Origin of the sequence: Pseudaeromonas sharmana, from assembly GCF_042649925.1 — a bacterium.
GTDB classification, from domain to species: Bacteria; Pseudomonadota; Gammaproteobacteria; order Enterobacterales; family Aeromonadaceae; genus Pseudaeromonas; species Pseudaeromonas sharmana.
The window spans coordinates 227,860-285,021 of record NZ_JBHSAF010000007.1; the positions used below are offsets into that span (position 1 = coordinate 227,860).

Annotated in this window: 52 protein-coding genes (2 of these 52 cut by a window edge); 24 read left to right on the forward strand and 28 right to left on the reverse strand. The window is 62.1% G+C overall.

Annotated elements, in window-relative coordinates; genetic code table 11:
• The 17 genes in view from ACFOSS_RS08750 to ACFOSS_RS08830 are tightly spaced (at most 25 nt apart) and all read right to left on the reverse strand, a layout consistent with a single transcriptional unit that may run on beyond the window.
• On the reverse strand, positions 1-949 hold the 5' portion of the coding sequence (locus ACFOSS_RS08750; RefSeq protein ID WP_377151928.1) for a beta-ketoacyl-ACP synthase. It extends 284 nt beyond the left edge of the window; the window shows 949 of its 1,233 coding nt (coding positions 1-949); the start codon lies at positions 947-949; the stop codon falls past the left edge of the window.
• A 25-nt stretch (positions 950-974) separates the two neighbouring features.
• The gene (locus tag ACFOSS_RS08755) at positions 975-1,700 is read right to left on the reverse strand and encodes a 3-ketoacyl-ACP reductase FabG2 (RefSeq protein WP_377151929.1); all 726 of its coding nucleotides are present in this window, start codon (positions 1,698-1,700) and stop codon (positions 975-977) included.
• Positions 1,701-1,702: 2 nt separating this feature from the next.
• Positions 1,703-2,155, reverse strand: coding sequence for an ApeP family dehydratase (locus ACFOSS_RS08760; RefSeq protein WP_377151930.1), 453 nt, complete (start codon positions 2,153-2,155; stop codon positions 1,703-1,705).
• Entirely contained in the window at positions 2,152-3,333 is a 1,182-nt protein-coding gene (locus ACFOSS_RS08765) for a beta-ketoacyl-ACP synthase (protein ID WP_377151931.1), read from the reverse strand. Before ACFOSS_RS08765 ends, ACFOSS_RS08760 begins: the two co-directional genes overlap by 4 nt.
• On the reverse strand, positions 3,330-3,935 hold the full coding sequence (locus ACFOSS_RS08770) for a DUF3261 domain-containing protein (RefSeq protein ID WP_377151932.1): 606 nt from the start codon (positions 3,933-3,935) through the stop codon (positions 3,330-3,332). The genes ACFOSS_RS08765 and ACFOSS_RS08770 overlap by 4 nt, the downstream gene beginning before the upstream one ends.
• A complete protein-coding gene (locus ACFOSS_RS08775; protein ID WP_377151933.1) occupies positions 3,932-6,286 on the reverse strand; it encodes an MMPL family transporter in 2,355 nt (784 codons plus the stop codon). Before ACFOSS_RS08775 ends, ACFOSS_RS08770 begins: the two co-directional genes overlap by 4 nt.
• Positions 6,261-6,863 carry an outer membrane lipoprotein carrier protein LolA gene (locus ACFOSS_RS08780; RefSeq protein WP_377151934.1) on the reverse strand — a complete coding sequence of 201 codons (603 nt, stop codon included), beginning with the start codon at positions 6,861-6,863 and terminating at the stop codon, positions 6,261-6,263. Before ACFOSS_RS08780 ends, ACFOSS_RS08775 begins: the two co-directional genes overlap by 26 nt.
• The gene (locus ACFOSS_RS08785; protein WP_377151935.1) at positions 6,860-7,282 is read right to left on the reverse strand and encodes an acyl-CoA thioesterase; all 423 of its coding nucleotides are present in this window, start codon (positions 7,280-7,282) and stop codon (positions 6,860-6,862) included. The genes ACFOSS_RS08780 and ACFOSS_RS08785 overlap by 4 nt, the downstream gene beginning before the upstream one ends.
• Positions 7,275-8,843 carry an HAL/PAL/TAL family ammonia-lyase gene (locus tag ACFOSS_RS08790; protein WP_377151936.1) on the reverse strand — a complete coding sequence of 523 codons (1,569 nt, stop codon included), beginning with the start codon at positions 8,841-8,843 and terminating at the stop codon, positions 7,275-7,277. The genes ACFOSS_RS08785 and ACFOSS_RS08790 overlap by 8 nt, the downstream gene beginning before the upstream one ends.
• A complete protein-coding gene (locus ACFOSS_RS08795) occupies positions 8,827-10,518 on the reverse strand; it encodes a glycosyltransferase family 2 protein (RefSeq protein WP_377151937.1) in 1,692 nt (563 codons plus the stop codon). The genes ACFOSS_RS08790 and ACFOSS_RS08795 overlap by 17 nt, the downstream gene beginning before the upstream one ends.
• Positions 10,512-10,877, reverse strand: a complete 366-nt coding sequence (locus ACFOSS_RS08800) for an ApeI family dehydratase (RefSeq protein WP_377151938.1) — start codon at positions 10,875-10,877, stop codon at positions 10,512-10,514. Before ACFOSS_RS08800 ends, ACFOSS_RS08795 begins: the two co-directional genes overlap by 7 nt.
• Positions 10,858-12,225 (reverse strand): AMP-binding protein, encoded by a 1,368-nt coding sequence (locus ACFOSS_RS08805; RefSeq protein WP_377151939.1) that lies wholly within the window; start codon positions 12,223-12,225, stop codon positions 10,858-10,860. Before ACFOSS_RS08805 ends, ACFOSS_RS08800 begins: the two co-directional genes overlap by 20 nt.
• The gene (locus ACFOSS_RS08810) at positions 12,216-12,800 is read right to left on the reverse strand and encodes a COG4648 family protein (protein ID WP_377151940.1); all 585 of its coding nucleotides are present in this window, start codon (positions 12,798-12,800) and stop codon (positions 12,216-12,218) included. The genes ACFOSS_RS08805 and ACFOSS_RS08810 overlap by 10 nt, the downstream gene beginning before the upstream one ends.
• The gene (locus tag ACFOSS_RS08815; RefSeq protein ID WP_377151941.1) at positions 12,800-13,048 is read right to left on the reverse strand and encodes an acyl carrier protein; all 249 of its coding nucleotides are present in this window, start codon (positions 13,046-13,048) and stop codon (positions 12,800-12,802) included. The genes ACFOSS_RS08810 and ACFOSS_RS08815 overlap by 1 nt, the downstream gene beginning before the upstream one ends.
• A 5-nt stretch (positions 13,049-13,053) precedes the next feature.
• Positions 13,054-13,317 carry a phosphopantetheine-binding protein gene (locus ACFOSS_RS08820; RefSeq protein WP_377151942.1) on the reverse strand — a complete coding sequence of 88 codons (264 nt, stop codon included), beginning with the start codon at positions 13,315-13,317 and terminating at the stop codon, positions 13,054-13,056.
• A gap of 4 nt (positions 13,318-13,321) precedes the next feature.
• Entirely contained in the window at positions 13,322-14,104 is a 783-nt protein-coding gene (locus ACFOSS_RS08825; protein WP_377151943.1) for a lysophospholipid acyltransferase family protein, read from the reverse strand.
• Positions 14,098-14,811: a beta-ketoacyl synthase chain length factor gene (locus ACFOSS_RS08830; protein WP_377151944.1), complete on the reverse strand. Its 714-nt coding sequence runs from the start codon at positions 14,809-14,811 to the stop codon at positions 14,098-14,100. Before ACFOSS_RS08830 ends, ACFOSS_RS08825 begins: the two co-directional genes overlap by 7 nt.
• Positions 14,812-15,273: 462 nt before the next feature.
• On the opposite strand from ACFOSS_RS08830, the gene ACFOSS_RS08835 reads away from it, so the two are divergent.
• Positions 15,274-15,507 carry a hypothetical protein gene (locus tag ACFOSS_RS08835; protein ID WP_377151945.1) on the forward strand — a complete coding sequence of 78 codons (234 nt, stop codon included), beginning with the start codon at positions 15,274-15,276 and terminating at the stop codon, positions 15,505-15,507.
• A gap of 14 nt (positions 15,508-15,521) precedes the next feature.
• Complete coding sequence (locus ACFOSS_RS08840) at positions 15,522-16,586, forward strand: methyltransferase (RefSeq protein WP_377151946.1); 1,065 nt, start codon at positions 15,522-15,524, stop codon at positions 16,584-16,586.
• Positions 16,587-16,589: 3 nt separating this feature from the next.
• Here ACFOSS_RS08840 and tcdA read toward each other — a convergent pair whose 3' ends face one another.
• Entirely contained in the window at positions 16,590-17,390 is an 801-nt protein-coding gene (gene tcdA / locus ACFOSS_RS08845; protein ID WP_377151947.1) for a tRNA cyclic N6-threonylcarbamoyladenosine(37) synthase TcdA, read from the reverse strand.
• Between the two features lie 139 nt (positions 17,391-17,529).
• On the opposite strand from tcdA, the gene ACFOSS_RS08850 reads away from it, so the two are divergent.
• The 5 genes from ACFOSS_RS08850 to ACFOSS_RS08870 all read left to right on the forward strand — a co-directional run bounded on the left by ACFOSS_RS08850 (position 17,530) and on the right by ACFOSS_RS08870 (position 22,258).
• Positions 17,530-18,210 carry an EAL domain-containing protein gene (locus ACFOSS_RS08850; RefSeq protein WP_377151948.1) on the forward strand — a complete coding sequence of 227 codons (681 nt, stop codon included), beginning with the start codon at positions 17,530-17,532 and terminating at the stop codon, positions 18,208-18,210.
• Positions 18,211-18,329: 119 nt separating this feature from the next.
• Entirely contained in the window at positions 18,330-19,085 is a 756-nt protein-coding gene (locus tag ACFOSS_RS08855) for a glycosyltransferase family 2 protein (protein ID WP_377151949.1), read from the forward strand.
• Entirely contained in the window at positions 19,082-19,417 is a 336-nt protein-coding gene (locus tag ACFOSS_RS08860; protein ID WP_377151951.1) for a lipid-A-disaccharide synthase N-terminal domain-containing protein, read from the forward strand. The genes ACFOSS_RS08855 and ACFOSS_RS08860 overlap by 4 nt, the downstream gene beginning before the upstream one ends.
• A 41-nt stretch (positions 19,418-19,458) precedes the next feature.
• The gene (locus ACFOSS_RS08865) at positions 19,459-21,174 is read left to right on the forward strand and encodes an ArnT family glycosyltransferase (RefSeq protein ID WP_377151952.1); all 1,716 of its coding nucleotides are present in this window, start codon (positions 19,459-19,461) and stop codon (positions 21,172-21,174) included.
• A 70-nt stretch (positions 21,175-21,244) separates the two neighbouring features.
• Positions 21,245-22,258 carry an NAD-dependent epimerase gene (locus ACFOSS_RS08870; RefSeq protein WP_377151953.1) on the forward strand — a complete coding sequence of 338 codons (1,014 nt, stop codon included), beginning with the start codon at positions 21,245-21,247 and terminating at the stop codon, positions 22,256-22,258.
• 166 nt (positions 22,259-22,424) lie between these two features.
• Here ACFOSS_RS08870 and ACFOSS_RS08875 read toward each other — a convergent pair whose 3' ends face one another.
• From ACFOSS_RS08875 to ilvC, 4 genes are all read right to left on the reverse strand, one after another.
• Positions 22,425-23,804 carry an MATE family efflux transporter gene (locus tag ACFOSS_RS08875; RefSeq protein ID WP_377151955.1) on the reverse strand — a complete coding sequence of 460 codons (1,380 nt, stop codon included), beginning with the start codon at positions 23,802-23,804 and terminating at the stop codon, positions 22,425-22,427.
• Positions 23,805-23,915: 111 nt separating this feature from the next.
• Positions 23,916-24,707, reverse strand: a complete 792-nt coding sequence (gene fhuF / locus ACFOSS_RS08880) for a siderophore-iron reductase FhuF (RefSeq protein ID WP_377151957.1) — start codon at positions 24,705-24,707, stop codon at positions 23,916-23,918.
• A 4-nt stretch (positions 24,708-24,711) separates the two neighbouring features.
• On the reverse strand, positions 24,712-26,844 hold the full coding sequence (locus ACFOSS_RS08885) for a TonB-dependent siderophore receptor (protein ID WP_377151958.1): 2,133 nt from the start codon (positions 26,842-26,844) through the stop codon (positions 24,712-24,714).
• Positions 26,845-27,171: 327 nt separating this feature from the next.
• Positions 27,172-28,656: a ketol-acid reductoisomerase gene (gene ilvC, locus ACFOSS_RS08890; protein WP_377151959.1), complete on the reverse strand. Its 1,485-nt coding sequence runs from the start codon at positions 28,654-28,656 to the stop codon at positions 27,172-27,174.
• Positions 28,657-28,826: 170 nt separating this feature from the next.
• Here ilvC and ilvY point away from each other — a divergent pair, with 170 nt between their 5' ends.
• The 4 genes from ilvY to ACFOSS_RS08910 all read left to right on the forward strand — a co-directional run bounded on the left by ilvY (position 28,827) and on the right by ACFOSS_RS08910 (position 32,103).
• A complete protein-coding gene (ilvY, locus tag ACFOSS_RS08895) occupies positions 28,827-29,711 on the forward strand; it encodes an HTH-type transcriptional activator IlvY (RefSeq protein WP_377151960.1) in 885 nt (294 codons plus the stop codon).
• An 88-nt stretch (positions 29,712-29,799) separates the two neighbouring features.
• Entirely contained in the window at positions 29,800-30,195 is a 396-nt protein-coding gene (locus tag ACFOSS_RS08900; RefSeq protein WP_377151961.1) for a cytochrome b562, read from the forward strand.
• 157 nt (positions 30,196-30,352) lie between these two features.
• Positions 30,353-31,180, forward strand: coding sequence for an HDOD domain-containing protein (locus ACFOSS_RS08905; RefSeq protein WP_377151962.1), 828 nt, complete (start codon positions 30,353-30,355; stop codon positions 31,178-31,180).
• 98 nt (positions 31,181-31,278) lie between these two features.
• Complete coding sequence (locus ACFOSS_RS08910; RefSeq protein WP_377151963.1) at positions 31,279-32,103, forward strand: HDOD domain-containing protein; 825 nt, start codon at positions 31,279-31,281, stop codon at positions 32,101-32,103.
• Between the two features lie 20 nt (positions 32,104-32,123).
• Here the strand turns inward: ACFOSS_RS08910 and trpS are convergent, their stop codons facing one another.
• Positions 32,124-33,140, reverse strand: a complete 1,017-nt coding sequence (gene trpS, locus ACFOSS_RS08915; RefSeq protein WP_377151964.1) for a tryptophan--tRNA ligase — start codon at positions 33,138-33,140, stop codon at positions 32,124-32,126.
• A gap of 402 nt (positions 33,141-33,542) precedes the next feature.
• Between trpS and pgi the strand changes: the two genes are divergently transcribed.
• A complete protein-coding gene (pgi, locus tag ACFOSS_RS08920; RefSeq protein WP_377151965.1) occupies positions 33,543-35,189 on the forward strand; it encodes a glucose-6-phosphate isomerase in 1,647 nt (548 codons plus the stop codon).
• Between the two features lie 161 nt (positions 35,190-35,350).
• Here pgi and ACFOSS_RS08925 read toward each other — a convergent pair whose 3' ends face one another.
• A complete protein-coding gene (locus ACFOSS_RS08925) occupies positions 35,351-37,123 on the reverse strand; it encodes a tannase/feruloyl esterase family alpha/beta hydrolase (RefSeq protein ID WP_377151966.1) in 1,773 nt (590 codons plus the stop codon).
• Between the two features lie 351 nt (positions 37,124-37,474).
• Here ACFOSS_RS08925 and ACFOSS_RS08930 point away from each other — a divergent pair, with 351 nt between their 5' ends.
• The 9 genes from ACFOSS_RS08930 (at position 37,475) to ACFOSS_RS08970 (ending at position 48,774) form a co-directional block, all read left to right on the forward strand.
• Positions 37,475-38,395, forward strand: a complete 921-nt coding sequence (locus ACFOSS_RS08930; RefSeq protein ID WP_377151967.1) for a homocysteine S-methyltransferase family protein — start codon at positions 37,475-37,477, stop codon at positions 38,393-38,395.
• Complete coding sequence (locus ACFOSS_RS08935) at positions 38,392-39,750, forward strand: basic amino acid/polyamine antiporter (protein ID WP_377151969.1); 1,359 nt, start codon at positions 38,392-38,394, stop codon at positions 39,748-39,750. Before ACFOSS_RS08930 ends, ACFOSS_RS08935 begins: the two co-directional genes overlap by 4 nt.
• A gap of 380 nt (positions 39,751-40,130) precedes the next feature.
• A complete protein-coding gene (locus ACFOSS_RS08940; protein ID WP_377151970.1) occupies positions 40,131-41,291 on the forward strand; it encodes an ABC transporter substrate-binding protein in 1,161 nt (386 codons plus the stop codon).
• A 12-nt stretch (positions 41,292-41,303) separates the two neighbouring features.
• The gene (locus tag ACFOSS_RS08945) at positions 41,304-42,335 is read left to right on the forward strand and encodes an ABC transporter ATP-binding protein (protein WP_377151971.1); all 1,032 of its coding nucleotides are present in this window, start codon (positions 41,304-41,306) and stop codon (positions 42,333-42,335) included.
• Entirely contained in the window at positions 42,332-43,294 is a 963-nt protein-coding gene (locus ACFOSS_RS08950) for an ABC transporter permease (protein ID WP_377151972.1), read from the forward strand. The genes ACFOSS_RS08945 and ACFOSS_RS08950 overlap by 4 nt, the downstream gene beginning before the upstream one ends.
• Positions 43,284-44,093, forward strand: a complete 810-nt coding sequence (locus tag ACFOSS_RS08955; RefSeq protein WP_377151973.1) for an ABC transporter permease — start codon at positions 43,284-43,286, stop codon at positions 44,091-44,093. The genes ACFOSS_RS08950 and ACFOSS_RS08955 overlap by 11 nt, the downstream gene beginning before the upstream one ends.
• A 37-nt stretch (positions 44,094-44,130) precedes the next feature.
• Entirely contained in the window at positions 44,131-45,555 is a 1,425-nt protein-coding gene (locus tag ACFOSS_RS08960) for a gamma-aminobutyraldehyde dehydrogenase (RefSeq protein WP_377151974.1), read from the forward strand.
• 457 nt (positions 45,556-46,012) lie between these two features.
• Positions 46,013-47,371: a guanine deaminase gene (gene guaD, locus ACFOSS_RS08965; RefSeq protein ID WP_377151975.1), complete on the forward strand. Its 1,359-nt coding sequence runs from the start codon at positions 46,013-46,015 to the stop codon at positions 47,369-47,371.
• 161 nt (positions 47,372-47,532) lie between these two features.
• A complete protein-coding gene (locus ACFOSS_RS08970) occupies positions 47,533-48,774 on the forward strand; it encodes a sensor domain-containing diguanylate cyclase (RefSeq protein ID WP_377151976.1) in 1,242 nt (413 codons plus the stop codon).
• Between the two features lie 33 nt (positions 48,775-48,807).
• Here ACFOSS_RS08970 and ACFOSS_RS08975 read toward each other — a convergent pair whose 3' ends face one another.
• Complete coding sequence (locus ACFOSS_RS08975; protein WP_377151977.1) at positions 48,808-49,506, reverse strand: substrate-binding periplasmic protein; 699 nt, start codon at positions 49,504-49,506, stop codon at positions 48,808-48,810.
• 210 nt (positions 49,507-49,716) lie between these two features.
• On the opposite strand from ACFOSS_RS08975, the gene ACFOSS_RS08980 reads away from it, so the two are divergent.
• Positions 49,717-51,666, forward strand: coding sequence for an acid phosphatase (locus ACFOSS_RS08980; protein ID WP_377151978.1), 1,950 nt, complete (start codon positions 49,717-49,719; stop codon positions 51,664-51,666).
• 364 nt (positions 51,667-52,030) lie between these two features.
• Here ACFOSS_RS08980 and ACFOSS_RS08985 read toward each other — a convergent pair whose 3' ends face one another.
• Positions 52,031-53,542: a histidine-type phosphatase gene (locus ACFOSS_RS08985; protein ID WP_377151979.1), complete on the reverse strand. Its 1,512-nt coding sequence runs from the start codon at positions 53,540-53,542 to the stop codon at positions 52,031-52,033.
• Positions 53,543-53,624: 82 nt separating this feature from the next.
• Positions 53,625-54,551, reverse strand: a complete 927-nt coding sequence (locus ACFOSS_RS08990; protein WP_377151980.1) for a LysR substrate-binding domain-containing protein — start codon at positions 54,549-54,551, stop codon at positions 53,625-53,627.
• Positions 54,552-54,678: 127 nt separating this feature from the next.
• Here ACFOSS_RS08990 and ACFOSS_RS08995 point away from each other — a divergent pair, with 127 nt between their 5' ends.
• The gene (locus tag ACFOSS_RS08995) at positions 54,679-55,998 is read left to right on the forward strand and encodes a family 4 glycosyl hydrolase (RefSeq protein WP_377151981.1); all 1,320 of its coding nucleotides are present in this window, start codon (positions 54,679-54,681) and stop codon (positions 55,996-55,998) included.
• A gap of 103 nt (positions 55,999-56,101) precedes the next feature.
• On the forward strand, positions 56,102-56,440 hold the full coding sequence (locus tag ACFOSS_RS09000) for a nuclear transport factor 2 family protein (protein ID WP_377151983.1): 339 nt from the start codon (positions 56,102-56,104) through the stop codon (positions 56,438-56,440).
• Positions 56,441-56,471: 31 nt separating this feature from the next.
• Here ACFOSS_RS09000 and ACFOSS_RS09005 read toward each other — a convergent pair whose 3' ends face one another.
• Positions 56,472-57,162: the 3' portion of an AraC family transcriptional regulator gene (locus tag ACFOSS_RS09005; protein ID WP_377151984.1), read on the reverse strand. The gene runs 182 nt beyond the window's last position; 691 of the gene's 873 nt are visible here — the last part of the coding sequence; the start codon falls outside the window, past its right edge — the gene reads right to left on this strand; its stop codon occupies positions 56,472-56,474.

Sequence of the window (57,162 nt, forward strand, 5' to 3'; positions counted from 1 at the left end):
TGGCGTGACTCTCGGCGATATCGCCACGATCGGTAGCGGTACCATGGGCGCTGATATAGCCAATCTGCTGCGGTTGCAATCCGGCTTGGTCGAGCGCCATTTGCATGCAGATCTGCATCGTCTCCTTCTGGGGTTGTGTCACATGGGCGGCATCACAGTTGCTGGCATAGCCCACCAGCTCGGCCAGAATGGTCGCCCCGCGCTGTCGGGCATGCTCCAGCTCTTCCAGCACCAGCGAGCCGGCCCCCTCACCGATCACCAGCCCATCCCGGGCCGCATCAAACGGTCGCGGTGAGGCCTGCGGCTGATCGTTCATCTGGCTGGTTGCAAACAAGGTATCGAACACTGCCGCCTCGGACGGACACAACTCTTCGGCGCCACCGGCCACCATCACCGTCTGGTAACCGTGGCGGATCGCCTCGGCCGCGTAGCCAATGGCCTGACTGCCGGAGGTACAGGCGCTGGAGGTCGGAATCACCCGGCCCTTGAGCCCGAAGAACAGGCCGGCATTGACCGCCGTGGTATGGGGCATCATTTGCACATAGGTGGTGGCGGTAATCTGTTCCGTGGTCTTTTCGTTGAGCATATGGCCAAACGCCGAGATCGGAGCCGTACTGCCGGTCGAAGATCCGTAGGCAATTCCGGTACGGCCATCGGTGAGCACAGCACAGCCCAGCAGACCGGATTGTTGCAACGCCAGTTCGGTCGCGACGGTCGCCATCTGCGAGACCCGGCCCATGCTGCGGGTCTGCTTGCGGCTGTAATGCCCTGGCAGCGAGAAATCCGCTATCGGCGCCGCCAGGCGGGTATTGAGGCCCTGATAAGCCGCCCACTCGGCCATATGGCGCACCGCATTGCGTCGCTGTTGCATCTGCTCACGGATTAGAGGCCACTGCTGGCCGAACGCTGTCACACCGGCCATACCGGTCACTACGACGCGCTTATTCATCTGTTGGTTCCTTTTGCTCGACGACTCATACCATGCCGCCGTTGATCGAAATGACTTGCCGGGTCACGTAAGCGGCAATGTCCGACATCAGGTAACTGACCAGTCCTGCGACCTCTTCGGCCTGCCCCATCCGCTGCAACGGAATCAGCTTCATCGCCTCATGCTGGATCTCTTCGGCCACCATACCGGTATCGATCAAGCCCGGAGCCACGCAGTTGACCGTAATCTTGCGCTTGGCCAGCTCCAGCGCCAAGGCCTTGCTGGCGCCGATGATGCCGGCCTTGGCGGCGCTGTAATTCACCTGACCGCGGTTGCCCATGACCCCGGATACCGAGGAGAGCGTGACGATACGGCCACCGCGGCGTGCCGCTATCATCGGCATCACGCAAGGCTGCAGCACATTGTAGAAAGCATCGAGATTGGTATGGATGACCCCGTCCCAATCATCATCGCTCAGCGCCGGAAATGCCGCATCGCGGATGATGCCGGCATTGCTGACCACCCCGTAGTAGGCACCATGCTGCTCGATATCTGACTCCAGTCTCTGCCGGCACTGCTCGCGGTCGGCAATGTCGAAGCAGAGCAGACGGCCATCACGACCGCTACGCTGCACCTGCTGTAGTGTCTGCTCCGCGCCCTGCAGATCCGAATGATAATGCACCACGATGTCGAAGCCATCCGCCGCCAGACGGCAGGCAATCGCCCGACCGATACCCTTGCTGGCCCCGGTGACCAGTACTTGTCTTTGCATGACTAGGCTCTTCCTAATAATTGGCTTAACGCGTCCGGTTCCGGCTGCAGCGTACTCAGCCGTGCCTCGGCAACCAACTGTTGTTCCGCAAACAGACGGCATTCAAAACTGCTCAGACCGCCATCCTGCATCAACTGCTCCACTTCGATGCGCAGCAGGGTGCCGGCCTTCAGCAACGGCTGGTGACTGACATATTGACGGCAGCCAAGCAGCAGGCCGATTCGGGGCGGTTGTTGTTGTTGCCACCCCCGGTACCCCGCCCAGGCCGCGACGGTCTGGGCCATCAACTCGATGCCGACCCAAGCCGGCACGTCGCCATTCTCACGGCTAAACAGCGCCAGACGCGGTCCGACCCGCACCTGACAACAGGCTCGCTCACCCTCGACCCAGAGCAACTCATCCAACAACAGCATGGGACTGGCGTGGGGCAACAGACTGGCTACTGACGGCATCATGACGCCACCCCACGGGCAAACAGCAGGCTGACGTTATTACCGCCAAAGGCAAACGAATTCGACAGCACCCAGGGCCGGGCCAGCGGCGGGGATCCACACAGCAAACCAATCGGCGCCAACTCGGGATCGACGGTGGCCGGGTGCGACCACTGCGCCGGCAGCGATGCCTGCCCGGTCAACAGCAACCAGGCGATCGCCGCCTCGGTCGCACCGGCGGCGCCGAGTGTGTGCCCGGTCAACTGCTTGGTAGAACTGCATGGCACCTGATCGCCAAACAGACGATAGACGGCGGCGGCTTCCATGGCGTCGTTTAACCGGGTGCCGGTACCATGCAAGTTGATATACCCCACCGACTGAGGAGCAACCCCGGCCTGCAGCAAGGCCATCCGCATCGCAGCTTCGGCCCCAGTTCCTTCGGGGTGAGGAGCCGAAATATGATAGGCATCCGATGACTCCCCTGCACCCACCAGGGCCACCGTACCCGGCTCTCGCGTCAGCAGGCACACAGCGGCCCCTTCGCCGATATTGATGCCGTCGCGTTGTGCAGTAAACGGCGCACAGGTATCGGTCGCCAGCGACTCCAGGCTGTAAAAACCGTTCAGCGTCAACTCGCACAACGAGTCGGCCCCGCCGACGATCACCGCGTCGGCCAACCCGGACAGCAGCAGACGCTGTGCCGAAATAAAGGCGCGCGCACTGCTCGAACAGGCGGTCGAAACCGTGTAGGCCGGACCACGGCTTCCGATCAGGGCCGACACACACAGCGCCGGCGCTCCAAGCTCCTGCTGTTGATAACCATAGCCTGGCAGCGCAGCACCTGACTCGGCGGCGGCCAATGCCGCCGTGCCTTCATCAATGCCTGACGTACTGGTGCCCATCACCACGGCCACCCGTTCTGCGCCGAAGCGGGTCAGCGCGCTCGTAATCTCATTCTCTATCTGGCTTAACGCCGCCAGCAGCAAGCGGTTATTACGCGTCGCGTGCCCGGCCAGCGCAGGTGGCAACTCCGGCAAGGCCGCCGCGACGGCACCGACCCGGACCCGGCGACCATCGTGCAGCGGCGTGTGATGCCACGCCAGCGGCGACGGTCCCTGCAAACCTGCCGCGACCTGGCTCGCCCCGACGCCCAGCGCATTGATCATACCCATGCCATGGATATAACAAGGTGCGACGCTCATTGCGTTCCTCCTGTGGGAACCGGCTGGCTTGCCAGGGTTCGTAACGTCAATTGATAGCCAAACACATGCTGCGTCAAGCGGCACGGCTCGGCACCGCTTGGGGTCGTGCAATAGTGGATCTCGGTCACCAGCTCGCGCGCCGGATTGCGCAACAGCCGCTGACCGTTGTGCTCGACCAGGGTCCAGCCGCGGGGCAGCGTCGCTTGCCAACTGGCCAGCGGCCAATACGCCAGCATCACGTCAGCCAGCACCTGGGGGGCCGGCGGCAAACTCGAAGCCAGATTGGCCAACCCGGGCAGTTGTGCACTGTGTACACCGCTGTGGTCATAGTCAATCTGAAACAGCCGCACGCCCATCGGGGTCAGGCCAATCAGCCGCAGACCCTGCTGCTGTGCTGTCAACACCGTCATCAGACTCTGGCCATCGTGTGTCGAACCGGGCAGCGAGACCGTGAGCAGCTGCTGACGATATTGCAGCGGTGCCGGCCAGGGAGTCGGCAACGGGGTCCAGGTCTGCCGATCCAGTGCCGCGACAGGAGGCTGTTGTGTCGAGCAGGCAACAAGTCCCGCCAGCAATAAGGCTAATACGTGTCGCAGGCTCATCCTCGGCTTGCCTCCTCTCTCTGCGTCGCACGCGGTAACGCCAGCGGGGCCAGCAGAAACGACACCAGCACGCCGACACTGAGAACCAGGCCGAAAGAGGCAATCGCCTGGGTATGGCTGAAGGCCAGCAAGCCAAACGCCAGCTGGGTTGTCAGATTGGCCAGCAAGATCGCCAACAGGGTGGCGACCCGCCGCTCGCGCGCCGCCTCACCCTGCGGCTCGTCGGCACTACAATGCGCGAAGAAGAGACCGTAATCGACGCCGATGCCGAACACCAGGCTCAGCGCCAGCAGGCTGAACAGCGTAAACGGCATGCCGACCATGCCCAGCACGGCGGTCGCCAGCAGCAGTGCCAGCCCATTCGTCACCAGTATTCGCAACGTCGGCCGCCAGCCGAGCCGGTAGCACATGAACAGCCCCGATAACAGAATCCCGGCGCCCAGCAACGCTGCCAGCAACATGCGGTAACGCGCAAACAGATCACTCCAGCTCTGACGTTTATCCTGCCAGTGCACATCCGTCAGGCCGGCCGTCGCCTGCTGCAGTGCCAGCGCATCCTGTACGCCCTGCACCGGGACCAGCAGCGCTACCCGCTCGCCCTGTTGCAGCCACAACAAGCGCCACCCCTGACTGACCGGACTGGCCAGCCATGCCTGCGGCGTCAACGGCTGAAACGGCGGCATGGCGGCGCTTGGCTGGTCCCCGTGCGGCAAGCCCTTCGCCACCTGGTCCGCCATCTGCGTCAAGGCCTGATAGCGAGTCTGCTGTCTGGCCTGCGACGGCAAGGCGGTCACCAGATTGCGATAGTCAGCGATGACACCCTGGCGCTTCAGCGTTGCCAGCACGCTCTCCAACTGCTCGGCGCGTTGCAGCGTCTGTTCGGCCGAAGCCGCGGAGACCAGGAAACCGCTCAGCTCACTGCCCTGTCCGGTCAGATGGGCAATCTGCTGCTCCTGGCGCTGCAACTCGGCGGGCAACGGCTGCAGACGCCGCACATCATCATCGACCACCAGCTGGCTGATACCATACATCGCCGGTAACAGCAGCAGCAACGGCGCGCCACGCCGTAACAGGCGACTGCGCTGCCACAGCGCCAGCCAGGCCTCCATCCAGCTGCGCGCCGGCAGCGGCCGCCGCGTCATCTGGCCCACCAGTCCCGGCATCCAGCAGAACACAGTGATGAACGAAGCAAGCAGGCCGGCCAGCGAGAATACAGCCATCTGCTGCAGTCCAGGAAACGGCGCCAGCCACAGCAACAGGTACCCCAACAACGTGGTCAGCAGCGCCATTAGCAGCGGCCGCCACAGGCGCACCGCCGTTGCCCAGGGCGCCTCATCCGGATGCAAACGACGCTCACTGAGATAATGCAGCGAATAATCATCCGAGATGCCGATCAGGCTGCTGCTGATCACCAGCGTAAACAGATGGATCTGGCCAAAACAGAGCAGCACGGCCAGCAAGCCGGCCACCAGCCCGACCCCCAGCGGCAACATGCACAACCACAATGGGCGCAAGCCGCGAAAGGCCCACCAGATCACCAGCATGACGCCGAGCAGGGAACCAAGGCCGATGGTCGAGATATCCGCCTTGGCCAGCTCGGCGGCATGTTCACTGTAAAACAGCGTGCCCCGTTGCAGCAGCATGGCGCCAGGGAAGCGCTGTACCAGTTGCTGCTGCAACTGATCCAGCGCCGTGACCAGCCGATGGCTGCGCGTCAAATCGAATGCAGACCCTGCCAGCTCGGTGCGCACCAGATACCAGTCACGCCCCGCCTCATCCTTGCTCACCAGCCAGCCCTGCTGCATACGCAAGGAGCCCGACGCCTGGCCACTCACCATCTGTCGGGTCAGCAGCAAGGGATCCTGCTGCCACTCGCGGGCGGACACACCGGCAAACGGCGAGTAGATCTGTCCCTGCACCCAGTGCAACCAGGCCGCCGCTCCCTGTTGCAGCCGCGCCTCGATGGCCGGATTAGCCAGCTGATAACGGTACTGGGCATAAAACTGCCCCCAATGTTGCGGTAACGCCGGATCGGCCCCCACCAGATGCGTCAACCCGTCCAGCTGCTGCAACTGCTGTTGCCACCAGGCCGCCGCCTCGGCGCCTGCCGGCGCATGGACCAGCCACAACAGTTGGCGGTCGATGCGTTCGGCCATCGGTGCCTGCCATGCCGCCAGGGGCGTATCGGCCTCATCGTGCGGCAACAGCGCCAGCACGCTGCTGTTCACCTGTGCGGTGGGCAGCCGCCAGGCCAGCAGTGCCATCATCAGCACCACCAGCAGCAGCCAGCCCCAGCCCAACCAACGCCAGCGCCGCTGCAAGCGATCAGTGGAACAGTTGCCGCTCAGCATCACTCAGCTCCGTCGGTGTGGTTTGGCAGTCATGAAAACGGATGTGCGTCTCGCCCCCCTGGCGATCGACGATCAACAGCGCTTGCAGGTGCTGTTGCCCCGTCAGTACCAGCCGGCTGAATACCTGATCGAGCGGCGCTTGCCGGGGCTGTAACTGCAACTGCCAGTCGGGTGATCCTGTGGTCAGCGTCAGCGTGAAGGCCTGCTCCAATGCCGCCCGGTCCGCGGCAAACAGACTGAGCATCAGGCGCGAGAACTCAAACAGCTGGGGTTGTTGCTGCGGCGTCAACACTTCGGCAGCCTGCCCCTCCAGCTGTTGTTCGAAGCGCTGTTGATTCAGACGCAGCGTCATCGCAAAGGGCTGCTGCTGTTGCCACCAGAGCCCGAGTTGCCGGTCAAACAGCATGCGTCCAGATGAGCGCAACGGGACATCCAACCCGGCCAGCGCGCGGGATTGCTCGAATTGACAGCGTTGCACCTGTGCCGCGGTCAAGCGCGCCTGCAACGCCTCCATCGTCAATGGCGAATCGGCCTGCGCGCAAACGGGCCAACAGAGCAGCCACAGCAGCCACCTCATACGGCCACCCCCAGGTGCTGCAGCAGGATCTGTGGTGACACCCACTGCATTTCGCCGGATGGCATCGCCACCGCCACCTGAATCGTGTAGCCCTTGCTGGCCCGGACACCGCTCTCGGCATCCAGAATCTGGTAGTCGAGCCGCAGGCGGTTTTCATACTCGGTCACGCTGACACAGACCCGAATCAGTTGATCAAAACGCAGCGGTGCGATGAATTTCAAGCGGGTATCGATCACCGGCCAGGCATAACCTGATGCCTCCATCTCGCGATAACCGTACCCGATCTGCCGCAGCAGTTCGCAGCGCGCCTGCTCCAGGTAACGGTAATAGTTGCCATGCCAGACCACGCCCATGGCATCGACATCATGAAAGGGGACCCGCAACACCAGCTCGGCGTGTGGCAAACGGCGCTCATCCATGACCCACCTCCGCATACAGAGGCCACGCCTGCTGCTGGATCGCCGCCACCAGCTGCCGCAGTTCGGCCTCCAGCGGCCGATCCTCCACCAGAGGCGGGCTCACGCCGCGAACGGCATCACAGGTTGCCTGCAGGGCTGCGGGCAACGGTGCGGCATCGGCTTGTAACGCCCGCCGCAACTCCACCCCCTGGACTCCAGCCAGCAGACAGGCGGCGGCAACTTGTTCGCTCAGCTGCAGTACCCGCAGGCAATCACGGGCAGCAATGGTGCCCATGCTGACCTTGTCCTGGTTATGGCATTCCGTCGAACGCGAAAAGATGCTGGCCGGCAGCGTCTGCTTCAAGGCCTCAGCCGTCCAGGCTGAAACGCCGATCTGCACCGCCTTGAAACCATGATTGATCGCACGCCGCTCACCGTGCGCACCACTGAGGTTGCCCGGCAACCCCTTGTTGAATTTGCTGTCGACCAGTTGCGCCAGCTGGCGATCCAGCAGATCGGCGAGGTTGGCAATGGCCGTCTTCATGCTGTCCATCGCCATGGCAATGTGACCGCCGTAGAAGTGACCACCATGCATCACATGTTCTTCATCACCATCGATCAGTGGATTATCGTTGGCGCTATTGAGCTCGTTCTCGATCAGTTGTCGCCACCACGGCAGGCTGTCAGCCACCACGGCGATGACATGGGGTGCGCAACGCAGCGAATAGCGGTCCTGCAACCGATCACTGTGTCGTGGCAACGTCCCCGCCGCCAGGTCATCGCGCAACCAGGCGGCAATCTGCTGCAGGCCGGGATGCGGTTTGGCCGCAAACAGCCGGGCATCGAAGTGGAACGCGTTGCCCGCCAGCGCCTCACACATCAGGGCCGTAATGCGCGTCGTCAGTTGCATCAGGTACTCGCACCGCTGGAAAGCCAGGCAGGCCAGCGCCGTCATGACCGAGGTACCGTTCATCAGCGCCAGTCCCTCCTTGGGGCGCAGCACCAGAGGAGCGATGCCCAGCTCGCGATAGACGTGTGCCGTCGGTTGCAACTGCCCGGCGCGATATAGCTCCCGCTCGCCGACCAGCACCGCCGCCACATACGAGAGCGGCGTCAGGTCGCCACTGGCCCCCACCGACCCCTCCTCCGGGATCCGCGGGATCAGGTCTTGCTGCAACAACCAGCACAGCCGCTGCAACAACTCGGGGCTGACACCGGAGACCCCTTGGGCCAGTGAACAGAGTCGGGTCGCCAGCACGGCTCGCCCGGCCTCAAGCCCGAGATCGGCCCCCAATCCGCAACCATGAAACCGGGTCAGGTGCAGCGGTAACTCCGGCACCAGATGCGCAGGCACAGGCCGTGTCACCGAATCACCGTATCCGGTCGTGACACCATAGATATGCCCTTCCTCGGCCAACAGGCGATCGAGGAATGCCGCCCCGCGCGCGATACGGGCCATAAAACCGGCGTCGTCAGAGAGCCGGGCCTTGGCACGCCCCTGGGCCAGGGCACATACCGCTTCAATTGTCAGGCGGCCATCACCAAAGGTGACCGTCATCGAGGAGTCATGCTGAGTCGTCATCGGAGAGTTGCCAAAAGTCGTAGAAATTGAACCAGTCCAGAGGAGCCTGCAGGCAATAATGCTCCAGGCGGTCGGCGTAGCGTTGTACCAGTTCGGCCAGCACCGCTTGCCGGGCCTGCCGCGGCAGCTGAATCGGCGCCGAGAAGGGCTCGAAGAATACCTCGAACCGGCCACCAATACGCAAACCGAATAACAGCGAGACCGGGACACCCAATACCGCCGCCAGGGCAAACGGCCCCTGCGGAAACGGAGCCTGGGCATCAAGAAAGCGGGCCTGTATCACCCGCCGCTCCTGGGTAGCCGAGGTGCGATCGCCCACCATCACCACCCACTCACCGGCATCGAGCTTCTGCTTCAGCTGCATGGCGGTCTCGGGACCGAGATCCTGCACACAGATCAGGTTCATTCGCACCGCCGGGTTGGCACTGGCCAGCAGTCGATTGAAACGTTCGGCGTGGCGGGTAAACACCAGCGCATTGATGGTGACCTCGCCAAATGCGGTTCCCAGCGCGCGGCACAACTCCAGATCGCCGAGATGAGAGCCGAGAATCAGCTGGCCACCGCCATGCTGCAGGCAATCCTGATAGTGCGCCTCACCGTGGAAACGGATCTGGTCACGGCCAATCTCGCCGCGCCAGCCGGCCAGCTTGTCGAGCATGGCTTCACCAAAGCGCACGAAATGGTGCCAGCTGCCCTTGTCGGCATCCGGCAGCACCAGTTGGCGGCGTCGTGCCACCGCGCGGACCCGGGACAGATAGACCTGACTGGCGCGCCGTTGACGCACACCGGTCAGCCAGAAATAGGTGATGACCGGATACAGCAGGCACTGGAAGCCGCGGCGGCCAAAACGATCATAACTCCAGCGCATCAGACGCAACCCCCACTCGGCCCCCCGCTCCGGCGTCCGCGACCAGTGGCGCCGTCGCCACCAGCGTTGCGGCCAGCCAAGCAACCGCTCCGTCACCAGACGGGTGTGCATCCAGGAGATGCGCAGGTTATCGCGCCAGACATCGAAATGGGACAGGCCATTCGCGGGGTAATGCACCCGGGTCGGCAGAAAGCGCACCGGCACGCCGGCCCAGTAGAGGCGGACCATGATCTCAATATCAAAATCCATGCGCAGCCCGGGCTGCACCTGCTGCAACAGCGCCATCACCGCGGCCAGCGGGTAGACGCGATATCCGCACATGCTGTCCTGGATCTCCAGGCTGGCTGTCTCAATCCAAACCCAGACATGAGTCAGATAGCGACCATAGCGCCGCCCAGCCGGGGCAGAAGCATCATAAACTGGTGCGCCGGAAATCAACGCCTGCGGTGTTTGCTGTGCCAGCGCCAGCAATGCCGGCAGATCACCGAGGTCATGCTGGCCATCGGCATCCAGCTGCAAGGCATGGCTGAAACCGAGCGCTGCCGCCTGCTGCAAACCGGTGATAACGGCAGCGCCCTTACCGCGGTTGACGGCATGGCGCACCAGCTGCAAACCGGGGTAGCGAGCCGGCAGACTGTCGAGTAATTCAGCGGTCATGGCATCGCTGCCATCGTCCACGACGATGCAGGGCAGCTGCAGCAGAGGGTGGGACCTTGCCAGCGCCTGCAACGTGTCCAGTAATGCAGGCCCATGGTTATAACAAGGGATCAGCAGGCAGGGGGTGAACGGCGGCGCGGTCGTCAACACAGGCGCACCCTCCCCGAACTGGCCTGGGCCTCATCCAGTCGATAGGTGAAAAGCAACCGTTGCCGCGTCGGCTCCCAGCACAGATCAAGCTCGACATGCTGACCAGGACGCAACGGCTGCTGGAACTTGATCACCTCCATGCCGGCAAACTCGCCCTGTAAACCCAGCTCTGTGGTGGCCAGATGCAGGGCGATATGCAACTGTGCCACCCCAGGCAGTAACGGAGCCTCGGGAAAGTGCCCGGCAAACCAGACCAGGTCCGGCTCCAACCACAGCCGCAGGCGCAGCCCCCCATCCGGCAGCGACTGCCGGGCCGCGACCACCGGCCAGCGGCGGATCTCAGCACTCAATGGCGACATCGAATAACTCCTTGAGCACGGCATACGGCCGTTTGCCTTGCGAATTGACCGGCATTGCACTCAGGCAGCGCAGACGTCGCGGCAAGGCGACCGGTTCAAGCCAGGGCCTGAGTGCCTGTCGCAGTTGCAACAGCAGACGTCCCTCACCCAGGGTCGCATGCAGCCGCCAGCCCTCTGCCGACGGGATCAGCACGGCACCCAGACAGCGGCGCCCGCCAATCTCGAGCGGTACCACGGCAGCCTCGGCGATCCAGGGCACAGCGCGCAGCCGGCGTTCGACCTCATCCAGCGAGATGCGCTTTTCGGCCAGCTTGATGACGCGATCGGCCCGCCCCAGCAACCGGAACCCATTCTCCTGCCAGACCAGTCGATCCGACAGCGCCCAGCGTTGCCCGGCCGGCAAGAATGGGGAGGTCAGCCACCAGGTTTCCGCAGCATCCACACTCAGCGTCAGGCCGGGTAACAGCATCCAGTCACTCCCATGTTGCTGACGCCAGGCAATGCCGCCGGTCTCACTGCTGCCATAGAGTTCAACCGGGGATAAACCGAGACAGCGCTGGCTCAGTGCCGCACCTGACGCCGAAAGCGGCCCGCCAGAGGAGACCAGCCAGCGGGCGCCCGGACAGGATAGGTCGGGGTCAAGATGTTCCAGAAACGCCGGAGAGGAGATCAGCGCCCAGGGACGCATCAGTCCCCGGACGGCGGCCTGCAATTGCTCTGGGGTAGTGCACGTCGCTGCCGCCAAGGGTAATCCAAGCCGCAGCGGTAGCAGGATGCGAAACAGCAAACCGTAGATGTGCTGCTGGCTGACCGTCGCCAGGATCACGGCACCAGCCAGCGCATCCGCCCAGAGTCCGGCCTGAATCTCTACCTCGGCGAGCAGCTCCCGCTCCTGTTTCAGGATGGCCTGCGGTACCCCCGTCGAGCCCGAGGTGAACATCAGCACCGACAGCGGTGCCGGCCAGGGTGTCGTCGGCGCCGCCGATAGCGGCGCGGCCATCACGGCTTGCCAGTGACATACCGGAAAGGAGAGCACGGCCGATGACCAGTCACCATCCACCAGCAGCGCCTCTATGTATGGCGCTTGCTCTTCCAGCCCGGCTGGGCGGCGGTGGCCAGGCAATACGGCGACGCAACCCGCCATGCCACAGGCCAGCAGGGCGACGGTGAAGGCGTAGGCATCATCAAGACACAGTGCCCAGTGCCGGGCCGGGTGCGCCGCCAGCCAGCCGGCAAGGGTCGCCACATCGGCACGCAACTGCCCGGCAGTAACATACTGCTGCCCGCACCAGGCCACCTCGGCCCCTGCCGGCAGCGTATCCAGCCGTTGCTCCAGAGTTAGTGACATGAGCGCTCCATATCGTCGATGCGCGCCCGAACCCGGCGGCGAACCAGATACTCGCCCGCCATCAGCAACGCCATCGCCAGATAGCTGATCACGCCGTTGTACAGGCTCCAGTAGCGCATATCGCCGAGCCAGATCGTCCAGCCGGCCACAGCGCCGTTGAGCAGAAAAAACAGGCACCAAACTTGGGTGACGCGACGCGTATAGCCTACCGCCGCCGCAGGCAAGGCAGGCTCCTGCCAGCGAGCGATGCGCTCAACCACCGTCATCGGTTGCCATAAACTGATAAAGAACAGCGCGAAGCCCAGGCCATTCACCAGCACCGGATACCATAGCAACCACTGCGTCTGCTGATGCCACCAGACCAGCAGGCACAGCAGCAGGCCGAGGCCGGCGACCGCGCGCAGCCCCTGCCCGGGCACAGGCGTGGAACCAGATGCCAGAATCAGCCGCATGGTGAACCCCAGGCTCAGCACTAGCAGCGCCGGCAACAATTGCTGGTGCGTCACCCCCCACCACACCAGCAGAGGGTAGAGCGCCAGCACCAGTGCGGCCAACAGCACACACAGGCGCCGCATCAGGCATCCGCGAGCAGTTGCGTTACCGCATCGACCACGTCGCCGACGGTACGCACCGTCTTGAACTCTTCGGGACGAATCTTCTTGCCGGTCAGTTTTTGCAAGCGCACTACCAGATCGACGGCATCAATGCTGTCGAGCTCCAGATCCTGATACAGGTGTGCCGTCTCGGTAACCGATGCCGCATCCAGCTCGAACAGCTCTACCAGTGCCAATTTCACCTGTTCAAATACCGCTTCACGTTGCATGTCGATCACTCCGCAGCCTGTTGCGATGAAACAAACGCCGCCAGCGCCGCTACCGATGCGAAATGGCGGCGAGCATCCTGATCATCGGCAGACAACACCAGGCCATAGCGTCCCTTGACCGCCAGCCCCAGTTCGAGGGCGTCGATGCTGTCGAGACCAAGCCCGGCACCGAACAGCGGCGCGTCGGTATCGATATCTTCGATGGTCAGCCCTTCCAGGTTCAGGCTGCTGATAATCAACTCTTTGATTTCGTTTTGTAATCCAGTCATTTTTTTATCCATTGCATAGAGAATTCTGTGCCGGTGGGGTCAATGCCCGCGTCAAGTATCCCGTCAAGGTTCTGGCGGCTAACGGCACCGGTTGTGCAGCGGCCAGGAATGGCGCTATGGCAACCCGCTCCCCAATCCTGACTTCGAAATGCGGTTTGCGTCGCGGCACCCGATACCAGGGAGTGTGCTTGGTCAATGTCGCCGGCTCACACGCGATATGTGCCAGACGCACATCAACCTGGCAACGCAATGCCAGATGCGCCGCCCCGCGCTGCAGTCGCAGCGCCGCCCCCGGAGTGCTGCGCGTTCCTTCCGGAAAAATCAGCAACACACCGCCCAGCTGCAACCGCCCCTGACAGGCGGGAATCAGCTCATCAGGGTCCGCATTGGGGATATACCCGGCGGCGCGCACTATGCCACCGACAAACGGATTGCGCCACAGCGCCCGCTTGACGATGCAATCACACTGCGGCAACAGCGACGCCAGCAGGACATAATCGAGCAGGCTGGGGTGATTGGCGACCAACAAGCAGCCGTGATCCTGCTGCAGCCGCTCCTGACCCAGGATCCGGTAACTGATGACCCCCAGTCCGCGCAGTAGCGATAAAAACAGCCGGAAGGCGCTGCGAATCATCGCCTGCGCCAGGCGTCGGCGCTGTATCGGTTTGCGACAGAGACAGGATAACGGCAACCAGAGCAACGTCAGGACAACAGCACCACAACCAAACACCAGATACGACACGGCCGTCGCCAGCAGCCGCCACGCCATGTCAAGCCCGCTCAACATTGCCAGCACCGCTGTTGTGCGCCGGCATCCAGCAGGCATGCCGATTCTCCCTTGAGCCAGCTGCGCCAGAACTGCAGGGGTTGTGGCAGCGCCGAAGCGCCCGTTGTGCCTGCTGTCGAGCCCCGATAGCGCCATTGCGACCCGCGCGTCAGGAGCATGCCGACCGCATAGGGCGGCACACCTGTGTCCACCCACGGCTGATAGAACGCCGGCACTTGGCCATCGAAACAGAGCACCAGGACTGGAGCGTCCTGGCAGCCCAGCCAGGCACAGGCCTCCATCAAGCCGGCCTGCAGGCCATCTTCACCGGCGGCTAGCGAGGTGGCCGCCATCTGCAGACCCGCAGTGATGGTCGTCAGGCCGGCCACGGTATTGTGCACCGACATCGAGAAATCGGTCGGCGACAGAGGTTCGGCACGGATCAGCTTTTGCAGCAGGGTTTGCGTGCGCTGCAACTCGCCATGCCGACTGATACAGATGAGATAACCCGGTTGCCAGCGCGCCATCAACTCCAACGCCAGTTGCACGGCCAGGCGGGCCGCCACGCTCATGCGCCGGGCCTGCATCGGGGGGATTCGGGGGGTGGCCGGCAAGGCGGCGTTGTCCGGCCATACGCCGTCGGCAGCCCAGTTCGCCCAGTCCGCTGCGTGGGCCAGCCCTGGCGCCAGCGCCGCAATATCCAACAATGAGAAACCGGGTTCCCGCATGAAGTGTGTCTATCCCTGCACAGTGTGAATTCTGGCGATCATTGTAAGCGCATCATGTATGTATTCTCTGAACGAACGCCAGAATCCGTTCCGAGTAATAAACCGAGAATCGCATTTTTTGCCGACTTACAAAAGATAACCAACATGAAATCTACGATTTAATCACACAAAATAGTTTTGTCGCGAAACTGATTATTTTTCTGAATTAACCATGCTTTTCGTCTTTTCTTTCCCTGTTATGATGATGTCAGATTGATAAGAAACCATTGTTTTATAAATAGTAAATGAGCAGGGATAATCATGATGAAAAAATGGTGTTATACACTTTGCGCTCTGTTGTTAATGGCTGGATGCGCAAATTTCCAACCTATATTAAATATTGATAACCAAGTTTCACAAAAAAAGACCATCGAAGAGGTCAAAAATGCAATTCTTGTTGCCGGAACCCTCAAGCGCTGGACAATGACCGAACTTGAGCCGGGGCGTATCGATGGCAAGATTACCGTGCGCAACAAACACAGTGCCCATATTGAGATCCGTTACAGCGCAACCCAGTACAGCCTGCACTACGTCGATAGCCAGGGGCTGGATGCCGATGGCAGCGGCAAGATCCATCGCAACTACAACAAGTGGATAACGCTGCTGGATCAGACGATTCAGGTTGAGCTGCTACGTCAGCCAACAACCGGACAATAACGGTGGAGCCTGACATGCCTTCTTCGAAAGAGTCCCCCCGCTCCGCATTGGCAGCCATCTCGCTGGCGCAGCAGATCGCCTTCGGCCCTGTGCTGTTCCAAACCGTCTGGGCGTTGCGCGAATCTGGATTGCTGGCCGCAATCGACAGCTGCCAGCAGGGTATGAATGTCGCTGATGCCGCCAGCCGGACCGGTCTGTCCCGCTATGCCGTCTCGGTGCTGTTTGACATGGCCGTCAGCGGACAAGTGCTCGCCAGGCAGGAGGATCGCGTTGTCCTGACCGCCGTTGGTCATTTCCTGCTGCACGATGCGATGACCCGGGTGAATATGGATTTCACCCAGCATGTTTGCTACCACGCCATGGCCAGCCTGCTACCGTCGCTACAACAGGGCAAACCAGTGGGATTGCAGGTCTTTGGCGACTGGCCAACAATTTATCCGGCACTGAGTCAGTTGCCCGAAGCAGCTAAGCACAGTTGGTTCGCGTTTGACCATTTCTATTCGGATCGCGCCTTTGACGCCGTGCTACCGCATATTCTCGATCTGCATCCCACACATCTCTATGACGTCGGCGGGAATACCGGCAAATGGGCAATGACTTGTGCCGCTGCCGATCCGGCACTTCGAGTCACGATACTGGACTTGCCGCAACAATTGGCTCTGGCCAGCGTAGCCATCCAGCAAGCCGGGCTGGCCGCACAAATTGATGGCCATGCGGTCGATCTGCTGACCGAGACGCCGCTCCCCGCAGAGGCCGACCTGTGGTGGATGAGTCAGTTTCTCGACTGTTTCAGTGAAGAACAGATCGTCAGCATATTGCAGCGTGTGCGCCGCAGCATGAAGCCGCAAGCCAGGTTGGCAATTCTGGAGCTGTTCTGGGATCGACAACCCTTTGCCGCCGCCGAGTTCAGTCTGAACGCCACATCGCTTTACTTCACCTGTCTGGCCAACGGCAATAGCCGTTTCTACCATTCAGCGGTGTTTATCGCACTGCTGCAGCAGGCCGGCTTCCGGATTGAGCAGGAATTTGACCAGATAGGACGCGGTCATACCCTGTTGATCGTCGCGCCCTCGCCGTGAGCATCAGGATGGCCGGGCACGCGCGCCGCGCTCGGCAATCTTGACCAGCACCCGAGATACCGCCACCAGGCCGAACGTCGCCGTGACCACAGTAGTGGCCCCAAAACCGGAGGCGCAATCCATCTTCAGGTTGCCATCACTCTGCGCCCTGGCCTGGCAGACCCCGCCCGCGCCATCCGGGTAACGCAGTTGCTCGGTCGAGTAAACGCACTCGATACCAAACTTGCGATTGGGCTCGCGACTAAACCCGTACCGCCGCCGTAAATCAGCCCGCACCCGTGCCGCCAGCGGGTCCATGGTGGTCCGCGCCAAATCGGCGATCGTGACCTGGGTCGGATCCAGCTGGCCGCCGGCGCCGCCGACAACCATGACCGGGATCTTGCGCCGCTTGCAAAACGCAATCAGCGCGACCTTGGCCTGGATGCTGTCGATGGCATCGACGACATAGTCAAAACCAGCATGGATGTACTGTTCCAGGTTGTCGGCCGTGATGAAATCATCCACCAGCGAGATCTGGCACTCCGGGTTAATCTGTCGGATGCGTGCCGCCATCGCCTCAATTTTCAGCTCACCGATCTGCGGTTGCAGCGCATGGATCTGGCGGTTGGTATTGGTGATGCAAATGTCATCCATATCAATCAGCGTCAGATGTCCTACGCCGGAACGGGCTAACGCCTCGGCCGCCCAGGAGCCCACCCCACCGATGCCGATCACGCAGACATGGGCGGCAGCGAACGCTTGCAATGCGCTATGGCCATACAGGCGCGCGATGCCGCCAAAGCGCTGCAGATATTCCGGACTCATTTTAACCTCATTGTGATGGCAATTGCGGGGCGGAGAGTATAGCAAGCCCGGCCGGTAACCCAAATTGGTGTCGGCGGAGCCCGACCATCAGGTTATGGATTACACTTTAGGCAAGAGACCAGGCATGAGGAATGACATCATGCTGCAGGGACTGCCCCCGATCCTGAATCGCAGCGCCATGTATTTTATCGCTCAACCGATACTGCATCGGGAGGGTGATTTATTTGGCCATGAGTTGTTGCTGCGCTTCAAGGAGTACGACAATCCGTTCGAACTGCTGAAGATCGTGCGTCACCTCGGCCTGCGCCATCAACTGGATCTCCAGGTCTGCGAGATGGCCAGCATGCTGGTCGACAGCAAGCAGGACAGCGGCCTCTGGCTGCTGAATCTGTATGCGGAGTCGCTGAGTCACAGCGAGATGCAGCTGGCGCTGCAGGAGCTGGCACACCAGCTGGCACCGGCAACCCTGATGCTGCACACACTGGAGCTGGAGTGCGTTCAGGACATGCCGCACCTGCGCAAGGCCATGGTGGCGCTGCATGATCGCGGCATTCGCTTTGCGCTCGATATCGAGCATCTGGAACACCCCTACAGCCAGTTTCTACCCTTTGACTTGTTGCGCATGGCGGCCACCCCGGAACATCAGACCTCCTGGTATCACTGGCTGGAGGAGGCCCGTACCCGCGGCGTCCCGCTGCTGGCCTTTCACGTTGAGCAGGAAGACATGGTCTATGCCCTTACCCAGCGCCGGGTGGACTACCTGCAAGGCTACGCCGTGCGGGATAACCACGTGCTGGAGGTGCCTCAGGTGCGTCTGTGAGCAGACGCGCTGTCGAACAACCAGTCCAGGGTATCTTAATTGCAGCTTAAGGTTGGCTAGGGCATCATAAGTGCTGATTTGAATCCCAGCGCCCTCGCGCATACCTCCGAGGCCACATCATGAGTCAGCCGGCAACCTGTCAGCCAACCGTATCCATCGTCATTCCGGCGAAGAATGAAGCCGAAAATATCGTCCCCCTGATTACCGAGATCCGTACCGCCATGGACGGTCAGTTCGAGTATGAACTGATCTACATCGACGACGGCAGCACGGATGCCACCTGGTCCACACTGCTGCAACTGCAGGCCGACGGCTTCGACCGGCTGCGCCTGATCAGCCACCAGCAGAGTGTCGGCCAGAGCATGGCCATCCTCAGCGGCGCCTGGGAAGCACGCGGCGAGTGGCTGGTCGTACTGGATGCCGATGGTCAGAATGATCCGGCAGATATTCCCGGCATGCTGCAGAGCGTACAGCAGCGCCACGCTCTGGATGCGCGCGTCTGGGGCGTGATCGGTCACCGCGTCAATCGCCGCGACGACTGGGTCAAGCGCCTCTCGTCGAAAGTGGCGAACGGCTTCCGCGACTTCATGCTCAATGATGGTATCCCGGATACCGGCTGCGGTCTGAAAGCCGTGCGCCGCGAACGCTATCTGCGCCTGCCGTCATTCAACCACATGCATCGCTACATCCCGACGCTGATTCAGGCCCAAGGCGGCCTGATGCTGGTGCATCCGGTCAACCACAGACCGCGCATGGCCGGACGCTCCAACTACGGCGTCTGGAACCGGTTATGGGTGGGTCTGGTCGATGTGCTCGGAGTCTGGTGGCTTAAACGCCGGGCCAAGGTCATCCAGGTACGGGAGAGCCACTTGTGAGCTGGCTGGATCTGCCGATCACCTGGTTATTCTGGACCGGCATCCATATCACCGGCTGGAAATTGATTGGTTACACAGGGGCGCTGATGTTTGGCGGGCGCTGGCTGGTGCAGTTTGTGGCTTCGAAACGGGCGGGCAAGCCGGTCATCCCGCGCCTGTTCTGGTACATGAGTGTTCTGGGCAGCCTGATGACGTTGAGCTATTTCCTGTTTTCGGCCAAACAGGACTCCGTCGGCGTGCTGCAAAACCTGTTCCCGGCCTTTACCGCGCTGTACAGCCTCTATCTCGATATCAAACATCGTGGTTGGAAACGCGACCGCGCCAGCCATTGACGACAAGGGCGACCAGCCCTTTCTTGTGACGAGGAGCCTCGATGCATTCTGATCACGTTCTACTGCATGGCCCGCGCCAGACGCAGCAGGCCTTCTGGCTACTGCTGCTCTGTGGTCTGGTTGTCCTGGGGGCCGGACTCGGGTTACGGGATCCCTGGCCCGCCGACGAACCACGTTTCGCGCTGATCGCCAAACAGATGGTGGAGTCGGGGCAGTGGTTGTTCCCGTTTCGTGGTGGTGAAATCTACCCCGACAAGCCACCGATGTTCATGTGGGCCATAGCGCTGTTCTACAGCCTGACCGGTTCGCTGCGTATCGCGTTTCTGTTGCCGAGCCTGCTGGCCGGCCTGGGAACGCTGGCGCTGGTCTTCGACATCGCCCGGCGCCTGTGGGATCGTGCCACCGCCTTCCGCGCCGGCTTGCTGCTGCTATTCACGGTCCAGTTCACCATCCAGGCCAAGGGGGCGCAGATAGATGCGCTGGTCACCTTCTTTATCACACTCGGTGTCTACGGTTTCCTGCGCTTCCTGCTGACTGACGCCGGCTGGCGCTGGTATTATCTCGGCTGGTTTGCCGCCGGACTGGGGATCATCACCAAAGGGGTTGGCATCCTGGCCGCCCTGATCCTGATACCAGCCTTGTGGACACACAGGGCGCAGATCCGCGCCGCCAGCCGGCAAGCCTGGCTGAAGGCGATCGCCGGGCCGCTGTTCCTGCTGCTGGCGATCGGTTTGTGGCTGGTGCCGATGGTGTTGGCCGTCGCTCACCAGGGTGATGCCACCTATGTCGCCTACCGTGACAACATCCTGTTCCGTCAGACGGTGACCCGCTACGCCAATTCGTGGCATCACGTCAAACCCTTCTGGTACTACCTGACCGAGGTGATACCGGCATTCTGGCTACCGCTGTCGCTGTTCTTGCCCTGGCTGGTCTGGAGCTGTCGCGATGCCTTGCGACAGGGGAACCGCACCGTGCTCCTGCTACTTGGCTACATAGTGCTGGTGTTGCTGTTTTTCTCGCTGTCGCCTGGCAAACGCGGAGTCTATATCACACCGGCAACGCCGGTCCTGGCCCTGCTGGCCGCCCCCTGGTTGCCGCTCTGGTTGCAGCGTCGCTGGCCCGCTCGGCTGTGGTCTGGCCTCGTATGGGTGCTTGGCGCCGTACTGACGGTCGCGGCGGTGGTGGCCGCCCTGCATGGCCATCCCAAACTTGAGGCGCAACTGGCTGAACTGGGCGGAGACCCCTGGCCACTGCTGCTCAGCGCCGGTCTCTGCTGCCTGCTGCTGGCGGCGTGGTTGCGCAAGGCGCCCTTCACTGCCGTCTGCGGCGCCTTGAGCATCCTCTGGTTGCACTGGGGGTTGTGGGGCTACCCGTTGATGAATCCGGTACGCACGCCGATCGACATCATGCAGCAGGTGCAGCAGCGGGTACCGGCTCAAGATCAGGTACTGATTCTGAAATTCCGGGAACAGTTCCTGCTGTTCACCCCGCGCCCGCTGGAACACTGGCCCTACCTGATGGAAAACAAGGCGCAGATCGCCGCCAGTCTGACCTGGCTGACACAAGGCGATGGCCATCGCTGGCTGCTGGCGCCGGCCAAGTTTATGGAGAATTGCTTTGAACCGGCCGACACCCAGCCGCTGGGCTTACGCCATGGTGAGGAGTGGACCCTGTATCCGCAGCGCGCGCTGCGGGCGTCGTGCCGCCAATCCGGCGAGGCGCTGACTCCGTTCCACTACGATCCACAACAACCCTAAATCCACACAGACCGGCCCAGCCGGTCTCTGCTCGCGGGGCCATCTGGCCTCGTCATGCAAGGAGTCTGCTATGAAGATGCTGGTGACCGGTGCCGCCGGTTTTATCGGGTTTCATGTCAGCGAGCGTCTGCTCGCCGCCGGCCATCAGGTGGTCGGTATCGACAATCTCAACGACTACTACGATGTCCGCCTCAAGCAGGCGCGTCTGGATCGACTGACTCCGCATCCGCAGTTCCGTTTCGAGAAGATGGAGCTGGCCGACCGGGCCGCCATCGCCGATCTGTTTGCCCGCGAAGGCTTCGCGCGGGTGATTCATCTCGGCGCCCAGGCCGGGGTGCGCTACTCGCTGGACAACCCGCACGCCTATGCCGACGCCAATCTGGTCGGTCACTTGAATATTCTCGAAGGCTGCCGCCACCATCAGGTCGGCCACCTGCTGTATGCCTCATCCAGTTCGGTCTACGGCCTGAATCGCAAGACACCGTTCTCCACCGCCGACAGCGTCGATCACCCGGTGTCGCTGTACGCTGCAACCAAGAAAGCCAACGAGCTGATGAGCCACAGCTATGCCCACCTGTATGGGCTGCCGGTGACCGGCCTGCGCTTCTTCACCGTCTACGGCCCCTGGGGCCGCCCGGACATGGCGCTGTTCAAGTTCGCCAAGGCGATCCTGGAAGGCAAGCCGATCGACGTCTACAACTACGGCGACATGCGTCGCGACTTCACCTATATCGACGATATCGCCGAAGCCGTGGTGCGTCTGACCGACGTTATCCCGCAGCCCAATCCAGACTGGACGGTGGAGAGCGGCACCCCGGCCGACAGCAGTGCGCCGTACCGCGTCTACAACATCGGCAACAGCCAGCCGGTGGCGCTGATCGACTTTATCCGTACCCTGGAAGGCGCCCTCGGCGTGCCGGCACAGATGAACCTGCTGCCGCTGCAACCGGGCGATGTGCTGGAGACCAGCGCCGACACTGCAGCACTGGAAGCGGCGATTGGCTTCAAGCCCAGTACAACGCTGGCCCATGGCCTGGCCCAGTTTGTCGCCTGGTATCGCGGCTTATATGCCCAGCCCGCATAATATCCCCTGTCAACGATGACAGGGCGAGGTAAATAGCTTGCCACTGTCGCTGGGAAATATTTTCAGCCAGTGAACATAAAAAAATAAGGCCATGATTAACATGGCCTTTTTATTTGTTTTTTACCGCGTAATACCAGGTTGCCGCCCTCTGGTTGAACAGGAAATATTACCCCGACAACCCGATGTCCGCATTGACTGCCGCGGGCTGGATCAGCACCTTCTTCTCCCAGCGCCGGCTCTTCCAACGCCAATACATGGCCAGCCCTCGGGTCCACTCATCGGCAGCCAGTGCCAGCCAGATACCGATCAGGCCCCAGCCCAGATGCAGTCCCAGATACCATCCCAGCGGGATCGCCAGCCCCCACATCGAGATCAGCGCCATCATCAGCGGGAACCGGGCATCGCCGGTGGCCCGCAGCGAGTTGATGACCACGATATTAAAGGTACGCCCCGGTTCGAGGATCAGACTGATAAAAAACAGCTGGGTCGCCATGGCCACAATCTCGGGATCGCTGCTGAACCAGCTCATCACCAGATGCCCGCCACCGAAGGCCATGGGCACCACGACGATGGTCGTGACCAGCAACCCCAGCTTGAGACTGTGCAGCAGTTGGCGATAGGCGGTCTCGAATTTACCGGCACCGACCAGATGCCCGATCAGAATTTCCGTCCCCAGGCCGATGGACAAGCCAAACAGCAGGATGAACAGACAGATCTGGAAGAAGAACGATTGGGTCGCCAGCGCCTTATCCCCCATCAGGGCAACAAAGGAGGTGATGACCATGAACTGCAGCATCCAGGAGAGGTTCTCGCCGGCCGCCGGCAGACCGATGTGCATGATCTTGCCCAACACCTCACGTGGCCAGCGGAACAGCTGTGCCGGCACCAGACGGATGCCGGTACGCTTCTGGATCAGCCACACCAGCAGCGCCAACGCAATAATGCGCCCGAACACTGTGCTCCAGGCGACCCCGGCCACCCCCAGCTTCGGCAGGCCAAAATACCCGAATAACAACAGCGCATTGCCGATGAATGTGATGATGTTGGCGATCAGCGTGACATACATGGCATCCCGGGTGTGGCCGTGGGCACGCAGTGCCGCCGCCATACACAGCGCCGCCGCCTCCGGTACCAGACAGAACCCAATCACGGTCAGATAGATATGGCCATCGCGCATCAGGTTGTCGGGCATATTCATCAGTTGCAGCAAGCCATCGGCCCCCAGCAACACCACCAGCATGGTCAGGGTGCCCACCACAAGATTAAAGCCGATGGCGGTGTGCACCACCCGTCGTGCCATTCGCCGGTCACCGGCGCCGAGATATTGCGCGATCACCACGCTGGAACCAATACCGATGAAATTAAACAGGGTGATGCACAGATCGAGGATCTGGTTGCCGACCGCCAACGCCGCCACCGACTGATAGGAGACGCGTCCGACCATAAAAGTATTCAGCGCCCCGGTCAGGAAGTGGAAGGCGATGTCGATGAACAGTGGCCAGGTCAGCTGAAACAGTGATCTGGGTTGACCAGGGGTATGAGACATGAAAACGGTACCTCGGAGCGGCAAAGACAGGCGGAAATACGCGCAGATTAGACGCCAATCACAGTTTCAATGCAATCGAACATCGGGTTGGAGTCGCGGGGTGGAACCCGGTTAGTCGTCACTGCGCCGGCGGGGTGGCGTGTGCAGAGAAGGACAATAATGACACATCTCCAGCCCAGGCAGGTGATAACGCTGGCAACAGACACGGCGCACTGGCTTGGCCGGCGAACCGCGAAAACGCATGGCCTGATACAGGGGATTGCGGCCCGCCGGCATCGACGGCCAGGTGGCATCATCACAGCAGGCTTGCGCCTGTTGCAGGCGAAGTCGGGCGCTCTCCTGCTCGGCTGGCGGCAGCGCCGCAATCAGGGAGGCCAGATGATCCGAATGTACCCACCACTGCCAGTAACTGCCCGCATTGCCCCACACCACCCGCGGGCGACAAGCCAACAGCTGGCACAAATCGTCGAGCCGGGGAGCCAGCACCTGCTCGACCAAGTCCCGCGGAGTGACGGCAGACGTCATCAGCGGTGAGGGACAGGGCAGATCGGCCAGCGTCAGCGCAGGACGTCCCTCCTCGTCTTGCACCACTTGCAACGCGGCCAGCGGCAGAGCACGGTCAAACAGGATATAGATAGCCAGCCATGGCATCAGCAGACGAAAACACAAGGGGCGCGACCACTCCGAAACCAGTGCCTCCTGCTGGGGCGCTGGCCAGAGGGCCGGCTCGCCGAGCCCGGGCTGACACAGACGAGCATAGGTGGTGAGCCAGTCGCCCCCATAAGCACGCAAGTCAGCCAGTGGCCAGCCGGCACGATCCAGTACCCAGCCGCTGCGATAGGCATCGAGGCCCGGCAGCGTCCAGAGACGCTGCAACAGGGCGTGGGTACCGTTCGTCTGCATCGCGTTAGAACTTCCAGCCAGTGGAAAGATTGAACGAACGCGGTGCACCATAGTAGCCCTGATCCCAATACAGACTGGTCAGGTACTTCTCGTCAGTCACGTTGTAGGCATTCAACGCCGCATACCATTGGCGGTTGAACTCATAACGCGCCATCAGATCCAGCAGCGCATAACTGCTTTGACGGGTGTAGGTGCCGGCGCCATTCAGGCGGTAGATATCATCCTGCCAGTTCAGGCTGGCACCGAGTCGCCACTGCTGCAGCTGATAGCTGGTCGACAGCTTGAACACCTGCTTCGGTGTGTAGGTATTGGTGGTTTTGCCATCCGCATCCTCGATGCGCAGACGGGTATACCCCCCTGCCAGCTGCCAATCTTCCAGCACCTGGCCTGACACCTCCAGCTCATAGCCACGGCTACGAATGCCATCACGTTCGACATAGTAGGTCTCGGTGCTGCCAGGAATGGTGCCGGCCGCTTCGGCCACGTTATTCTGCTTGCTTTCGAACAACGCCAGGCTGGTATTCAGCTGACCGTCATAGAACTCGCCCTTGAGGCCAGCCTCATAGCTGGCGCCGTCGATCGGGCCGAGACGGTCACGGTTGATATCAAACTTGGCCTGCGGCGCGAAAATGGTGGTATAGCTGGCGTAAGTCGACAGATTGTCGGTCAGGTCATACACGATGCCCGTGTAAGGAACCCACTCTCCGGTCGCCGCCGAATCCTTGGTGGTGCCATAACTGCTGCCTTCGCTGTGCCAGCTGGCATAACGTGTACCGGCGATCCAGGCGAGATCATCCCGCAGCGTGAAGCGAGTCGCGAGGTACAACGCATTCTCGGTGTCACGCCATTCACTGCCGTTCGGATAGAGATCAAAGGCCGGTTGCGGATAGTTCCCGGTCCACTCCTCCAGCGAAGGCAAAGCGGTGCCGATATCGTTGCTGTAAAGCGACAGCTCGTTCACCTTGGAGCGTGACAGCGTGCTGCCGACCACCAGCTGGTGGGTGCGGCCCGCCAGCTGGAACGGGCCACTGGCATTCAGATCGACGATGTGTTGCTTGCGCTGCATCTGATACAGCCCGGGGTAGCTGAGCAAGCCGGCGCCGGTCTGCTTGTCCGGGGTACCATAGACGTAGAACAGCCTGGAGTCCTGCTTGGTCTCGATAAAGGTGTACACACCTTTCGCTTGCCAGCCATTCGCCAGTTGCTGGCTCAGCTCGACGAACAGGTTGTGGTTGTCCACGTTCCAGAAAGACCAGTCGCTGGACGTACTGGTCGACACGTCATAGTCAGTCTGGCTGCCATCGGTGTAATACAGTGGTAGCGCGCCCCACATCGGGCTGTCACTGTCATTCTTCTGCAGCGAATAGCCGATCGTCAGCAGGGTGCTGTCGGTCAGATCGCCTTCGACGACTCCGTACGCCACGCTGCGATCGCTGGCATATCGATCCAGGTAGGAGTGTTTGTCCTGCTGCACCAGCACCATACGTCCACGCACACGTCCGGAATCGGTCAGTGCGCCGGAGGCATCACCCTCTGCGCGATAGGTATCCCAAGAGCCGGCGCCCGCTTTGAGACTGGCCTGGAAGTCACGGGTTGGTCGTTTGCGCACCATGTTGACGGTGGCTGATGGGTTGCCGGTTCCGGTCATCAGGCCGCTGGCCCCCTTGAGCACCTCCACGCGATCATAGAGCGCGGTATCCAGATCGCCATTGACGTTGCCATTGGCCATCGGCAGCCCCAGGCCATCCACCTGGAAGTTAGTGATATCAAAGCCGCGAGCGGTGTAGTAACTGCGATCGGTCTCGATACGTTCCACCTGAACGCCGACGGTGCCGTTCAGCACGTCATTGATGGAGTTCTGGTTGAAGTCGTCCATCTTCTGCCGTGTGACGACCGTGACCGACTGTGGTGTCTCGCGCGGCGTCAATGCCAGCTTGGTAGCCGTACGCGAGGCCGGAGCGGTATAGGAATCACTGCCTTCGGTGTTTTCCTGCTCCTGCTGAGCCGTGACATCTACGGTCGGCAACGTGGTCTCGGCAACTGCCGCGGCACTCAGCAGCATGGATGGACACAGCAGAAACAGACGAACTGAACGAGCCAGGGGGTGCAAAGCCAGAGGTGACGCAGCGCGCGACATAACCATTCCTTACAGGGGTTGTGAGCATGAAAAACGGAATGGCGCAGTATATTTACAAATAGGAATCGCTATCAATAAAGATGACAATAATTCTCAACTATTTTTTACGCATTCCCCCCCGCCGCCGTGAAAATAGACTCTAACGCAGCTTAATCCATGATATGTAAAAGGATTAATCCACAGCGAGCGCGAAATTCAGCCGGTTTGCGCTGGCTCGCCACCATAAAAAAACCGCCTGGATAAGGCGGTCAAGTAACCCTTGTGGGGAGTGTAACGGACCGGCCCACCGCCGGCCCGCACAGGGAAGAAATTCGATCAGGAATCGGCTTAGCCGCCGACGGCGATGCGCTTCATGTCCTTCATGTAGCCACGCAGCACCTTGCCGATCGCTTCGATCGGGTGGTTGCGGATGGCATCGTTGGCCTGCACCAGGGCCACGTTGTCGACCCCGTTGGAGGTCTCCTGCAGCCCCTTGCCGATCACATCCAGGCCGACCTTCGGCATGATGTGGTCGCGCAGCAACGGCACAGCCGCGTTGGCGAACAGGTAGTTACCGTACTCGGCGGTGTCGGAGATCACCACGTTCATCTCGTACAGGCGCTTACGAGCGATGGTGTTGGCGATCAGCGGCAGTTCATGCAGTGATTCGTAATAGGCTGACTCTTCAATGATGCCGGAAGAGACCATGGTTTCGAACGCCAGTTCGACACCGGCCTTGACCATAGCGACCATCAGGATGCCGTGGTCGAAATACTCTTGCTCGCTGATGGTGCCGTTGAACACAGGTGCGTTTTCAAACGCGGTCTTGCCGGTCTCTTCGCGCCAGGTCAGCAGCTTGACGTCATCCGCCGCCCAGTCGGCCATCATGCCGCTGGAGAAGGCACCGCCGATGATGTCATCCATGTGCTTCTGGAACAGCGGACGCAGCAGATCCTTCATCTCTTCTGCCAGCTCGAAAGCCTTCAGCTTGGCCGGATTGGTCAGACGATCCATCATGGTGGTGATGCCGCCCTGCTTCAGGGCCTCGGTGATGGTTTCCCAGCCGAACTGGATCAGCTTGCCAGCGTAGCCGGCATCGATGCCACCGGCGACCATCTTGTCGTAGCACAGGATGGAACCCGCTTGCAGCATGCCACACAGAATGGTTTGCTCGCCCATCAGGTCCGACTTCACTTCCGCGACGAACGAGGACTCCAGTACACCGGCACGGTGACCACCGGTCGCGGCGGCCCACGCCTTGGCGATGGCCATGCCTTCACCACGCGGATCGTTTTCCGGGTGCACGGCGATCAGCGTCGGCACACCGAAACCACGCTTGTACTCTTCACGCACTTCGGTACCCGGGCACTTCGGCGCCACCATGACCACGGTCAGATCCTTACGCACTTGGGTGCCTTCCTCAACGATGTTGAAACCGTGGGAGTAACCCAGTGCCGCGCCCTGCTTCATCAGCGGCATGACCGCCTTGACGACGCCGGTATGCTGCTTGTCCGGAGTCAGGTTGACCACCAGATCAGCGCCCGGGATCAGCTCTTCATAGGTGCCGACCTTGAAGCCGTTGGCGGTGGCTTGTTGCCAGGACTTGCGACGCTCGGCGATCGCCTCGGCACGCAGGGCATAGGCCACATCCAGACCGGAATCACGCATGTTCAGACCCTGGTTCAGACCTTGAGCACCACAACCGACGATGACGACCTTCTTGCCCTTGAGGAAATCGCAACCGGAGGCGAATTCGTCACGGTTCATGAAACGGCATTTGCCCAGTTGGGCCAGCTGCTGACGCAGGTTCAGGGTATTGAAATAGTTGGACATGGGTGACTCCATTTAAGACGGTAAATTCCTTGTGTCCCGGATGGGACAACGACTGAAGCACTATAGCCGACACATTTCATTGCCGGAAATGATATATTCGGAACAGAATATTGCATTTAGCGGAATGTGATTTTCCCCTCGCTGCCCGGTACATCATCACGGAGGATGCCATGGAGTTGCGCAATCTGGAGTTGTTTTTGCATTTGGCCGACAGCCTGCATTTTGCCCGCACCGCCGATGCGATGGCCGTCAGCCCCTCGACGCTCAGCCGGGCGATTCAGCGCCTGGAGCAGGAGGTCGGTTGCCCACTGTTTGAGCGCGACAATCGCACCGTCCAGCTGACCCCGGCCGGCGATCGATTGCGAGAATTCGGTCGTCATCTGCTCGATGACTGGCAAGCTTTGCGTCACGAGCTGCGCCACGTCGGCGAACCGCTGCAGGGGCGACTGCGCGTCTACTGCTCTGTCACCGCCAGCTACTTCCTGCTGCCAGACATACTGGGGCGTTTTCGGGCGCGTTATCCGCAGCTGGAGATCAAACTCGAGACCGGCGATCCAGCCCTGGCTGTCGACAAGGTGCTCTCCGACGAGGCCGAACTCGGCATCGCCGCCCGCCCCGATGCCCTGCCGGGCAAGCTGCACTTCATCTCGCTGCAGCGGGTGCCGCTGGTGTTTATCGCGCCAAAATCCACCAGCCCGGTGACGCGCTGGTTGCAAAATGAAGAACCGGACTGGGAACGGTTGCCGCTGATCCTCTCCGAGCAAGGGTTGGCGCGTAAACGCTGCGACCAGTGGTTACGCAACCGGGGCATCAGCCCGAACCTGTATGCCGAAGTCGCCGGTAACGAGGCGATTGTCAGCATGGTGGCGCTCGGCTGCGGCGTCGGCGTAGTGCCGGAGGCGGTGATCGACCACAGCCCGATGGGTGACAAGGTGCGGATTTTAGAGGTGCGACCAGCGCTGAAGCCATTCGATGTTGGCCTCTGCGTACAGAAACGGCGGCTCGATGAACCGATGATCCGCGCCTTCTGGGAGACGGCACAGCAACGCAACTAATCCGACCTTTCTTGTCAGACATCTTAAGGGCAGTTTAAGGTTGGCAGGCTACACTGTGAAAGTTTGTCAAACCAGGAGTGAGAGTCCCATGAACAAGATTGCGTCTATCTGCTGCACCCTGTTGTTCTCCGCCAGCATGGCCGTTCCGCTGCTGGCTCACGCCTCAGTCGAGGCGGACATGAAGGCGATGTCAAAAGCGCTGCGGTCCGCCAGTACCGCCACCGATGCCGCGACGATGCAAAGCAGCCTCGCCGCGCTGAAAGAGGCGACACTGAAGGCCAAATCCGACGTGCCGGATGGCATGAAGGATCAAGCTGCAGACAGCCCGGCTCGCAAAACCTACACCGAAGGGCTGGATAGCGTTCTTCAGCAGGTCGATGCCGCCAAGGCGTTGATCGATGCCGGCAAACTTGACGAAGCCAAGGCCGCAATCAAGGCCATCAACGACACCAAGAAGAGCTATCACCAGAAACTCGGTGTCTGACACTGAACAGTGGAGCCGCACTGGCTCCACTGCCACACCCCTCACAGTTTCATCAATTCGCGCGCCAGCGCTCCCCGGTCAGGCCCCTAACCGCACGCGAGCCATGTACAGTTAATGAAACCCTGTTCTTGCCTTCCGGTTTGCCTTCGAGGACGTTATGACACCGCTCACCAGCCTGTTTTGTCAGCCACAGCACCTGCCCAGCGTCCCTGAAGTGGTTCGTGAGCTGATGGACTCCTTCAATGAGCCCGACCCGGACCTGCTGAACATCGCCAACCAAATCAGCCGCGATCCGGTGATCACTGCCCGCCTGCTCGGCCTGGCGAATGCCGCGCGCTTCGGTGGTGGCCGGGTCATCACCTCGGTACGCGAAGCCTGCATCCGGCTGGGATTGGGTACGGTACGTAATTTGGTCCTCGCATGCGGCCTGACCCAGTCCGTTTCTGCCGTGCCAGGCATCCATCTGGGCCATTACTGGCATCAGGTGTTCACCGTCGCTGAACTGGCTAAGCGGCTGGCTCGCCAGGGTGGCGGGAATGGCGATTTGGCATTTACCACCGGCTTGCTGCATGCCCTCGGACAGCTGGTGCTGCACTTGGCGCTGCCGGCGGCGGCGTTACAAACGCTGCAGCAGGAAACGGTCCGCAGCGGCGACGTCGCCGCGCAGCGCCATCTGCTCGGCTATGACTATGCCCTGGTCGGCGCCGAACTGGCGCAGCGCTGGAAACTGCCTGCCCACCTGGTCGAGGCGATTCGCGATCACCTGCAACCGCTGGCGACCCAACCGGCCAACCAGGAAGCCTGCATCGTCCACCTGGCGCTGTGGCTCTCGTCGCTCACCGATGCCCTCCCGGATGATCCTGTCGAAAACTGGCCCGCGCCGGTGGCGATACAGTGCGGTGTGTCATGGCCGGATCTCGCTACGGTCTGGCAGCTATACCACCTCGATGGCCATGGTCTGGCTTCGCTGTTGAATGGCGGATAACCGTACAACGCGCAGGCAAAGCGGCAAAAAGCACCCATACTTGATTCGATGCAGACAGAATGCTGTTTTTATCGCGACCAACGCCGGGGAGCCAGACCATGCCAACCATGCAAGACCTGCTAAACAAGCCACAACACTTGCCCAGCGTACCGGAAGTGGTACGCGAACTGATTCAGACCTTCAACCAGCCGGATCCCGATCTGCTACTGATCGCCGACAAGCTGTCGCGCGATCCCGTCATCTCCGCCAAGCTGCTGCGCCTGGCCAACTCAGCCCGCTTCGGGTGCAGCCGCCAGATCGCCACCGTCAAGGAGGCCGCGGTGCGGCTGGGGACGGACACAGTGCGCAACATGGTGCTGGCCTGCAGCCTGACCGGTTCGATCAAGACGGTCCCCGGCATCGACCTCAAATATTTCTGGGCCCAGGTCTTCGATGTCGCCGAACTGGCGAAGCGGCTGGCCCAGCTACAAGGCAAGAAGGGAGAGGAGGTGTTCACCTGTGCCTTGCTGCACGCACTGGGCCGGCTGATCATGCACCTTGGCCTGCCGGAGACCATGGTACAACGCATCTGCGATCTCGAGCCGCACAAGGGCCGGGCGGCGGCGGAGCAGATTACCGTCGGCTTCACCTATGCCGAACTCGGCGCCGAGCTGGCCAGACAGTGGAATTTTCCATCCACCTTCTGTCACGCCATCGCCTGGCATTACAACCCGCTGAAAGCCGAGCCCTTTTCCGAGGAGGCCGCCCTGATCCATCTGGCAATCGCCCTATCAATCCTGCCTGAGACATTGCCAGATGACGCCCCGGACGACTGGCCGCACAAGGTCGCCGCACGGGTTGGCCTCGACTGGGCAAGCTGCCGGCGCTGTGCCGAGCAACAACGGGAACTGGGCCACGGCTACGCCGCCCTGATTGCCGCCTGAGTGACGGGCCAGCCACCGGCCTAAACGCCCGCCATGTCATCCTGCAGCGCCAGGCCCAACGCCTGGCGCACGCGCGACAACTGTTCGGCGGTCACCGCCTGTGCCCGTTGCGTGCCCGCAGCCAGCAGGCGAATCAACTCGCCCTTATCCGCCAGATACTCGGCCCGTCGCGCGCGAATCGGCGCCAGCAGCGTCTGCAGCTCCTCGTTCAGCCGCCGTTTCAGCACCATGTCACCCAGGCCACCGCGCCGGTAGTGTGCCTTCAGCGCCGCTATGTGTTCCGGATCGGCACTGAACGCATCCAGATAACTGAACACCACATTCCCCTCGACCTGTCCCGGATCGCTGACGCGCAGGTGATGGGGATCGGTATACATCTGCATCACCGCGGCCTGGATCTCCTGCTCGCTAGCCCCCAGCGTTATGGTATTGCCCAGTGACTTCGACATCTTCGCCTTGCCATCGATGCCCGGCAGCCGGCTCACCTTGCCCAACAACGCCTGGCATTCGGTCAGCACGGGAGCACCGACAATGCGATTGAAGCTGCGCACTATCTCGTTGGTCTGTTCGATCATCGGCAGCTGGTCGTCACCTACGGGCACATGGGTAGCGGCAAAAGCGGTGATATCCGCCGCCTGGCTGACCGGATAGACCAGGAACCCGGCCGGCAGCGAGCGTTCAAAGCCCTTCTGCTCGATTTCGCTCTTCACGGTCGGATTGCGTTCCAGCCGCGACACTGTCACCAGATTCAGGTAGTACATGGTCAGCTCGGCGAGCGCCGGCAGCGCCGATTGCAGACAAATGGTGGTCTGGTCAGGATCGATCCCTACCGCCAGGTAATCGGCGACGACGTTGAGGGTGTTTTCGCTGATTTTTTCCGGGTTTTGACCGTTGTCGGTCAGCCCCTGCAGATCGGCTACCAGCACCGTCTGGTCATGGTGCTGTTGCAGTTCAACCCGCTGCCGCAGCGAGCCGACATAGTGACCCAGATGCAGCGGGCCGGTGGGACGATCGCCAGTAAGGATGGTGTAACGCATGAGGTAAGCTCCTGTTGCAGTGAATGCCGGTCGGGAGCCTCACAAAAACAACATGCCGCCCGATCCGGCGGCATGAAATAGGGGTGTGAACACGCCTGGCCGCCTCAGTCGAGGCGCCACCACGCAGCGTGTCGAGCGGACATCCGTATTGTGTTCATGGTTTTACCCTACACCCCGCTCGCCCCCAGAAGCAAGACCACATTGGCGCCCTGTGCGGTGTCGGTAGCGCTTTCCTGCGCTAGCGCAAAGCAACTATGGTCATCAGTGCAGCATACTCGCGGCAAAAAAGTGTAAACTAGCGCCGTTTTTTGGCCGGCAGCGCCCGAGGAGGCGTCAACCCGGTCAGGTGCAGGTGCACAGGACGTACAGGTTTCAACCCTCGACTCTTAGGAAAGCCAACCGATGAAAAACATCAACCCGACCCAGACCAAGGCCTGGAAGGCGCTGGAGGCTCACTTCGCCGCCAACAAGGATCGTCAAATCAAGGATCTTTTCGCCGCCGATGCGGCCCGTTTCGACAAGTTCTCCACCACTTTCGGTGGCGACATCCTCGTCGACTACTCCAAGAACCTTATCAGCGAGGAGACCCTCGCCCTGTTGATCGATCTGGCCAAAGAGACGGATCTGCAAGCCGCGATCGACGCCATGTTCAACGGCGAGAAGATCAACCAGACCGAAGGTCGCTCCGTGCTGCACGTGGCACTGCGTAACCGCTCCGACCGCGAAATCCTGGTCGATGGCAAGGACGTGATGCCGGAAGTGAAGGCGGTGCTGGAAAAGATGAAGGCGTTCAGCGCCAAGATCATCTCCGGCGAGTGGAAGGGCTATACCGGCAAGGCGATCCAGCATGTCGTCAACATCGGTATCGGCGGCTCCGATCTGGGTCCGGTGATGATCACCGAGGCGCTGCGTCCGTACAAGAACCACCTCGAGATGCACTTCGTCTCCAACGTCGACGGCACCCATGTTGCCGAAACGCTGAAGAAGATCGATCCGGAAACCACCCTGTTCCTGGTGGCCTCCAAGACCTTCACCACCCAGGAAACCATGACCAACGCGCTGACCGCCCGTGACTGGTTCCTGAAGCACGCCGGTGACAAGGCTCATGTCGCCAAGCACTTCGCCGCGCTCTCCACCAACGGCAAGGCCGTGGCCGAGTTCGGTATCGACACCGCCAACATGTTCGAGTTCTGGGACTGGGTCGGTGGCCGCTACTCCTCCTGGTCTGCCATCGGCATGCCGATCGCGCTGTCCGTCGGTTACGACAACTTCGAAGCCCTGCTGCAAGGCGCCTTCGAGATGGACATGCACTTCGCCACCAAGGCGTACGGCGAGAACATCCCGGTACTGCTGGCGCTGATCGGCCTGTGGTACAACAATTTCTACGGCGCCGAATCCGAAGCGATTCTGCCGTACGACCAGTACATGCACCGTTTCCCGGCCTACTTCCAGCAAGGCAACATGGAATCCAACGGCAAGTATGTCGATCGCAACGGCAACAAGGTCGATTACCAGACTGGCCCCATCATCTGGGGTGAGCCGGGTACCAACGGCCAACATGCCTTCTATCAGCTGATTCACCAGGGCACCAAGCTGATCCCGTGCGACTTCCTGGCGCCGGCCATCAGCCACAACCCGATCGGCGACCACCATCCGAAGCTGCTGGCCAACTTCTTCGCCCAAACCGAGGCGCTGGCGTTCGGCAAGAGTCAGGAACAGGTCGAAGCCGAATTCCTGGCCGCCGGCAAGACGCTGGAACAGGTCAAGGATCTGGTGCCGTTCAAGGTGTTTGAAGGCAACCGCCCGACCAACAGCATCCTGTTCAAGCAGCTGACCCCGAAGACGCTGGGTGCCCTGATCGCCATGTACGAACACAAGATCTTCGTGCAAGGCGCCATCTGGAACATCTTCTCCTTCGATCAGTGGGGCGTTGAGCTGGGCAAGCAACTGGCCAACAAGATCCTGCCGGAACTGAACACCGGCGCGGCCATCGACAGCCACGACAGCTCTACCAACGGTCTGATCAATACCTGGAAGGCGTGGAAGTAATTTCGCCTCCTGCTGTCAAAAGCCGCTCCTCGGAGCGGCTTTTTTACGCCGGCATGTTGCCACCCCCCGATGCAAAATTCGCGGCGCGAGACACAGCCTGATGACAGGGCTGTGACTGGCACAGCCCCAGCGACAGCAGCATTGTTACCCCGCGCGGCGACTCAATGACTCGCCGCGACCAATTTGCCGTCGACCACGCTGAAGGTCCGCTGATTGTCGGCTCCCACATACGAGATGGCCGGCTGGCCAAATGCGATGAGCGCAAACGCGGCCGACTTCTCCGGCCGGTAATGCGCGGCCAGATTGGGATCCCCCTCCCCGGTATAGCGGGCAATATTGGGGTAAGGATAGACAGGGCGAGTAGCGAGGGGAGGCTTGCCCGGCACGGGCAAGGGGGAGCTCACCGCACGCGCGGCATGGAACTGGCCTGCAGCCTGTTGGCTTGCCGGGGCGCTGGTGGCCCGATGCGGCTGGATGAGTGCCGGCGGCGCCACCTTGGCGGCCACGATCTGCTCTGGAGCCTTGCCTGACTCGGTCCAGGCGAGTAGCGGCGTGAGAAAATCAATCTGATCATACCCCTCACCACGACCACAGTGACCGACGCCCGGTAGCAGGAAGAGCCGCAAGAACTGGTCGGTCGCCTCCGCACCGAGCTCGGCCTGCACGCCACGGTAATAGGCCAGCGAGAATGCCGGGCTGACGGAGTCATCCGCCAGTCCATGCCAGAGGATCAGCCGGCCGCCGCGCTGCATAAATGGGTGCAAATTGGTATTGGCGGCATTATTCAGTGCGGCCAGCTGAGCCACACGCTGGAAGTTCTGATGGGTCAACGGGAAATCGGCGAGGGAGTTGAGGTTGCGCTGGGTCTCGGGTAGCAACACATGCTGCAGCGCAGGCAACACCATGCTGAGGGACATGGCGGGCTCACCCTGGCGGGCTGGCACCGGCCACTGCAGCTCTGAGCCCAGAGGCATGCCACCGAGCACGAAGTGCCGACCCGAGGCATCGGAAGCCCCGGCATAGAGCCGTCCGGCCGCCAGGATCTCCTCACGGGTCAGACAGTTCTCTCCCGGCTTCTGCTCATCGGCACAGGTGGGCACCCAGCCCGGGTCGAACTGACAGGCATAAGGATTCTGCAATAGCCCATCCGCTACCCCGGAGAGGGTCGGACAGTGCCCCAGAACGGCCCGATGCAGAATCGGCAATCGATCCTTGAGCAGAATGGCACTACCATCCGCACGCTGATTGGCAACCACATTCCAGCCATGGAAAAAGGAGTTCTGGAATTGGAAAAAGGCGGCTGGAGCCCCGGCCGCGATGCCATCAAAATCCTCCGGGAAGCGCTGTGCCGCCATTAACGCCTCACGCCCGCCATCGGAGCACCCCATAAAGTAGGCATAACGCTGAGGCTGGCCATAATAGGCGCGAATAATGGCTTTGCTGACCAACGCCGTCTGGTGTTGGGCCCGATAGGCAAAATCAATGCGCTTCTGGGCGTCCTGCGCCCATGAGGCATCCATCATGCTGCCGCTGTGACCCATATCCGTACTGGCAACCACAAACTCGCCATGCAGAGCGGGCGTACAGCTATGGGCATTCGCCAGATTCAACGAGAGGGAACCACACAGTCCGCCACATCCCAATTGCAGGAAGCGCGAGCTCCAACGCTCGGTCGGCAGATTCACCTCAAAACCGATGGCTGGCGCTATGGTGCCAGTCACCTTGCAGAACGGCCCTTGCTCCGTGGTAATCAGGGTTGCCGCGCTGACGGTGACAGTGGCATCGGCTGCGGCCGAGAAGGAGTGTTTGGCCAACTGTTCACACGCCAAAAGGGGTTTGACGACAGGCAGGGTGGCGCCATCAGCCGCAACGGCCCATCCGCTCGCGAACAAACTCGCCACCAGCAATGGTCCGATAACAAGCAGATACCGCATTTGAGGATACTCCGATCTGATATTCCAGCCACCGCGCCAGACTGCAGGCGGCAAACATACCCCTCACTCTAGCTGGTCGCGGCAGAATACACACCGGCAGGCGGCAGCTCCCGGGGCCTTACATACTATTACTCCCAACGCCCGCCCGCGATCTTCACCCGATGCGGCTCATGTGCCGTAAATGGTCGCGCCCCACGCAACCGTGTCATCGCCACAGAGTCCTTTTTAACTCCGCAACAGCGCAACGTCGTCCTGGCTTGCACTTGGCAAAGCACATGCTAGTATGGACGTCTAAATGGCTAAGCATCTTTACCGCTGAAAGCATAAGCTTATCAAAAAAAGGAAAATAACATGACGGATCACAATACGACCTTGTTGGATGGCGGCATGGGGCGAGAACTTGAGCGACGCGGTGCCCCGTTTCGCCAGCCCGAATGGTCAGCGCTGGCATTGATGGAAGCGCCAGAACAGGTGGTTGCCGCTCATCAAGCCTTTATTGCCGCCGGCGCCCAGGTGATCACCACCAATAACTATGCCGTGGTGCCTTTTCATATTGGCGAGTCACGCTTTGCCGAACGCGGTCAGGAGCTGACCGCCCTGGCCGGACGTCTGGCGCGCCAGGCCAGCCGCGGCACCAGGGTGCGCGTGGCGGGTTCGCTGCCCCCGTTGTTTGGTTCGTACCGTGCCGATCTCTATCAGGCTGAGCGGGTACAGGAGCTGGCCACGCCCATTATCGCCGGGCTGGCGGCTCATGTAGATCTGTGGTTGGCCGAAACCCAGAGTCTAATCGCCGAAGTACGGGCCGTCCGCGCCCTGCTGCCGGAAGATGGCAAGCCCTATTGGGTCTCCTTTACCCTGCAAGATGCGGTGGTCAACGAGATCCCCAGATTGCGCTCTGGTGAGCCGGTCGCCGAGGCCATCCGCGCCGCCATCGAGCTGGGCGCCGAAGCGGCACTGTTCAATTGCAGTCAGCCCGAGGTCATCGAATCCGCGCTGCAGGTTGCCGCGTCGGTGCGTGACGAGCTGGGCGTGACGTTAAAGCTGGGCGCCTATGCCAACGCCTTTCCGCCCCAGCCAGAAGAGGCCACGGCCAATGATGGATTGGATGAGCTGCGCACCGATCTGGATCCCCCTGCCTATCTGCAGTGGGCAAGACGTTGGCAAACGGTCGGCGCCAACCTGATCGGTGGTTGCTGCGGCATTGGCCCAGAACATATTGCCGAGTTGGCCACGGCGTTTGGCACAGCGCAGGCTGCCGAGGTGACAGCATGAGCAACCAGAAGATCGGCGTCTGGTCGCTGACCGCTTTAGTTTTCAGCTCCATGGTCGGCGCCGGCGTTTTCAGCCTGCCGCAAAACATGGCCCAGGTGGCGGCACCGTTGGCGGTGCTGATCGGCTGGGCTATCACAGGGGTCGGCATCATACTGCTGGCTCTCTGCTTCTTGCACCTGTCACGCCAACGCCCGGATCTGGAGGGAGGCATCTACACCTACGCCCGCGCCGGCTTTGGCGAGCTCGTCGGTTTTTGTTCCGCCTGGGGTTACTGGCTGTGCGCCACCATCGGGATTGTCTCCTATCTGGTCATCGTCTTTGCCACCTTGAGCCTGTTTACCGATGGGCCGGAGGCGCGGATATTTGGCGATGGCAATACCTGGCAGGCCGTGAGTTGTGGTTCGCTCTTCGTCTGGGCGGTCCATTGGCTGGTGGCGCGCGGCATCCGCGAAGCCGCGCTGGTCAATCTGCTCGCCACCGTCGCCAAGCTGGTTCCGCTGTTGCTGTTCATCGGTCTGGCGCTGCTGGCCTTCCGCCTGGATCTGGCACAGCTGGATTTTCATGGCCTGACGCTGGAAGTGCCGGTCTGGGAGCAGGTAAAGCAGACCATGATCATCACCCTCTGGGTGTTTACTGGCATAGAGGGCGCTGTGGTGCTGTCGGCGCGGGCGCAAAAACGTCGGGATATTGGCCGCGCCACGCTGTTTGGCGTCTTGCTGGCCTTGGTGATCTATGTACTGGTGACGCTGCTGTCGTTTGGTTTGCAAAGCCGCGAGACACTGGCAGGTTTGCATAATCCCTCCATGGCCTTGCTGATGGGGCAACTGTTGGGTGAGCCCGGCAAGGTGATCATCGCCATCGGCCTGGTCATCTCGGTCTGTGCCTCTTACTTGAGCTGGACGCTGTTTGCGGTAGAAGTTCCCTGGAGTGCCGCCAACCATGGCGCCTTTCCCGCGATCTTCCGCCGCCAGAACCAGCGTGGGGTGGCCATCAACTCGCTGTGGCTGACCAGCCTGACAGTACAGGCCTCTCTGCTGGCGGTGTTGTGGAGTGGCGAGGGATATAACACCCTGCTCGCCATCTCCTCGCAGATGATACTGGTGCCGTACCTGCTGGTGGGCGCCTTCCTGCTGAAATGGAGCTGGCAACAAACAGCGAGCGCATCGGGCAGCGTGAGCGTCGTGCAATACCTGATTGCCGCGGGAGCGACCCTGTATGGCGCCTGGCTACTCTACGCCTCGGGATTGGATAATCTGCTGCTCTCGCTGTGGCTCTATATCCCCGGTCTGCTGCTGTTTTGGCTGGCCAAGCGTCGCTCACAAAGCAAGGTGCTGAACACAGTCACCGCCCGCTAATACCCTGGTCAAGGGTTAAGCATCTCCTGGCGGAGCGACACCACCAGCGTGGCGCTCCGCTGGCGGGCAGTGCGGGGGCAATCGAGCAGGAGAACAGATAACTCATTGAGTTAAAATATCAATTTCCATATTGCCAGCGGTGTCATTCCCTGTTTTCGCGGCGAGTCCACCTGCGCTCATGGCGCCACTCTGGTTCCCTGGCACTTGTCTTTTGCACCAAATTGGCACACCTCAGCCCCCTGCACCGCCAGAGGGCACATCACGCCAAGGGGCGCCGTTATCGGTTTTGTCCGTTATGGCACAGCCCTTGAATAGTCTCCGTTAAGCGCCTCTACCCCGAGGCATATCACCGGCCCTGCCGGATACACGGAGAGTACGTCATGAAGCCCAGCACCCGTTTTGCCGCCCTTGCCTGTCCGCTGTCTGTTGCCATCGTTGCCGCCACCTCGGCACAGGCTGAACCGCTGCAGAGTCTCGGCAAGGGCGAAGGGGTACTGGATATCATCGCCTGGCCCGGCTACATCGAACGCGGCGATACCGACAAGGCCTATGACTGGGTCACCGGCTTCGAGCAGGAGACCGGCTGTCAGGTCCGCGTCAAGACCGCCGCGACCTCGGACGAGATGGTCGCGCTGATGGCCAAGGGGGGCTATGACCTGGTCACCGCCTCCGGTGATGCCTCGCTGCGCCTGATCTACGGCAAACGGGTACAGCCCATCAACCCGGCGCTGATCCCGAACTGGAGCCAGATCGATTCACGCCTGCAAGATGCCCCCTGGCATACGGTCGCCGGCCAGCATTACGGCACCCCCTACCAGTGGGGGCCGAACGTGCTGATGTACAACACCAACGTCTTCAAGACCGCCCCGACCAGCTGGGCTGTGGTGTTCAAGCCGGAAACCCTGCCCGATGGCAAACCGAATCAGGGCCGGGTACAGGCCTATGATGGCGCCATCTACCTGGCCGATGCGGCGCTCTACCTCAAGCATGCGCAGCCGGAGCTCGGCATCACAGACCCCTACGAACTCAACGAGGCGCAGTATGCCGCCGTGCTGGCGCTGGTGCGCCAGCAACACAGCCTGATCCACCGCTACTGGCATGACTACAACGTGCAGATGAGCGACTTCAAGAACGAAGGGGTGGTCGCCTCCGGCGCCTGGCCGTTCCAGGTCAATGCGCTGCAGGCCGAGAAACAACCCATCGCCTCGACGATCCCGGTCGAAGGCGCCACCGGCTGGGCGGATACCACCATGCTGCATGCCAATGCCGCCCACCCGGTCTGCGCCTACAAGTGGCTGAACTGGTCGCTGCAACCCAAGGTGCAGGGTGATGTTGCCGCCTGGTTCGGCTCGGTACCGGCGGTGCCGGCTGCCTGCAAGGCGTCGAGCCTGCTGGGAGAGACCGGCTGCGCCACCAACGGCTTCGACAACTTCGCCAAGATCGCGTTCTGGAAGACGCCGCAGGCCAAGTGCAGCCAGGGCAGCTGTGTCCCCTACAGCCGCTGGGTGCAGGACTACATCGCCATCATGGGCGGCCGTTAACCGGGAGGCTGTATGACATTCGCCGTAGAGTTTTCAGCCGTCAGCCGGCTGTATGGCAAGGTCAAGGCGGTTGACCGCGTGTCGCTGCAGATCGAACAGGGTGAGTTCTTCTCGATGCTGGGGCCGTCAGGCTCCGGCAAGACCACCTGCCTGCGCCTGATGGCCGGCTTCGAGCAGCCCGATCTCGGCGTGGTGCGCCTCGGCGGCGTCGATGCCGTCGGCCTGCCGCCCTACCTGCGTGACGTGAATACCGTGTTTCAGGACTATGCGCTGTTCCCGCACCTCAGCGTCAGCGAGAACATCGCCTACGGCTTGAAGATCAAGGGCATCGGCCGCGGTGACCGGCTGGCGCGCAGCGAGGAGGCGCTGGAGCTGGTAGCCCTCGGCGGCTATGGCGATCGCAAGCCGTCGGCACTCTCCGGCGGCCAGCGCCAGCGCGTCGCGCTGGCCCGGGCACTGGTCAACCGTCCCAAGGTGCTGCTGCTGGATGAGCCGCTCGGCGCTCTGGATCTGAAACTGCGCGAGCAGATGCAGTCCGAACTGAAGCGGCTGCATCGCCATCTGGGCATCACCTTCGTCTATGTCACCCACGATCAGGGCGAGGCGCTGTCGATGTCCGACCGCGTTGCCGTGTTCAACCGCGGTCGCATCGAACAGCTGGATACTCCGCGTGCGCTGTACGCGCGGCCACAGACGCCGTTTGTCGCCCGCTTTGTCGGTTCGTCCAACGTCATCAGTGGCGAACTGGCACAGCGCCTCAGCGGCCAGGCTCAACCGTTCGCGCTGCGTCCGGAACACGTGCAGCTGCTGACCCCCTATGGCCAGCATGAGGTACAGGTTGAAGGCAAGCTGCGCCATGTCCACTACCACGGCGCCTACAGCCGGCTGGAGCTGGATCTCGGCCAGCAGCAGACGCTGGCGGTCCATGTGCCGCACCGTGATGGCGACGACGCTCTGCTGCCGGACATCGGCACCCGCCTCGGCTGTGGCTGGTCACGCAGCGCCATGGTGCCGCTGCAGGATGACAGCGGGAGCCAGCCATGAGTACCGCCCTCACCCCGACCACAGCCGCGGCCGGCTCGCCACTGGCTGGATTATCGGCCGCCGGCCGCCTCGGCCGCTGGCTGTTACTGCACCCGCATCTGATGCTGCTGCTCTGGCTGGCGCTGCCGCTGCTGTGGATGGGCGGCCTCTATCTGGGCTCGCTGTTCGGTCTGCTGGGTCAGAGCTTCTACACCTTCGACGACTTTACGATGTCGGTACTGCCGGAGTGGACGCTGGACAACTACCGCCAGCTGCTAAACGCCGGCAACCTCGACATAGTGCTGCGCACCGTGACGATGGCGCTGGCGGTCAGCATTGCCGATGCGCTGATGGCGTTCCCGATTGCGCTGTATATGGCACTCTACGCCAGCCCGCGCATCAAGGCGCTGTTCTACATCGGCGTCATGCTGCCGATGTGGGCCAGCTACATCGTCAAGGCCTATGCCTGGACGGCGATCCTTTCCCGCGATGGCCTGCTGCAATGGCTGCTCGGCCACCTCGGGCTGGAGCCGGCGCTGCAATGGCTGCTGCAGACCCCGATCGGTGGCAACACGCTGGCCACCTCGCACCTGGGGCGCTTTCTGGTGTTCAGCTACATCTGGCTGCCGTTCATGATCTTGCCGATCCAGGCGGCGCTGGAGCGCATCGCCCCCAGCCTGCTGCAGGCGGCCGGCGATCTGGGTGCCCGCCCCCGTCAGGTGCTGACCACTGTGCTGCTGCCCCTGGCGCTGCCCGGCGTCATGGCCGGCTCGATCTTCACCTTCTGCCTGACCCTCGGCGACTACATCATACCGACGCTGGTCGGCCCTTCCGGGCTGTTCATCGGCACCATGGTCTACACCCAGCAGGGCGCGGTCGGCAACATGCCGCTGGCGGCGTCCTTTACTGTGGTGCCCTTGCTGCTGATCAGCCTCTACCTGTGGTTTGCCAAACGACTGGGGGCTTTCGATGCACTCTGACCGTCATGCCTCACCGCTGTTGAAACTGCTGGCCTGGTGCGGACTGGGGCTGTTGCACCTGCCGCTGCTGGTCATCGCCCTGTACGCCTTCAATACCGAGAGTGCCGCCTTCAGTTTTCCGCTGCAGGGCTTCACGCTGCAGTGGTTTGCCGCCGCGGCGCGCCGCCCGGACATCCTGGACGCCGTCTGGCTGTCGCTGCAGGTGGCCGCCGCCGCAACGCTGCTGGCCCTGCTGCTCGGCACGCTGGCGGCGCTGGCGATGTGGCGCCACCGCTTCTTCGGCAAGGAGGCGTTCTCGATGCTGCTGGTGTTGCCGATTGCGCTGCCCGGCATCATCACCGGCCTGGCGCTGCTGGCCAGTTTCCAGCGCCTGGGCATAGAACCGGGCATGCTGACGCTGATCGTCAGCCACGCCACCTTCTGCGTGGTCATCGTCTTCAACAATGTGCTGGCGCGCTTCCGCCGCACCAGCCTGAGTCTGATCGAGGCGTCGCTGGATCTGGGCGCCAACGGCTGGCAAACCTTCCGTTATGTCGTGTTGCCAAACCTGGCCACCGCCATGCTGGCCGGCGGCCTGCTGGCGTTCGCGCTGTCGTTTGACGAAATCATAGTGACCACCTTTACCGCCGGTCACGAAAAGACGCTGCCGATCTGGCTGCTGGGCCAGCTGACCCGCCCCCGCGACGTGCCGATCACCAATGTGGTGGCGCTGGCGGTGATGCTGGCCACTGTGCTGCCGATTCTGGGCGCCTATTATCTAACCAAGGACACCGACACGGTCGCCGGCAGCGGCAAGTAGCTGCCCGACCCGACCTTTTACTGATGGAGCGACTGACATGCACAATCTACTTCTGATCAATGGCCAGCCGGTGGCCGGCACCGGTAGCGAACTCCCGGTCTTCAACCCGTCGACCGGCGCCGAACTGACCCGCATTCCGGAGGCCTCACCGGAACAGGTGCTGGCCGCCGTGGCCGCCGCCGATGCCGCTTTTCCGGCCTGGGCCGCACTGCCACCGCGCGAACGTTCCAGCCGTCTGCTGGCGCTGGCCGACGCCATCGAACGCAAGGGGGAAGAGCTGGCGCGCCTCGAATCGCTGAACTGTGGCAAGCCCTATCACGCCATGCTCAACGACGAGATCCCGGCGGTGGTGGACTGTTTCCGCTTCTTCGCCGGTGCCGCGCGCTGCCTGAATGGCTCGGCGGCCGGCGAGTATGTGCCGGGGTTCACGTCGATGATTCGCCGCGATCCGATCGGAGTCGTCGCCTCGATCGCGCCGTGGAACTACCCGCTGCAGATGGCCGCCTGGAAACTGGCACCGGCGCTGGCCGCGGGCAACACCGTGATCCTCAAGCCGTCGGAAGTCACCCCGCTGACCACGCTGGCACTGGTGCCGCTGCTGGCCGAGCTGCTGCCGCCCGGGGTGGTCAATATCGTCCACGGCCGCGGCGCCGAAGTCGGTGCACCGCTGGTCAGCCATCCGCGGGTGCGCATGGTATCGCTGACCGGCTCGATCCCGACCGGCAAGCGGTTGGTGGAATCTGCCGCCCAGACCCTCAAGCGCACTCACATGGAGCTTGGCGGCAAGGCACCGGTGATCGTGCTCGACGATGCCAACCTCGACGAAGTGGTGGCCGGCATCCGCACCTTCGGTTTCTATAACGCCGGGCAGGACTGCACCGCCGCCTGCCGCATCTATGCGCAGAAGGGGATCTACGACCGGCTGGTTGCCGATCTCGGCAGTGCCATCGGTTCGCTGAAGATGGGGCTGCAGGATGACCCGACCACCGAGCTGGGTCCGCTGATCTATGCCGCGCACCGCGACCGCGTGGTCAGCTTTGTCGACCGCGCCCGCGAGCAGAAGCACATCGAGATCGTCACCGGCGGCGGCGTCGGCGACGGCAATGGCTACTTCTACCAGCCAACCCTGGTGGCCGGCGCGCTGCAGAGCGATGAAATCGTGCAAAAAGAGGTGTTCGGCCCCGTGGTCTCGGTCACCGCCATCGACGATCTGGAGCAGGGTGTCGCCTTTGCCAACGACTCCGAATACGGCCTCGCCTCCTCGGTGTGGACCCAGGATGTCGGCAAGGCGATGTCGGCCGCCGCCGCGCTGCAGTACGGGTGCACCTGGATCAACACCCATTTCATCATCACCAACGAGATGCCCCATGGCGGCCTCAAGCAGTCCGGCTACGGCAAAGACATGTCGATTTATGCGCTGGAGGAGTACACCTGCGCCCGCCACGTCATGGTGAAGTGGTAACCGACCACCCCCTGTCAGCGATGACAGGGGGTGTTTTTATATTATCAACACCACAGATGGCTATTTATTAATAGCCATAGACTGAGAATATAAAATTAAATCCGGAGTGAAGCGCATTATTTTTTAATTAAAATCACTTAACCAAGTAGAATATAAACCCAGCCATCCGGCATGCTGCAGATTATTTCAAAATAACTGAAATGATCCGTTTTTTATTTGTATAAAACAGAGCAAGCCAGCAAAAAAGCCATTGTTTATGCTGATGAATTTATTATTGACGTCTTGGGTTTAATTATTTTACTGTCATCTGGCTTTTACTGATTTTCAGTCAGTTACTGCGTCAAACAAGATCAGTAACGGAAGACTCCCCTCGTGACGATGACGCCCATCCCGCCTGCGCCATCAAAAATCAGATTTATTTCTTGACCACATAAACTCTGATTGCAGGAACCGCTCCATGAACAGGACCGTTTATTTTATTGTTTGTTTACTCTGTCTGGGGGTGACCATGTCTGCCTCTGCTGCGACCCAGGCCTATCGGGCCAGTCTGCTCTATTTCACCGCCGATCCGACCCGGGATGCCAACGCCACGCACTACCTCGAAGATGGCCTGCTGCTGATCCGCGACGGCCACGTCGTCGCCGCCAGCGATTACGCCAGCGTGCCGGCGGCACAGCGGCGCCAGCTGACGATCACCGACTACCGCGGCAAGCTGCTGCTGCCGGGGTTTGTCGATACCCATATCCATTTTCCGCAGACCGAGATGATCGCCTCGTACGGCGAGCAGCTGCTGGAGTGGCTCAACAGCTACACCTTCCCCACCGAGCGCAAGTTTGCCGATGCCGGCTATGCCCGCCAGCGCGCCGGTTTCTTCATCGACGAACTGCTGCGCAACGGCACCACGACGGCGCTGGTGTTTGCCACCGTGCACCCGCAGTCGGTGGACGCGCTGTTCGAGGCGGCGGCCGCCAAGCAGATGCGGCTGATCGCCGGCAAGGTGCTGATGGACCGCAACGCGCCGGACTACCTGCGCGACACGGCGCAGCGCGGCTATGACGAGAGCCGCGCCCTGATCCGCAAGTGGCACCACCACGGGCGCCTGCTGTATGCCGTCACCCCGCGCTTTGCACCGACCTCGACGCCGCAGCAACTGGCACTGGCCGGCAAGCTGCTGCAGGAGTTCCCCGACGTCTACCTGCAGACCCACCTCAGCGAGAACAAGAACGAGATCGCCTGGGTCAAGTCGCTGTTTCCCGAGCGCAAGGGCTACCTGGATGTCTATGACCATTACGGTCTGGCCGGGCCACGGTCGCTGTTTGCCCATGCCATCCACCTCGAGGACGGCGAAGCGCAAACCCTGGCGGCCCGCGGCGCGGCGGTGGCCTTCTGCCCGACCTCGAACCTGTTCCTCGGCAGCGGCCTGTTCCGGCTGCATCCGCTGAAGCAGGCCGGCGTGCGGGTCGGCCTCGGCACCGATGTCGGCGCCGGCACCAGCTTCTCGATGCTGCAGACACTGAACGAAGGTTACAAGGTGCAGCAACTGCAGGGGGAAAAACTGTCGGCGCGCGAAGGGCTGTATCAGGCGACGCTTGGCGGCGCCGAGGCGCTGCAACTGGCCGACCGCATCGGCAGCTTCCAGCCGGGACGGGAGGCGGACTTTGTCGTGCTGGAGTGGGGCGCCACGCCGCTGCAGCAACTGCGCCAGTCCCAGGCCAGGACGCTGGACGACCGGCTATTTGCCCTGATGATGCAGGGCGATGATCGCAACGTCGTCGCCACCTATGTCAACGGCGAGCAGGCCTACCGCCGGCCATAACCGCGGCGTAACCGACGGGGCGTGGCGGGCGCCCCTGTGTCCCCCTCCGGCACGGCCAGTCACCGTTCGTTGTCAGTTGGACCCCAAAAATCGTATTAAAAACAAGGCTTTTCACCCTTGCCTGCAGACAGTATGCTGGCAAAAACCCCTATCGAGTCGCGATGATGCCGCTTTCTGACAGACTGAGCAGCTACCGCCAGGCACTGCTCGCCTTGCAACGGGAACAGTTCAAACTGCAGTTTCCCTCCCCCGCCCCCTCCATCGAGGAGGCCCGGTTCGAAGAGGAGCTGCAAGGGCTGGCCCGCTGGCTGGAGGCGCGTTTTACCGAGTTTTCCTGCCTGCAGGAGCTGACGACCGAGATCATCCAGGGCAGCCTGCTCGAAGAGGTATTGGCCCGGATCTATGATGCCTTCGAGCGCATCATCCCCTATGACCGCATCGGCTGTGCCCTGCTCAGCGACGATGGACAGCAGGTACGTTCCTACTGGGCTCGCTCACGCAACCAGAGCGCGCCGCTGCTCAAAGCCGGCTTCACCGCCCGCCTGGCCGGCAGCAGCCTGGAGCCGATCCTGCACAGCCACCAGCCGCGCATCATCAATAACCTGGCCGATTACCTGCACCAGCACCCGGAATCGACCGCCACACGGCTGATCCTGCAAGAGGGCATCCTCTCCAGCCTCACCTGCCCGCTGATTGCCGAAGGCAAAGCCATCGGCTTCCTGTTTTTTTCCAGCTGCCAGATCGGCACTTATCAGGCGCTGCACCAGCGTATTTTCCTGAACATTGCCCGCCAGGTGTCGCTGCTGATCGAAAAGAGCCACCTCTATCAGCAGGTGCATGAACTCAATCAGCAACTGATGCAGGCTCTGGCGCAACTCAAGGAGCAATCCTGCCGCGATGCCTTGACCGGACTGCTGCACCGGGGGGCCATCATGGAGTTCCTGACCAAGATGCAGGCCGAGAGTGAACGGGCCGGCACCCCCTGCGCGGTGATCATGGCCGATGTCGACCACTTCAAGCAGATCAACGACAGCCATGGCCATCCCGCCGGTGACCGGGTGCTGCAAGCAGTCGCGCAGACGCTGCGTGAGCAGGTACGAGATTACGATGCCGTCGGCCGCTATGGCGGTGAAGAGTTCCTGATCCTGCTGCGGGACCGCGATCACCACACCGCCTGTCTGACTGCCGAGCGCATACGCCACGCCATCGCCGCCCTGACGCTGCAGACAGCCAAGGGCCAACCGTTGCCGGTCACCCTCAGTCTGGGGGTGGCCATGTGCGATCCGAAAGCGCTGGATAACACGGAACGGCTGCTGTCTGCCGCCGACACCGCCTTGTATCAAGCCAAACGCCACGGCCGCAACCGCGTCTGCAGCTACCACGCCGGCGACGCGCACCGCTAAGCCAGGCTGGCCCGTCACACCGCTGGCCAGCACTCACGGCCGCATCACGGCCTTGACCTCCTGCTGCCAACGCCCGTGCTGCTGCGCCTGCAGGAAGATGCGGGTCAGCGCCGGCAGCATGGCCTTGTGCCGGGACGACACCAGCAGAAACAGTGGTTTACTGGCCAGCGGCGGCTCCTGCACCCGGTAATCCGTCACCCCCGCCGATGACATCTTGCCAGCGACCAAATCCCGGGCCAGCAAGATCACATCAAACCGGTTGGCAGCGAATGCGGCCACTAGCGCTTCATCACTACGCACACGATAGACATGCGCCAGACCCCGGCTCACTTGCTCGGAAAGCTGACTCCCCCGCACCAGACCCACGCGGTGGTGAGCCAAGTCGGCCGGATGGCGGATCGGCGACGCGGCCTGCCGTGTCACCGCCATCAGCTCGTATTGATGCAGTGCCACCGGCACCGGCTCGACCCCCGGGACCGCTTTAGCCACCAGCTCGGTCAGCAAAAAGGCCCCGTCTGCCTCCGGCCGGGCCAGCTCCGCCACCAATCGCGCCTGTGGCACCAGGCGGATATCCGCCGCTATGCCGGCCTCGGCCAGGCGTGAGGTGATCAGCGGCGCCAGCGGCTGCATGGTAGGAGTCGTCAGCAATAACCAGTGCTCTGCCGCCTGCAGTGTTGGGCTCAGCAGGCAGAGCCCCCCCAACCAGAACCCCAGCCAAAAGCGCTCGCGCATGGTAATTCTCCCGACGACAAAAAAGGTGGCGCCCACTAGCAAGCATAGTCGTCAGAAACTAGCCGTCGCGGGCAGAACAGCTAGAGCAAAAACGTCATTGATAGTTCACACAAGAGTCACAGCCCTGCCATCTGCCCCTCGCAGCATCGCTGCTACCGGTCTGGCACTGTTGCCCCGGCTGATTACGACAACAAACAACAAGGATGCCCTATGGTTTTTGCTCTACCTTCTACCCCGCCACACCGTCTGGCGCCCCTGGCCATCGCCTGTCTGCTGGCCGGCCTCGCCGCCTGTAACAGCGATGATCAGACCGCCTATGTCGCGCCGACGGCGCCGACCGGCCTCGGCTATGCCGCCAGTGCCGACAGCAATCCCGCCGCCGCCCCCTATATCGACAACGGCGCCAGCAACCAGCGCGGCAAGGCCTGTATGGCCACGTTGGAGACCAACGCCGGCGTGCGCGTCGTCGCCGGTTTTCTCGATATCTGGGAACCGCGGACACGTCTGGTGGATGCCGGCGTGACAGCCCCGGCGGACGGTGACTGCCCGGCGGTCACCAGTTCGGACTGGAGTGGCCTGCCCGGCTCGGCCACCGATGGCACAGTGAAAAACCAGAGCGTGCATGCTTACAACATCCATTTTGTCGAACAGCTGACCGCCAATCGCACCGCGGAGCAGGAGCTGGCGGCCTATCTGGACGATCGCCGCGGCAAAAACTACAGCCTCTCCGACGGCATGGGGCCGCTGACCGACGCCTGGCGTGCCGGTAGCAAGCAGACCACCACCATCACCGATATGCCCGCCGATGCCACCAGCGTCAAATATGACGACAAGGGCAACAACCGCGGCCTCGGCAGCGACAGCAACACCGATATGGGGCTGGCGGTCGACTTCATCAACGCCCTGAGCGTCGATGGCTCCACCGAGCCGGCCAAGCGCTTCTACAAGTACGCGCGGCCATGGCGCTGGAGCAGTGCCGTCAAGGTGGTGCCGACTTTGGAACCGGCCAAGAGCGGCACCCCGACCACAGACGGCGGCTTCATCAGCGGCCACACCGCCGAAGGGGTACGTGACAGCCTGGCGATGGCCTATCTGGTGCCGGAGCGTTATCAGGAGATGCTGGCGCGCGGCCTGGAGCTGGGCGAAAACCGCATTCTGGCCGGCATGCACTCGCCGCTGGACGTAATCGGTGGCCGCATTCAGGCTTTGGCGGTCGTCGCCTACAACCTGCATCGCAGCGAAGTGACGAGCCTCAAGCAGAGTGCCTACACCCAAACCCACACCTGGCTGAACCAGCAGCTGGGGCTTGGCGATGACAGCAGCCTGTGGGATGCGGCCCACAGTGGCAGCCAGGACCGCTTCGCCGACCATGCGCAGATCAAGGCCGACTACCTGCGCCGGCTGACGTTCGGCTTCACACCAATCGCCGCCACCGACCAACCGGCCGTGGTGCCGAAAGGGGCCGAGATCCTGCTCGAAACCCGCCTGCCCTACCTGAGCGACGAGCAACGCCGCGTGGTGCTGCAGAGCACGGCGCTGCCCTCCGGTTATCCGCTGATGGACGACGCCGAAGGCTGGGGACGGCTGAACCTGTTTGCCGCCGCCGATGGCTACGGCCGTTTTGACGGTGATGTCGACCTGCTGATGGACGCTGCTGCAGGCGGTTTCCACGCCAGCGATCGCTGGCGCAATGACATCAGTGGCGCCGGCAAGCTGAGCAAACGCGGTAGTGGCAGCCTGATCCTCAGCGGCAACAACAGCTGGACCGGTGGTACCGATCTGCAGGAAGGCACGCTGCAGGCGAGTTCACCGACAGCCCTCGGCGCCGGCGATCTCTACCAGCGCGGCGGCACCCTGCAGGTCGACGCGGCACTGCAAATCGGAGGCCATTACACCCAACAGCCTGGAGCGATACTGCACAGCGTCCTCGGCAGCAACGGCTCCGGCCGTCTGAGCATCACCGGCGATGCCATACTGGCAGGCGAGCTGATCGTCACCTTGCAAGCGGGCTACCAGCCGACCGTAGGTGACACGCTGCAACTGCTGCGCTGCGATGCTCGCCACGGCAGCTTCAGCAAGGTGACCGTCGCAGGTTATACCGTCACCCCGATCTACAGCGCCCACGGCGTACAGCTGCGCATCGACGGCCAGCAGAGCTGAGTCTGCCCGGCGCGCGAACCTTAAGCCCCCTGATGACGCGGCCCCGGCCGCGTCATTTTTTTACCCCGAACCGAGGGTTATCCCCTGTCCGCTACCGACCCATCCCGGTGCCCGTCACAGCGAGCCCTGCAGCGGGCACGCGTGATGCGCAAACGTCCTGTCCGCCGCCGAAGGCGCGCCCCCGATAGCCGGTAGAGCGGCGCAGCCCCGACGGCACGGCGGCACAGCGGCACAGCGGTGGCCGGCGGCTTAACCGAGGGCTGTCCATCGACAACCTCATGCCCGTTGTCAGCCGCGGCGCGCACAAAAAAAATCCGCCCCGAAGGGCGGATCCATCAGCAACAGCCACGACGCCATCTGCTGGTTAGCTGTTCGCGTTGTAACCGTAGCAACGCTTGAGCTCGTCGAAGGTGTAGAAGAACCTGGTGTTCGCCACCGGCGTGCACCCTTCCTTGAAGGCCACTTCCTTCTCGTTGTACAGCATCTTCACCAGCACCTGCTGGTCATCGTTGCGGTAGACATCCCACTGAATGTTGGCGGTGTACGGCGAGACCCAGCCACCACGCCACTCGTTGTTCTCCTGGGTCATCAGGGTACCCACTTCGGCCCCCTGCCGGCTGCCCTCGAGCTTCATCAGCGCCACCAGCGGAATGATCGCCTCGGCATGGGCAAAGCGCAGCTTGGCGACATGGGCCGGCTCGCTCATTTCCACCACCTGGGTCTGCACCTCGTTGAACAGACCATCGAGCAGCGGTTGAGCCACGGCGTAGGCATCGGTGCGATCGGCGAAGCTCGGGCCCTTCTCGTAGAAGTCTTCGGCATCGGAGAGGTAGGAGAACCAGGCCGACTCTTCCGGCGTCAGGTACTTGTCCAGCTCCCACTGCTCGTCGCTTTCGACTTCTGCTTCATGGTCCATGCCGGGGCCGATGATGAACAGGTTGTAGAGCATCAGCGCCGCATCCACCTCGTCGCGTGCATACGTTTTGTCGCCATCCTCAGGATTGGTCGCCACAAACTCATACTCGCCGTTGGCCAGGCGATCGACAAACGCCTTGCTATAGATACGCTCCAGCATCTGCCGCGCCATCACCTTGCTCTTCGGCAGGAGCTTGAGATCATCCAGCGCCTTGGCCAGATCGGCCTGCGGGGCGACCCCTTCATCCTCATCACCGATAAAGGCCTGATAGGCCTCGAACGCCGGCAGGTACTTGGCGTAATCGCCTTCCGGCTCGGTCTTGTGGAAATAGAGTTCGTACTTGTTGGCCAGCTTCTTGTCGATCTTGGAGGCATCGGTCTGGGCGATATAACAGTCCGCGCTGTCTTCGACATAGCTGACCTTGTTCTTCAGGCTCTGCATGAAGTAGTAGGCGCTCTCGTTGGCGCGGTCCTTGCCCGAGGTTTCGACCTTGAGGCAGTGCGTGCCGCTGTTCTCCAGCAGGGTCGGCAGACGGTCGGCCAGGCGGGTCGCCAGCTCGGCATGCTCTTCCTTGCCGCGCAGGGTCAGCAGACCATAGCCCATCTTCTCGTTGGCCGCGGTGACCAGATCCACCTTGTGGCCCAGGGTCTGGCCCAGCGCCGTCAGCGCGCCTTCACTGGCCGCCTGTTCCCAAATCAGCTTGGTCAGCACGTCATATTTCGGGCTGGAGAGTGAACGGGAACCGTGGCGGGCCACCAGCTCGGTAAACACCGGCGTGAAACCGGCCGGCGCCACCTCGTAGCTGGCGGCATCCTGTTGCGGCGCATAGACCGCCTTGGTGCTGTACTGGTACTCGGTGATGGTCGGCGTCGAGGTATTGCTGGAGTTGTCGGAGTTGCAGCCAGCCAGCAGCGCCAGCGCCACGGCGGCAGAAACAGAGGTAATACGGTTCATGGTCATCCTTGCACTCGTGTTCAAAAGACGGGTGCCAGACTAAGCAGGCCAGATGACAACGGCATGTCAGAAGTGTGAAGGCTTGCCGCTATGCCCCCGTCGGCGCGCCGTCCGGCATCGCCTCCAGCTCCTGCTGCAACCAGTCGAGGAAGGCGCGCACCCGCGGCAAGCTGCTGAATTCGCGGCGCGTCACCACGTGGTAGCCGTGCCCCTGATGGTAAGTGGTGTCGAACGGGAAGATCAGCTCGCCGCGGGCCACCAGCTCGCGCGCCAGCTGGTAGCGCCCCATCGCCACGCCGAGCCCGGAACGGGCCGCGATGATGGCGGCATCATAGTGAGTGAAACTGTAGTGATGGCGGCCAGTTTCAACGGGCAAGCCGGCGGCCGCCAGCCAGCCACGCCATTCGCTGTGCGGATCGCTCTGCCGGATGGACTCTACATCGTGCAGCAGCAGACAGCCGGCCAGCGCCGTCGGGTTCTCCCGCAGGCCATGCTGCGCGGCGTAAGCCGGGCTGCAGACCGGCAGCAGGACTTCGTCGAGCAGCAACCGGCTGTCGAGACCCGGATAGTGGCCATCGCCGTAGTCGATCCACAGATCGGCCGGATGCAGCGCGAAATCCACCCGGCTGCCCTTGGATCTGAGCTGCAAGCCCAGATCGGGATGGCGCTGGTAGAACCGGCCGAGGCGCGGCACCAGCCAGTGCTGGGCAAAGGTTGGCGTACTGCCGACCTCCAGCGTTCCGCGCAGCGCCTGGTGGCGAATATCCTCGATCTCGTGACAGACGGACGCAAAGTGGCGGCTCACCTCGCGATACAGGCGCTCGCCCTCCGGCGTCAGCGCGATGCGCCGCGTCTGGCGCACAAACAGCTGGAAGCCCAGCTCCTGCTCCAGCTTGCGGATGCGGTGCGACAGCGCGCTCTGCGTCAGGTGCAATGCCTCGGCCGCCTCCTTGAAGCTCAGACAGGCGGCGATCTGGGCGAAGATGTGCAGGCTGCTGAAACTGGCGAAAGGCATGCCCCCCCCGGACTCATAGATGAATTTTTCTCAAGCATGAGCCGAAAAAGGTCATTTGTTAAGCCAGTAATGGCGCTCCATGCTGAGTACATCGCAAATCAATTCACTCATCCGCAGGAGAGTCCCGATGAAACGCTACCACCTCACCATCGCCGGCGGCGGCGCCACCTACACCCCCGGCATCGTCAACGCCATCCTCAACGCCCGCGACGTGCTGCCGCTGCGCAAGCTGGTGCTGCTGGATAACGACGCCGAGCGCGTCGCCACCATGGGCGGCTTCATCCGCCTGCTGCTGGCCGAGAAGGCCCCCGAGGTCGAGCTGGTCATCACCACCGATCGCCGCGACGCCTTCACCGGCATGGAGTTCCTGTTCGCCCAGATCCGCAGCGGCGGGCTGAAAATGCGGGCGCTGGATGAACAGATCCCGCTGCGCCACGGCGTGGTCGGTCAGGAGACCTGCGGCCCCGGCGGCTTTGCCTTCGCCCTGCGCTCGATCCCCGACATGCTGGCCATCGGCGAGGATGTGCGCCGTTATGCCCCCGATGCCTGGATCCTCAACTACTCCAACCCGGCAGCGATTCTGGCGGACGCCTGGCACAAGCGTTTCCCGGAGCTGAAAAGCCTGTTCATCTGCGACATGCCGATTGTCATCGAGCTGCTGGTGGCCGCCACCCTCGGCTACCGCCATGCCGATCTGGCGTTCGACTATGTCGGCCTCAACCATTTCGGCTGGTGGCGCCATATCTGGAACCCGCAGGGCGAGGATCTGCTGCCACAGCTGCGCGACCATCTGCTCTCCGAGCGGCCGCTGACGCTGTTCCAGGATGAGCACGTCAACGCCGACTGGATCCCGACCTTCGAGCGGCTGCGCAAGAGCATGCGCCTGTTCCCCGAGTTCCTGGCCAACACCTATCTGCAGTACTACTACTTCGGCGAGGAGATGGTGGCCCACGAAGATCCGCACTACACCCGCGCCAACCGGGTGATCGACACCCGCGAAAAAGCGGTGTTTGACGAATGCCGCCGCTGCATCGCCGCCGGCAGTGCCGCCGACAGCTTCCTCTGTGCCGGGGTGCACGGCGACTTCATCGTCGACCATGCCCGCGCCATCCTCACCAACCAGCCGTTCCGCACCACGGTCAATGTGCCGAACCGCGGCCTGGTGGCGGGCCTGCCGGCCGATGCGATTGTCGAGGTACACGGTCAGGTGACGGCCCATGGCGTCGAGGCGTTCGGCGTCGGCGAATTGCCCCACTTCCAGCGCGCGCTGATGGTGCAGCAGAATGCCTATGAGCAGCTCACCGTCGAAGCGGCACTGGAGGGCTCCTACAGCAAGGCGCTGCAGGCGCTGACGCTGAACCGCACCGTGCCGTCGGCCGATGTCGCCAAGCGGCTGCTCGACGATCTGCTGGCGGCCAACCGCGAGTTCTGGCCAGCGCTGCGCTAACACCCGGCGCCGCACACCGATCCTGCGCAGTCCGGCCGCCCTCTTGGGGGCGGCCATACCGGCTGCTACTATGGCTGGCGTCACCCCGTCATTTGGAGCCAGCATGTCCCACGCCGCCACCTTCCGCCGTTACCTGCACCTCTACGCATCCCGGGATCTGGAGGCCATCGCCGAGCTGTTTGCCGAGCAGATCCAGCTGCGCGACTGGAACCTGGCGGTACAGGGCAAGGCCGCCGCGCTGGCCGAGACCCGCCACAACTTCGACAGCGTCGACAGCCTGCAGATCGACATCCTCAGCCTGTTTGAAACGGCCGATGGTGTCGCCGGCGAGCTGCGCATCCTGATCAACGGCCGCGATGAGCTCTATGTGGTCGACGTGCTGCGCTTCGATGCCGATGGCCGCATCAACCAGATCCACGCCTACGTCGGCCGCGGCGACTGAGCCGCCACCCCACCCGCAACGGTAGAAATACTCAGCGGTAGAACAGGCTCGGCGCCACGCCGAGCTCGCGTTTGAACATGGCGCTGAACGCACTCGGGCTGGCATAGCCCAGCGCCAGCGCCACCTCCAGCACCGACTCGCCACGGGCCAGATGCTCGCAGGCCAGCAGCAGCCGGCACTGCCGCCGCCACTGCCCCACCGTCAGTCCGGTTTCGCGTACGAAGCGCCGCTGCAGCGTGCGCACATCCATCGCCAGCTCCCGTGCCCACTGCGCCAGCGGCCGCACTGCATCCGGCTGCGCGCGCAGCGCGCGGCACAGCCGTTGCAGCACCGGTGAGCGCGGCTCCGGCAGCGACAGCGCCAGGCTCGGCATGCGCTGGATCTCGTCCAGCAGCAGCTGCACCAGATGGCCGTCGCGGCCCTGGGGGTCATAGTCATAGGGCAGCGCGATGGCCGCCAGGATCAGCTCGCGCAGCAGCGGCGAGATGCCAACCACGCAGCACTCGGTCGGCAGGCCATCCAGCAGCTCGCTGCGGATATAGACGGTGCGCATCAGCACCTCGCCGAGCATGATGCTGCGATGCCAGACCCCGACCGGCACCCAGATCGCCCGCGTCGGCGGCACGATCCACTGGCCGGCGTCGGTCTCCACCAGCATCACCCCCTGCACCGCATACAGCAGCTGGGCGGTAGGATGACAGTGGCGCGGCGACTCCTCGCCC

Coding starts and splice junctions, on each gene's coding strand:
- ACFOSS_RS08755 (WP_377151929.1), bottom strand. CDS start 1,700: ATGCAAAGACAAGTACTGGTCACCGGGGCCAGCAAGGGTATCGGTCGG.
- ACFOSS_RS08760 (WP_377151930.1), bottom strand. CDS start 2,155: ATGATGCCGTCAGTAGCCAGTCTGTTGCCCCACGCCAGTCCCATGCTG.
- ACFOSS_RS08765 (WP_377151931.1), bottom strand. CDS start 3,333: ATGAGCGTCGCACCTTGTTATATCCATGGCATGGGTATGATCAATGCG.
- ACFOSS_RS08770 (WP_377151932.1), bottom strand. CDS start 3,935: ATGAGCCTGCGACACGTATTAGCCTTATTGCTGGCGGGACTTGTTGCC.
- ACFOSS_RS08775 (WP_377151933.1), bottom strand. CDS start 6,286: ATGCTGAGCGGCAACTGTTCCACTGATCGCTTGCAGCGGCGCTGGCGT.
- ACFOSS_RS08780 (WP_377151934.1), bottom strand. CDS start 6,863: ATGAGGTGGCTGCTGTGGCTGCTCTGTTGGCCCGTTTGCGCGCAGGCC.
- ACFOSS_RS08785 (WP_377151935.1), bottom strand. CDS start 7,282: ATGGATGAGCGCCGTTTGCCACACGCCGAGCTGGTGTTGCGGGTCCCC.
- ACFOSS_RS08790 (WP_377151936.1), bottom strand. CDS start 8,843: ATGACGACTCAGCATGACTCCTCGATGACGGTCACCTTTGGTGATGGC.
- ACFOSS_RS08800 (WP_377151938.1), bottom strand. CDS start 10,877: ATGTCGCCATTGAGTGCTGAGATCCGCCGCTGGCCGGTGGTCGCGGCC.
- ACFOSS_RS08805 (WP_377151939.1), bottom strand. CDS start 12,225: ATGTCACTAACTCTGGAGCAACGGCTGGATACGCTGCCGGCAGGGGCC.
- ACFOSS_RS08810 (WP_377151940.1), bottom strand. CDS start 12,800: ATGCGGCGCCTGTGTGTGCTGTTGGCCGCACTGGTGCTGGCGCTCTAC.
- ACFOSS_RS08815 (WP_377151941.1), bottom strand. CDS start 13,048: ATGCAACGTGAAGCGGTATTTGAACAGGTGAAATTGGCACTGGTAGAG.
- ACFOSS_RS08820 (WP_377151942.1), bottom strand. CDS start 13,317: ATGACTGGATTACAAAACGAAATCAAAGAGTTGATTATCAGCAGCCTG.
- ACFOSS_RS08825 (WP_377151943.1), bottom strand. CDS start 14,104: ATGTTGAGCGGGCTTGACATGGCGTGGCGGCTGCTGGCGACGGCCGTG.
- ACFOSS_RS08830 (WP_377151944.1), bottom strand. CDS start 14,811: ATGCGGGAACCCGGTTTCTCATTGTTGGATATTGCGGCGCTGGCGCCA.
- ACFOSS_RS08835 (WP_377151945.1), top strand. CDS start 15,274: ATGACCGAACTTGAGCCGGGGCGTATCGATGGCAAGATTACCGTGCGC.
- ACFOSS_RS08840 (WP_377151946.1), top strand. CDS start 15,522: ATGCCTTCTTCGAAAGAGTCCCCCCGCTCCGCATTGGCAGCCATCTCG.
- tcdA (WP_377151947.1), bottom strand. CDS start 17,390: ATGAGTCCGGAATATCTGCAGCGCTTTGGCGGCATCGCGCGCCTGTAT.
- ACFOSS_RS08850 (WP_377151948.1), top strand. CDS start 17,530: ATGCTGCAGGGACTGCCCCCGATCCTGAATCGCAGCGCCATGTATTTT.
- ACFOSS_RS08855 (WP_377151949.1), top strand. CDS start 18,330: ATGAGTCAGCCGGCAACCTGTCAGCCAACCGTATCCATCGTCATTCCG.
- ACFOSS_RS08865 (WP_377151952.1), top strand. CDS start 19,459: ATGCATTCTGATCACGTTCTACTGCATGGCCCGCGCCAGACGCAGCAG.
- ACFOSS_RS08870 (WP_377151953.1), top strand. CDS start 21,245: ATGAAGATGCTGGTGACCGGTGCCGCCGGTTTTATCGGGTTTCATGTC.
- ACFOSS_RS08875 (WP_377151955.1), bottom strand. CDS start 23,804: ATGTCTCATACCCCTGGTCAACCCAGATCACTGTTTCAGCTGACCTGG.
- fhuF (WP_377151957.1), bottom strand. CDS start 24,707: ATGCAGACGAACGGTACCCACGCCCTGTTGCAGCGTCTCTGGACGCTG.
- ACFOSS_RS08885 (WP_377151958.1), bottom strand. CDS start 26,844: ATGTCGCGCGCTGCGTCACCTCTGGCTTTGCACCCCCTGGCTCGTTCA.
- ilvC (WP_377151959.1), bottom strand. CDS start 28,656: ATGTCCAACTATTTCAATACCCTGAACCTGCGTCAGCAGCTGGCCCAA.
- ilvY (WP_377151960.1), top strand. CDS start 28,827: ATGGAGTTGCGCAATCTGGAGTTGTTTTTGCATTTGGCCGACAGCCTG.
- ACFOSS_RS08900 (WP_377151961.1), top strand. CDS start 29,800: ATGAACAAGATTGCGTCTATCTGCTGCACCCTGTTGTTCTCCGCCAGC.
- ACFOSS_RS08905 (WP_377151962.1), top strand. CDS start 30,353: ATGACACCGCTCACCAGCCTGTTTTGTCAGCCACAGCACCTGCCCAGC.
- ACFOSS_RS08910 (WP_377151963.1), top strand. CDS start 31,279: ATGCCAACCATGCAAGACCTGCTAAACAAGCCACAACACTTGCCCAGC.
- trpS (WP_377151964.1), bottom strand. CDS start 33,140: ATGCGTTACACCATCCTTACTGGCGATCGTCCCACCGGCCCGCTGCAT.
- pgi (WP_377151965.1), top strand. CDS start 33,543: ATGAAAAACATCAACCCGACCCAGACCAAGGCCTGGAAGGCGCTGGAG.
- ACFOSS_RS08925 (WP_377151966.1), bottom strand. CDS start 37,123: ATGCGGTATCTGCTTGTTATCGGACCATTGCTGGTGGCGAGTTTGTTC.
- ACFOSS_RS08930 (WP_377151967.1), top strand. CDS start 37,475: ATGACGGATCACAATACGACCTTGTTGGATGGCGGCATGGGGCGAGAA.
- ACFOSS_RS08935 (WP_377151969.1), top strand. CDS start 38,392: ATGAGCAACCAGAAGATCGGCGTCTGGTCGCTGACCGCTTTAGTTTTC.
- ACFOSS_RS08940 (WP_377151970.1), top strand. CDS start 40,131: ATGAAGCCCAGCACCCGTTTTGCCGCCCTTGCCTGTCCGCTGTCTGTT.
- ACFOSS_RS08945 (WP_377151971.1), top strand. CDS start 41,304: ATGACATTCGCCGTAGAGTTTTCAGCCGTCAGCCGGCTGTATGGCAAG.
- ACFOSS_RS08950 (WP_377151972.1), top strand. CDS start 42,332: ATGAGTACCGCCCTCACCCCGACCACAGCCGCGGCCGGCTCGCCACTG.
- ACFOSS_RS08955 (WP_377151973.1), top strand. CDS start 43,284: ATGCACTCTGACCGTCATGCCTCACCGCTGTTGAAACTGCTGGCCTGG.
- ACFOSS_RS08960 (WP_377151974.1), top strand. CDS start 44,131: ATGCACAATCTACTTCTGATCAATGGCCAGCCGGTGGCCGGCACCGGT.
- guaD (WP_377151975.1), top strand. CDS start 46,013: ATGAACAGGACCGTTTATTTTATTGTTTGTTTACTCTGTCTGGGGGTG.
- ACFOSS_RS08970 (WP_377151976.1), top strand. CDS start 47,533: ATGATGCCGCTTTCTGACAGACTGAGCAGCTACCGCCAGGCACTGCTC.
- ACFOSS_RS08975 (WP_377151977.1), bottom strand. CDS start 49,506: ATGCGCGAGCGCTTTTGGCTGGGGTTCTGGTTGGGGGGGCTCTGCCTG.
- ACFOSS_RS08980 (WP_377151978.1), top strand. CDS start 49,717: ATGGTTTTTGCTCTACCTTCTACCCCGCCACACCGTCTGGCGCCCCTG.
- ACFOSS_RS08985 (WP_377151979.1), bottom strand. CDS start 53,542: ATGACCATGAACCGTATTACCTCTGTTTCTGCCGCCGTGGCGCTGGCG.
- ACFOSS_RS08990 (WP_377151980.1), bottom strand. CDS start 54,551: ATGCCTTTCGCCAGTTTCAGCAGCCTGCACATCTTCGCCCAGATCGCC.
- ACFOSS_RS08995 (WP_377151981.1), top strand. CDS start 54,679: ATGAAACGCTACCACCTCACCATCGCCGGCGGCGGCGCCACCTACACC.
- ACFOSS_RS09000 (WP_377151983.1), top strand. CDS start 56,102: ATGTCCCACGCCGCCACCTTCCGCCGTTACCTGCACCTCTACGCATCC.